Source organism: Pseudoruegeria sp. SK021, from assembly GCF_002119405.1.
Taxonomy (GTDB): Bacteria; Pseudomonadota; Alphaproteobacteria; order Rhodobacterales; family Rhodobacteraceae; genus Meridianimarinicoccus.
Genome location: NZ_MTBG01000031.1, coordinates 1 through 41,440, shown reverse-complemented (window position 1 = coordinate 41,440; position 41,440 = coordinate 1). Strand labels below are relative to the sequence as shown.

38 protein-coding genes and 5 pseudogenes are annotated in these 41,440 nt (G+C 62.1%); 32 read left to right on the top strand and 11 right to left on the bottom strand.

Features of this window, described 5'->3' with window-relative positions:
- The 3 genes and pseudogenes from BV911_RS15265 to BV911_RS19780 form a co-directional block, all read left to right on the top strand.
- A partial coding sequence (locus tag BV911_RS15265; protein ID WP_139840022.1) for an IS3 family transposase occupies positions 1-201 on the top strand: 201 nt, incomplete at its 5' end.
- Positions 202-231: 30 nt separating this feature from the next.
- A pseudogene (locus BV911_RS15260) lies at positions 232-621 on the top strand (transposase); the annotation flags it as partial.
- Positions 622-677: 56 nt separating this feature from the next.
- Positions 678-803, top strand: a pseudogene (locus BV911_RS19780) (ATP-binding protein); the annotation flags it as partial.
- Positions 804-1,010: 207 nt separating this feature from the next.
- Here BV911_RS19780 and BV911_RS15250 read toward each other — a convergent pair.
- Both BV911_RS15250 and BV911_RS15245 read right to left on the bottom strand, forming a co-directional pair.
- A pseudogene (locus BV911_RS15250) lies at positions 1,011-1,106 on the bottom strand (transposase domain-containing protein); the annotation flags it as partial.
- A gap of 12 nt (positions 1,107-1,118) precedes the next feature.
- The gene (locus BV911_RS15245; protein WP_139840108.1) at positions 1,119-2,126 is read right to left on the bottom strand and encodes an AraC family transcriptional regulator; all 1,008 of its coding nucleotides are present in this window, start codon (positions 2,124-2,126) and stop codon (positions 1,119-1,121) included.
- A gap of 214 nt (positions 2,127-2,340) precedes the next feature.
- On the opposite strand from BV911_RS15245, the gene BV911_RS15240 reads away from it, so the two are divergent.
- From BV911_RS15240 to BV911_RS15230, 3 genes are all read left to right on the top strand, one after another.
- Positions 2,341-2,703: a helix-turn-helix transcriptional regulator gene (locus tag BV911_RS15240; protein ID WP_168184098.1), complete on the top strand. Its 363-nt coding sequence runs from the start codon at positions 2,341-2,343 to the stop codon at positions 2,701-2,703.
- A 3-nt stretch (positions 2,704-2,706) separates the two neighbouring features.
- Complete coding sequence (locus BV911_RS15235; protein ID WP_086054475.1) at positions 2,707-4,209, top strand: DUF1254 domain-containing protein; 1,503 nt, start codon at positions 2,707-2,709, stop codon at positions 4,207-4,209.
- A 94-nt stretch (positions 4,210-4,303) separates the two neighbouring features.
- Positions 4,304-5,290, top strand: coding sequence for a DUF1214 domain-containing protein (locus BV911_RS15230; protein WP_205963868.1), 987 nt, complete (start codon positions 4,304-4,306; stop codon positions 5,288-5,290).
- 134 nt (positions 5,291-5,424) lie between these two features.
- On the opposite strand, the pseudogene BV911_RS20045 reads toward BV911_RS15230, so the two are convergent.
- A pseudogene (locus tag BV911_RS20045) lies at positions 5,425-5,595 on the bottom strand (IS6 family transposase); the annotation flags it as partial.
- 74 nt (positions 5,596-5,669) lie between these two features.
- Here BV911_RS20045 and BV911_RS19220 point away from each other — a divergent pair.
- The 3 genes and pseudogenes from BV911_RS19220 to BV911_RS20040 form a co-directional block, all read left to right on the top strand.
- Complete coding sequence (locus BV911_RS19220; RefSeq protein WP_256388266.1) at positions 5,670-5,990, top strand: transposase; 321 nt, start codon at positions 5,670-5,672, stop codon at positions 5,988-5,990.
- 173 nt (positions 5,991-6,163) lie between these two features.
- Entirely contained in the window at positions 6,164-6,613 is a 450-nt protein-coding gene (locus tag BV911_RS15215) for a helix-turn-helix domain-containing protein (RefSeq protein ID WP_086054473.1), read from the top strand.
- 65 nt (positions 6,614-6,678) lie between these two features.
- A pseudogene (locus BV911_RS20040) lies at positions 6,679-6,903 on the top strand (IS5/IS1182 family transposase); the annotation flags it as partial.
- 87 nt (positions 6,904-6,990) lie between these two features.
- Here the strand turns inward: BV911_RS20040 and BV911_RS15210 are convergent.
- The 4 genes from BV911_RS15210 to BV911_RS15195 all read right to left on the bottom strand — a co-directional run bounded on the left by BV911_RS15210 (position 6,991) and on the right by BV911_RS15195 (position 12,107).
- Positions 6,991-8,004, bottom strand: coding sequence for an HAD family phosphatase (locus BV911_RS15210; protein ID WP_086054482.1), 1,014 nt, complete (start codon positions 8,002-8,004; stop codon positions 6,991-6,993).
- Positions 8,005-8,061: 57 nt separating this feature from the next.
- The gene (locus tag BV911_RS15205; RefSeq protein ID WP_086054472.1) at positions 8,062-9,657 is read right to left on the bottom strand and encodes an arylsulfatase; all 1,596 of its coding nucleotides are present in this window, start codon (positions 9,655-9,657) and stop codon (positions 8,062-8,064) included.
- 184 nt (positions 9,658-9,841) lie between these two features.
- Positions 9,842-11,575, bottom strand: coding sequence for an arylsulfatase (locus BV911_RS15200; protein ID WP_086054471.1), 1,734 nt, complete (start codon positions 11,573-11,575; stop codon positions 9,842-9,844).
- Positions 11,576-11,585: 10 nt separating this feature from the next.
- Entirely contained in the window at positions 11,586-12,107 is a 522-nt protein-coding gene (locus tag BV911_RS15195; protein ID WP_139840106.1) for a hypothetical protein, read from the bottom strand.
- Positions 12,108-12,251: 144 nt separating this feature from the next.
- On the opposite strand from BV911_RS15195, the gene BV911_RS15190 reads away from it, so the two are divergent.
- Entirely contained in the window at positions 12,252-13,211 is a 960-nt protein-coding gene (locus tag BV911_RS15190; RefSeq protein WP_240512271.1) for a formylglycine-generating enzyme family protein, read from the top strand.
- Positions 13,212-13,336: 125 nt separating this feature from the next.
- Here BV911_RS15190 and BV911_RS15185 read toward each other — a convergent pair whose 3' ends face one another.
- A complete protein-coding gene (locus BV911_RS15185) occupies positions 13,337-14,176 on the bottom strand; it encodes an amidohydrolase (protein ID WP_086054469.1) in 840 nt (279 codons plus the stop codon).
- Positions 14,176-15,210, bottom strand: a complete 1,035-nt coding sequence (locus tag BV911_RS15180; RefSeq protein ID WP_086054468.1) for an aldo/keto reductase — start codon at positions 15,208-15,210, stop codon at positions 14,176-14,178. The genes BV911_RS15185 and BV911_RS15180 overlap by 1 nt, the downstream gene beginning before the upstream one ends.
- Before the next feature lie 148 nt (positions 15,211-15,358).
- Here BV911_RS15180 and BV911_RS15175 point away from each other — a divergent pair, with 148 nt between their 5' ends.
- The 4 genes from BV911_RS15175 (at position 15,359) to BV911_RS15155 (ending at position 17,926) form a co-directional block, all read left to right on the top strand.
- Positions 15,359-15,619, top strand: a complete 261-nt coding sequence (locus tag BV911_RS15175) for a type II toxin-antitoxin system Phd/YefM family antitoxin (RefSeq protein ID WP_086054467.1) — start codon at positions 15,359-15,361, stop codon at positions 15,617-15,619.
- Positions 15,616-16,032 carry a type II toxin-antitoxin system VapC family toxin gene (locus BV911_RS15170; RefSeq protein WP_205963867.1) on the top strand — a complete coding sequence of 139 codons (417 nt, stop codon included), beginning with the start codon at positions 15,616-15,618 and terminating at the stop codon, positions 16,030-16,032. Before BV911_RS15175 ends, BV911_RS15170 begins: the two co-directional genes overlap by 4 nt.
- A gap of 145 nt (positions 16,033-16,177) precedes the next feature.
- Complete coding sequence (locus BV911_RS15165) at positions 16,178-16,825, top strand: SGNH/GDSL hydrolase family protein (RefSeq protein ID WP_086054466.1); 648 nt, start codon at positions 16,178-16,180, stop codon at positions 16,823-16,825.
- 174 nt (positions 16,826-16,999) lie between these two features.
- Positions 17,000-17,926: a ribokinase gene (locus tag BV911_RS15155; protein WP_086054464.1), complete on the top strand. Its 927-nt coding sequence runs from the start codon at positions 17,000-17,002 to the stop codon at positions 17,924-17,926.
- A 67-nt stretch (positions 17,927-17,993) separates the two neighbouring features.
- On the opposite strand, the gene BV911_RS15150 is transcribed toward BV911_RS15155, so the two are convergent.
- Together BV911_RS15150 and BV911_RS15145 are read right to left on the bottom strand one after the other, a co-directional pair.
- Positions 17,994-18,668: a type 1 glutamine amidotransferase domain-containing protein gene (locus tag BV911_RS15150; protein ID WP_086054463.1), complete on the bottom strand. Its 675-nt coding sequence runs from the start codon at positions 18,666-18,668 to the stop codon at positions 17,994-17,996.
- A gap of 22 nt (positions 18,669-18,690) precedes the next feature.
- Positions 18,691-19,722 carry an NADP-dependent oxidoreductase gene (locus BV911_RS15145; RefSeq protein WP_086054462.1) on the bottom strand — a complete coding sequence of 344 codons (1,032 nt, stop codon included), beginning with the start codon at positions 19,720-19,722 and terminating at the stop codon, positions 18,691-18,693.
- 338 nt (positions 19,723-20,060) lie between these two features.
- Between BV911_RS15145 and BV911_RS15140 the strand changes: the two genes are divergently transcribed.
- The 18 genes from BV911_RS15140 (at position 20,061) to BV911_RS15055 (ending at position 41,424) form a co-directional block, all read left to right on the top strand.
- Positions 20,061-21,644 carry a gamma-glutamyltransferase family protein gene (locus BV911_RS15140; protein WP_086054461.1) on the top strand — a complete coding sequence of 528 codons (1,584 nt, stop codon included), beginning with the start codon at positions 20,061-20,063 and terminating at the stop codon, positions 21,642-21,644.
- Positions 21,645-21,682: 38 nt separating this feature from the next.
- On the top strand, positions 21,683-22,060 hold the full coding sequence (gene hpxZ / locus BV911_RS15135) for an oxalurate catabolism protein HpxZ (RefSeq protein ID WP_205963866.1): 378 nt from the start codon (positions 21,683-21,685) through the stop codon (positions 22,058-22,060).
- A gap of 100 nt (positions 22,061-22,160) precedes the next feature.
- On the top strand, positions 22,161-23,381 hold the full coding sequence (locus BV911_RS15130) for an amidase (RefSeq protein ID WP_240512270.1): 1,221 nt from the start codon (positions 22,161-22,163) through the stop codon (positions 23,379-23,381).
- 332 nt (positions 23,382-23,713) lie between these two features.
- Positions 23,714-24,982, top strand: a complete 1,269-nt coding sequence (locus BV911_RS15125) for an ABC transporter substrate-binding protein (RefSeq protein ID WP_086054459.1) — start codon at positions 23,714-23,716, stop codon at positions 24,980-24,982.
- A 101-nt stretch (positions 24,983-25,083) separates the two neighbouring features.
- Complete coding sequence (locus BV911_RS15120; RefSeq protein ID WP_086054458.1) at positions 25,084-26,163, top strand: iron-containing alcohol dehydrogenase; 1,080 nt, start codon at positions 25,084-25,086, stop codon at positions 26,161-26,163.
- 161 nt (positions 26,164-26,324) lie between these two features.
- The gene (locus tag BV911_RS15115; protein WP_086054457.1) at positions 26,325-27,197 is read left to right on the top strand and encodes an AraC family transcriptional regulator; all 873 of its coding nucleotides are present in this window, start codon (positions 26,325-26,327) and stop codon (positions 27,195-27,197) included.
- 85 nt (positions 27,198-27,282) lie between these two features.
- Complete coding sequence (locus BV911_RS15110; protein WP_240512269.1) at positions 27,283-28,338, top strand: branched-chain amino acid ABC transporter permease; 1,056 nt, start codon at positions 27,283-27,285, stop codon at positions 28,336-28,338.
- Positions 28,339-28,342: 4 nt separating this feature from the next.
- On the top strand, positions 28,343-29,425 hold the full coding sequence (locus tag BV911_RS15105; protein WP_086054456.1) for a branched-chain amino acid ABC transporter permease: 1,083 nt from the start codon (positions 28,343-28,345) through the stop codon (positions 29,423-29,425).
- Positions 29,422-30,219: an ABC transporter ATP-binding protein gene (locus tag BV911_RS15100; protein ID WP_086054455.1), complete on the top strand. Its 798-nt coding sequence runs from the start codon at positions 29,422-29,424 to the stop codon at positions 30,217-30,219. Before BV911_RS15105 ends, BV911_RS15100 begins: the two co-directional genes overlap by 4 nt.
- On the top strand, positions 30,209-32,380 hold the full coding sequence (locus BV911_RS15095; protein WP_086054454.1) for an ABC transporter permease: 2,172 nt from the start codon (positions 30,209-30,211) through the stop codon (positions 32,378-32,380). The genes BV911_RS15100 and BV911_RS15095 overlap by 11 nt, the downstream gene beginning before the upstream one ends.
- A 3-nt stretch (positions 32,381-32,383) precedes the next feature.
- Entirely contained in the window at positions 32,384-33,226 is an 843-nt protein-coding gene (locus BV911_RS15090) for a phosphoenolpyruvate hydrolase family protein (protein WP_086054453.1), read from the top strand.
- Between the two features lies 1 nt (position 33,227).
- On the top strand, positions 33,228-36,200 hold the full coding sequence (locus BV911_RS15085) for a flotillin family protein (protein WP_139840105.1): 2,973 nt from the start codon (positions 33,228-33,230) through the stop codon (positions 36,198-36,200).
- Positions 36,201-36,638 (top strand): SRPBCC family protein, encoded by a 438-nt coding sequence (locus BV911_RS15080; protein WP_086054452.1) that lies wholly within the window; start codon positions 36,201-36,203, stop codon positions 36,636-36,638.
- A 130-nt stretch (positions 36,639-36,768) separates the two neighbouring features.
- A complete protein-coding gene (locus tag BV911_RS15075) occupies positions 36,769-37,227 on the top strand; it encodes an SRPBCC family protein (protein WP_086054451.1) in 459 nt (152 codons plus the stop codon).
- Positions 37,214-38,014 (top strand): xanthine dehydrogenase family protein subunit M, encoded by an 801-nt coding sequence (locus BV911_RS15070; protein WP_086054450.1) that lies wholly within the window; start codon positions 37,214-37,216, stop codon positions 38,012-38,014. The genes BV911_RS15075 and BV911_RS15070 overlap by 14 nt, the downstream gene beginning before the upstream one ends.
- A complete protein-coding gene (locus BV911_RS15065; protein ID WP_086054449.1) occupies positions 38,014-38,499 on the top strand; it encodes a (2Fe-2S)-binding protein in 486 nt (161 codons plus the stop codon). The genes BV911_RS15070 and BV911_RS15065 overlap by 1 nt, the downstream gene beginning before the upstream one ends.
- Complete coding sequence (locus BV911_RS20035) at positions 38,496-40,397, top strand: xanthine dehydrogenase family protein molybdopterin-binding subunit (RefSeq protein WP_086054448.1); 1,902 nt, start codon at positions 38,496-38,498, stop codon at positions 40,395-40,397. The genes BV911_RS15065 and BV911_RS20035 overlap by 4 nt, the downstream gene beginning before the upstream one ends.
- Before the next feature lies 1 nt (position 40,398).
- Positions 40,399-41,424 (top strand): xanthine dehydrogenase family protein molybdopterin-binding subunit, encoded by a 1,026-nt coding sequence (locus tag BV911_RS15055; protein ID WP_086054447.1) that lies wholly within the window; start codon positions 40,399-40,401, stop codon positions 41,422-41,424.
- The last annotated feature ends 16 nt before the right edge of the window (positions 41,425-41,440 follow it).

Genomic DNA, 41,440 nt, shown 5'->3' with positions numbered 1-41,440 from the left:
ACGATAAACGGCCTATTCAAAGCTGAGGTCATTCATCGCCGTGGCCCCTGGCGCAGCTTTGAAGCCGTCGAATATGCCACCCTCGAATGGGTCGACTGGTTCAACAATCGCCGCCTGCTGGAACCTATCGGGAATATCCCGCCCGCTGAGGCAGAAGCAAACTTCTATGCTGCTATGGAAAGATCAGATATGGCCGCGTAACTAAGACAATTCAGCCTCCGGCAAACCCGGCGCGGTTCAAACTCCATGGATGCCGGATTCTGCGTAGAGGCTTTGAAAGAAGCCCTGCTTCGATACGGCCCGCCGGAAATTTTCAACACCGATCAAGGTAGCCAGTTCACCAGCACCGATTTCACTGAAGTGTTGCTCGACGCAAAGGTCAAGATTTCGATGGACGGGCGCGGTCGTTGGATCGACAACCGCATGATCGAACGGCTCTGGCGATCATTGAAATACGAGTGCGTCTACCTGAACGCCTTCGAGGCCGGCTCGGAAGCCCGCAAGGGGATCGGTGCCTGGATCACATACTACAACGAAAAACGCCCACACTCATCGCATGGGCTGCTGACGCCCGGTGAGGCTTATGATACCCACAATCAACACCTGAAAGTCGCCGCCTGACATGAACCCAATGCTATAGCTTGGATCGGCGGAAAACTGGTCTAAAATCTAGGACCACCTCTGTCTTCGGCTCCGAACGCCTTACCGGTGCCATCCTGGATCGCTTAACCCACCATGTGCATATTTTGGAAATGAACGGCGACAGCTACCGGCTGAAACAGAGCCGAAAACTCCAGGACTGAACTCCCCAAAACAGCATCAGTGCTGGCCTACGGCCAGCGCGCTCTGGCACGCGTTAGCTATGTGGTGAGCACACGCGCCAGAGTGCCACCGACATCCCGAGCGTGGCCCCTTTTTGCGCCGGTAAATGGCCCATTATGTCACCGTGATTGACAAGCGACGTATCCGTCCGGTCCCGCAGCGCTTGACGCCTATTTCGGCGTCCAGTTTCATGGCGCGAGTTCATCGATGCGGTTGATCTTATGATCAGCGATCCGCTCGAGAACCCAGGCAAGCCAAGCTTCGGGATTTACGCCGTTCATTCGCATCTTACGCACCTACTTGCAAATCATGCTCGCATTCACCCCATCGCGACGTGCGGCCAGTTTCCGGCGATAGATTGTCGGCGTGACACCTGTATGACGGCGAAATGCCCGAGTGAAGTGTTGCGGGTTCTCATACCCAGTCATTATTGCGACATCGATGATCTTGGCTTTTGGATCTTCGAGCAGCGTGCGGGCCGCGTTGAAACGCGCCTCCTGCCGGACATCGGAAAACGACAAGTGGCACTGTCCCAGCCGCCGCTGCAAGGTGCGCTTACTCATCCCGACCATGTCGGCTGTCATGGCAAGATCGAGGCGGCTATCGTTCAGATAGGGTTGGACAACCTGCCGCAGGAGGCTTGCGAAGGTCCACTGTTCGGCGGGGTCGTCAAGCCGGTCCACAAGAGACAGGGCCTGAGGGGCTGCGTCGTGCGTCGGCAACGCCAGATCGGTGCGGTCAACCAGAATGGACGTGTGGGGCTGTGCGACAAGGATGCGCGTATTCGGAAAGGCTTCGCGAATGATCTGGGTCGGGGGATAGCGCGTCACGAAGCAAATCTCGTGCGGGCACCACATCTGCCCCGCCACGCTGCGCAAAACCGAGATCACCCCTTGCAGATTTAGCCATTCGGCAAAACAGATAAAGGGATGCCGTTCAAGCTGAGCTGTGCCGCAAAACACCCGGACCTGATCGCCTTCCGCACGTAGGGTCCCCCGAAAGTCGCTGTCTTCCAGACGCGCAACACACAGCAAGGCTTTGATCCTGTCAAGACCGGTTTGTCCCCCGATGATTGCGGCCTGATGCGATGGCTTGAGAGATGCTAAAGACGCCGTTCGTGCGGCGCGGAACCCAAGTTCCATCGGCTCGACATCACGGCCGCACCGGGCGACCCATTCGAGGGCCAATGGGACGCTGACATACAGTTCTGGCGTCTCTTCGACTGAGGGGGGTAAGAGCGAGCGTTCGAGATCACGCTCCACCGGTGCGCCGAAGCCTCGCATCACGGCGAGGTAGTCAAGCAAGTGCGCCGCCCTGACGATTGCGATCCGATTGCCCAACTGTCCCGTACCTTTGTCCGAGGCCCCGAAAGTGGCGCGATATGGTCGGACAAGGCACCTTTACCCAGACACACTGAGCACATCAAGTTCCTCAGGATCACTGTTCCTCATGCCGCGTTCAATACGCAGACACAATCCCGCGATCCCCCGGGTTCGCGCGGTCATCGCAGGACAAACATTGTCTGGGTCGGTATCCCTTGATCTGGTTGCCGCGGAATTGGGCACCAGCCCGCGCACTCTGCAACGTCGATTGGCCGAGCAGGGGCTCCGGTTCTGGAAAATCGTTGACGATACGCGGCTGAGCATTGCCGGTGCCTTGCTGCGGGAAACGGAATTGAGTGTGCAGCAGATTTCAGATCGCGTCGGATACAGCACCCCCGGCGGCTTCGCCCGGGCATTTGGTCGATGGGCAGGCATGTCGCCCACAACCTTTCGCAACGTCTCGGCACCCGGCAGGACAGATTGGCGCGAAATGGGCAGACCAGACGCCCATTTAGAGATAGTTCAGCATCAACCAAAGACATCCAGACTGGAGAGTTGACCCATGCCCCGCCTGATTTCTGCCACGAGTGTATTCGCCCTTGTCGTTTCAGCAGGATCTGCCTTCGGAGAGGTCTCGTCCGAGACCCTGAAGTCCATCTCCATTCCCGACACGGTCGAGACAGCCATTGGGACGCTTGATTTCTTCGACGGGGTGCCGGCCGCCGCGACTGCGGACACACTCTATGACAACCTCGACCGCCTGCGTGGAACGGATGTGTTTCTCGACAATGTTGGCGCGGTGTCGATGTACAGCGTGCGTACCGGCCTTGCCGACGCCGGAGCCAAGGGGGCGAACAAGATCGCGGTCTTTGAGCAGCTGATGGATTCCGAGACACTGGTCGTTACGGCCAACACGTCGACGCTTTATGCCTATACCTACACCGACCTTGCCGTTGACGGACCGACGGTGATCGAGATCCCACCCGGCATGCTGGGGTTTCTTGACGATGCCTGGCAGCGGTTCGTCGGCAACATGGGGGTGACCGGACCGGATCAGGGCAAGGGCGGCAAGTACCTAGTGGTTCCCCCCGGCTATACCGGCGAGATCCCGGACGGGTATTTCCTGCTGAAGCCACCAACCAACCGGAACTTCCTGTTCCTGCGCGGCTCAATTGCGGATGGGCTGAAGCCCGCGGTTGAGAACATCACCTCCAAGCTGCGGGTCTATCCTCTGAAAGACGCGGCGGACCCGGCGGCGACGGAATTCGTCAATGTCTCCAACATGGCGTTCAACACCATCCTCCCAAGCGACTTTAGCTATTTTGAGCAACTGAACGAGATCATTCAGCAAGAGCCGATCGATGCCATCACCCCAGATGTGCGCGGCGAGATTGCCGCCCTCGGCATCGTCAAGGGCCAGCCGTTCGCGCCTGATGACCGGATGAAAAAGCTGCTGACCGAGGCCGCCACGCTTGGTGCAGCGACCGCGCGCTCGATCACTTATTATCCACGGATCGACGGCGTTCGGATTTACCCGGATGACCCCGGCAGCGTCTGGTCCACTGCATTCGCCAACAAGAATACCAGCTTTGAAGCCGATGGCATCATGGGGCTGGATGCCCGGACGCTGTACTATTTCAACGCCGGTGGGGTGACCCCGGCCATGGCGGCCACGCATCCGGGGCAAGGGTCGGATTACGCGCTGGCGCTTCTTGATGCCACTCAGCAGCCGTTCGATGGGTCGAAAACCTACAAGCTGCATCTGCCGAAAGATGTCCCCGTCAATGATTTCTGGGCGCTTACACTTTATGACACCCAGACCCGCTCACAACTGCAGACCAGCCAAAGCTTCCCAACCGTCGGTAGCCAAACCAAAGGCATGACGCAGAACACGGACGGCTCGTATGACATCTATTTCAGCCCGAAAGCCCCTGAGGGTAAGGACGGCAACTGGCTTCAAACGGTGCCAGAAAAGAGCTGGTTCACCATCCTGCGCATGTACGGCCCGTTGGAGCCGTGGATCAACAAAAGCTGGCGTCCCGGCGAGATCGAGCTGGTGCAATAACCCGCCCGGCGGCCTCGCCCAATTTGACAAATCCCTCTTCCACAAGGCACCCAACGCTATGAAATACCTCTGCGTTCTTTCTCTCACGGTCACGATGACCGCGATCCTGGCTTCGGTGGCGGCATCTGCCGAACCGATCACCGTGAATGTCGAAAACTTCGACCGCGCTCAGACCGACATGGAATTTGACGGCATCATCAAGCTGGCTGGTGGCATCAACAAACTGCACAGCAACCGGACCCCGACGCCGATCGACAAACAGAATGTCATCCGGATGAACCGCGACACGCTGTACAGCTTGGGCGTTGTCGACATCTCGAACGGGGCCACGGTCACCCTGCCGGATGCCGGGAAACGGTATATGTCGTTGATGATCATCAACAACGATGGCTACGTCAATAAGGTGTTCTATGGTGCCGGTACGCATGAGTTGACCGTTGACGATTTTGATACCCCGGTCGTGGGCATCGTGATCCGGACCCTTGCAAATCCCGAAGATGCGACGGATTTGGAGGCGGCCCACAAGCTTCAGGACATGATCGAAATTTCGGCCGGGTCCGACGCTGCCTTCACCATGCCCGACTATGACCACGCCAGCTATGAGGCGACGCTGAGCCCCATTCTGGATCTGGCCAAGGGCCTGAAGCGCTATATCCACACCTTCGGTTCGAAGGACGAGGTCAATGCAGTCAACTTCATGATTGGTACGGCCTCGGCTTGGGGTGGCCTGCCGGACTCGGCTGCTGTCTACGTCAATGTGCAGCCCGACCTGCCGGTGGGTGCCTATGAACTCAAGGTCGCAGACGTGCCGGTCAAGGGATTCTGGTCGATCAGCCTTTACAATGCCAAGGGGTACTTTCAGGAGAACGCCCTCAAGGCTTACAGCCTCAACAATCTGACCGCCAAGCCAGACAGTGACGGCAGCTACACCATCCGGTTCGGTGACTGCGGCGATGGCGTCGAGAACTGCCTGCCGATCATGGAGGGCTGGAACTACGCAGTGCGCATGTACGAACCCGAGGAGGCGATCCAGAACGGCACTTGGACCTTCCCCGGCCCGCCGACACCAAGGACGAAGTAAAGATCGCAGCGACAGGCGTAGTTACTGGGATCGCCCTACAAGAAGAAGTCACCGGGGCATTGTCAGGTTGTTCGTGCGAGGCCTGATCAATAGCGGCGTGGCCTTCATGCGGTCATTTCTTCGGTATAGTCACTCTACGGGCTGAACGCGTCAGCCCGGGGGTGGCGGTAGGATCTGGCGGAAAGGCCGTGGCGCCTCGGACGAAAGATGGCGTTGTTTTGGTCATGGGCTGAAAAAAGCCGGTGCGCCTAGCTAGGGGATTTGAGACGACTCATGAACTTTTCTCGTCGTCGGGTTGGCCAGTGCCCCCTGTGTCAGCGTAGTTGTCCGCCGCTCTATTTTTCCTCTATTTCTCAGGTGGGCGGGATAGGATGATGACGTGGGATACTCACCGGAACGCAAGGCCGCGGTGCTGAAACGAATGCTGCCGCCGAACACCATAGCCATTCGGCAGCTGTCACAGGAAGAAGGGATATCGGAGGCGACCCTTCACAAGTGGCGGGCTGAGGCGCGCGGCAAAGGGCAGCTTTTGCCGGATGCTGACGCTGGACCTGAAGGGTGGAGTTCGCGTGATAAGTTCGCGGCGGTGCTGGAAACGGCGGCGTTGAATGAGGCTGACCTGGCCGAATACTGCCGCACGCGTGGGATTTTCCCGGAGCAAATTTTGGCTTGGCGCGGCGCTTGCTCGCGAGGCCAATGATTGGGAACGGACCAGCTCGGCCCGGCTAAACCAGATGACGAAGGACGGACATAAACGGATCAAGGAGCTGGAACGCGACCTTGCCCGCAAGGATCGCGCCTTGGCCGAGACAGCAGCACTTCTGGTTCTCAGAAAAAAGGCCGCGGCGATCTGGGGGGGGGCGACGAGGACGCATGATCAGCACCCCACATCGCCAAAGCGCCATCGCCCTGATCGATGAGGCTGTCTGTGCTGGCGCGCGACGCCCCAAAGCCTGTGCCGAGCTGGAGATCAGCGACCGCACCCTGCGCCGCTGGAGGAAAGACGGTCAGGCGCAGCCGGATCAGCGGCCCATTGTGCTGCGTCCTGAACCGGCCAACAAGCTGAGCCTGGTGGAGCGCATGGCCGTGCTGGATGTCTGTAATTCAACGGAATTCGCCAGCCTCCCGCCCAGCCAAATCGTTCCGAAACTGGCCGATCAGGGACGATATCTAGCCTCGGAAATCCGTCACCTGCTTGCACGCCTTCTCTTGCGCTCTATTCTTGCCGCCAATGTCATCTGGGATTGGTCGAGATGGCGACGCGCCCATCAACTCGACGCCGCAAGAGCTCATCGGAAAACTAGACTCAAAATACAACTGTAGTATTAAATCGTGGCAAGACCAATATCTGGACGGTCAACGCCGGTGCCGCAAGGCGATCATGGCGCGTGACGCTGCGCGCAATACGATAATATGGCACAGCGTTCTGGACACGCTGGAAAGGATACCATGGGAGTAGGGGCGTCGAGGCGACGCTGCGCTGTCTCAAGGCATTCGGAGAACGCATCGCCGTAAAAGACCCCGGCTGCCAGACTGTCAAAATCCAAACCCGCATCGCACTCATGAACCGCTTCAACGACCCCGGCACCGCCGAGATCGTTCGCGTGGCATAACCCAAGCGGGGAAGGCGGTAGTCACGCCTTACGCGGGACTACTGAAATAATGCCCAGCTGTGGTTCCGCGCATCGGTGTGTGCTTGATTACTTAACCTTTTCGACCCCTTTTGCGAAAATGGTTTTCCAGTCGTTTTTCATGCTGATGACGGTCCAGTCATTCTGCTCGGCGGAATCCATCAGAGCCTCGCTGAACGTACCAACTTTGGTGTCTGGCAATCCGTTCGCTGGGCCGTAAGCAACCTCACGGTCGGCGTCATCATGCAGCAGCAGAAACCCAAGCCGCAGCCCGTCGCCCGCCGTGGTCCATTGCAGCATTTCCTTGTCGCCTTCGGTGTTGCCGAATGCGATTTGCGGGCGTTTGCCGATGAAGAGGTTGATGCCGATCGCTTTGCCGTCGTCATTGTCATTGAAGAACAATTTGGCATCGCGCATCAGGACAGGCTTGCCGTCGACCATCTGGTATTTGGTGGCGATGCTCGACCCGATGACCTGCTGGGTCGGAACCCCATAGACGTCATTCGCATAGGCCCGCACGAACTCTTGCCCGCCGCCGGTGACAATCCACGTTTGGAAGCCGTTGGTGCGCAGCAGATCCATCACTTCGTGCATTGGCTGATAGGTCAGTTCAGTCACCGGCGCGTCGAAGATCGGGTTCTTCGACGTCGGCAGCCAATCCGATACGATTGTCTCGAAATCGTCGGTGCTCATGCCGGCATGGGTCACGGCGACGATTGCCATCCAGTCCTTTTCGGTAAACTTGGCCATCGCCGCATGGTCACCGGTCAGCACCGACTTGAACGGTTCGGTGTCTTTCCATTCGGGATGGTCGGGCGCCATTTTTGCCAGCCGGTCGAGGGCGAAAAAGCCCTGACCGTAGAGGGGTTGCTCGACCCAAAGGGTGCCATCTTGATCGAAGGTGGCGAGGCGGTCGTCGGGGGCGACGTAGCTTGCTTCGCCCTCGGCAGTCGTTTGTGCCACAAATTCCAGGATGGCGGTCTTTGCCGCACCTTCATTCCAAGACGGCAACGGGTCGTCCTGCGCCGCCAGTGGCAGCGGGGCAGCCAGCAGGGCAAATGCAATTGTCAGGGTTCGAAGCATTGTGGTGCCTTTAAATTCTGGATCAAATGAGTGTCGCATAGGTCAGGTCCTTTTTTGCTAGTTGCTGCCTTTGGCATTCATCAGAACTTCCATCGCTTGATCAATGGAAAAGCTGCCGGGTTTTTGCCGAGGTGGGAATTCCTGAAAGGTTTGCAGCATCTCCCCGACAATTTCCTGAGCCGGCACGAACACGAACATATGTTCGACGAACCAGCGCTCATAGCCGCCAGCTTCGTGATCGGCGCGTTCGAACGGATCAGACCGCAGGTTGAAGATTTTCGGTGCACGCAGCGGCACCAATGGCTGCATCCAAACTTCGAGACCATGCGCCTGCTGTTCCATGAAGACGGCTTTGTACTGGTCGTAGCGCAGTCCGGCGAGATCGCCATCATCGGTCCAATAGAAGAACGAGCGTCGCGGATCTTCGGACGTCGGGTCGGCCAGAAGCGCACTCTGGTCAAAGCCGTCGAGGTGAACCTTGAATGTGGCATCTCCGACCGTATGGCCTTCGAGCAGGTCGGCCTTGATGTCGGGTTCGCCAGCCGCGGCCAGCAATGTCGGCAGCCAGTCTTCGGCCGAGACGATGCCGTTTACTTCGGTGCGCGGCGCCACATGGCCGGGCCAACGGATCAGGGCAGGGGCGCGGTAGCCGCCTTCCCAGTTGGTATTCTTTTCACCCCGGAACGGCGTGGTGCCGCCATCCGGCCAAGAGAAAGTCTCGGCGCCGTTGTCGGTGGTGTAGATGACGATGGTGTTGTCAGCGATGCCCAGATCATCCAGCCGGTCAAGGACTTGGCCCACATGGCCGTCATGTTCGACCATGCCGTCAGGATAGATGCCAAGCCCGGTTACACCTTCCGACTCCGGCTTGAGACGGGTCCAGATATGCATACGGCTGGGGTTGAACCAGACGAAGAACGGTTTCTCGGCCTCATGGGCCTGGTCGATGAAGGTGAGGGTCGCGTCGAGGAATTCCTCGTCCACAGTTTCCATGCGTTTCTTGTCGAGCGCGCCTGTGTCTTCACAGTTTTGGGCCCCGTTTGCGCCAAAGCGCGGGTCCTCGCCGGGCACCACATCGCTGGTCGCGGTGCAGCGCATCACGCCGCGTGGGCCGAACTTATCATGGAATTCCGTGCCCTTCGGATAATCCGGATGTTCCGGCTCGTCCTCGGCGTTCAGGTGATAAAGATTGCCGAAAAATTCGTCGAAACCGTGCACAGTGGGCAGGAATTCATTGCGGTCACCAAGATGGTTTTTGCCAAACTGACCGGTCATGTAACCCAGAGGTTTCAGAAGTTCGGCAATGGTCGGATCCTCGGGCTGTAGCCCTTCCTTGGCTCCTGGCAGACCAACCTTCAGAAGGCCAGTGCGCATCGGGCTCTGCCCGGTGATGAACGCGGCGCGCCCGGCGGTGCAGGATTGCTGAGAATAATAATCCGTGAAAATCCCGCCTTCTTCAGCCAAGCGGTCAATATTGGGCGTGCGATAGCCCATCTGACCCCGGTTGTAGGCAGAGATGTTCCAGTAACCGATATCGTCGCCCATGATGACGAGAATATTGGGCCTGTCGGCATCCTGCGCCACTGCGGGCATTGCGACTGGAAAACAGAACGTGGCAAGCGCCGCGGCCAGAAATCTCGTGCGTGGTGTCATCGTGGTTTCCAATTCGATCGGTGGAGGGGCCGCCCAGTGCGGACCAATCCGGGTGATAGGTCAGCGGCGGTCGTCGTCCGCGACGTGTGGCACAGCGGCGGCAGGGGACACTTGCCCTTGCCGCCGCCCGCCAAACTGTTCAGTGGCGCGCCCCCTCTAAGTGGGGCCGTGGCCGATCCGCGCTTTATTGCCCCGCGTGGCTGGACGTGTTCAGGTTTTTGACCTGCTGGATCACATCCTCAAGGTTGTAGCTGGAGGGGTCCTGCATTGGCGGGAAGTCGTGGTAGGTTTCCAGTTCCCGAAGCCACAATTGCTGGCCGATCGGCAGCAGGTTCCAGTCATAGGCATAGGCGGTGAGCGGCCCGGCAAGTGCGCCGCCCACACCCTGTAGGGTCTTCAGCTGGCTGCCGATCGATGTCTCAAACGGGTCGCGCTTGATGTTGACGATCTGGGTCCAGTGGTAGGGGACGACGCCTGTCGTGAAGCCGGTCGGAGCGTCCGAGACCATCGCGAAGTACATCTTCCAGTTCTTGAAGCGTACGGCTGACGGATCCTTGCCAGAATAGTACATGAACGTATCACGAGCGGCGGTATCGGACTCGCCCAGCAGGTAATCGACCTGGTTGACCCCATCGAGCGTGGTCTTGACGATGCCGGGATACTCACCCTTCTCAATCTGTGCTCTGAGGTCATTTTGCTTCGGGCCACCGGCGATGTCGACCAGCGTCGGCATCCAGTCGAGCGAGGCGAAGATGTCATTCAACACGGTGCCGGGCTTGATGTGCCCGGGCCAGCGGATGACAGCAGGCGCACGCATGCCGCCTTCCCAAGTGCTCAGTTTGCCGCCCTTAAACGGGGTCACGCCGCCATCTGGGAACGTGATGGTTTCTGCGCCGTTGTCGGTGGTGAAGATGACGATGGTGTTGTCAAGCTCGCCCATGTCTTCGAGTTTCTTCAAGACATAGCCGATGTTGTCGTCCATCTGCTTCATGCCGACTTCGTTGGCGCCCCAGTCTTTGCCGCCTTTGGTGCCGAGCATGTCAGCGTATTCGTCCGACAGCACGGTGGTGATGTGCATGCGGGCGGGATTGTACCAGACGAAGAACGGCTTGTCGGTCTTCTCAGGATCGTTGCGGTCGAGGAAGTCGATGACTTGGGCCGAGATTTCCTCGTCCACGGTCTTGGACCGCTCAAGCGTCAGCGGGCCTTCATCGGTGCAGGTCTGGTTGGCCGAGGTGCCGTCGCTGGACGTGCAATGGATCACCGGCCGTGGCGGGGTCAGACAGATGGTGGTGGCTGGATCAACCGCGCCAGCAACTTCTGTCAGGCCCGGGATCGGGGTGTTCTTGCAGACCGGCGCAATCGCCTGATCGGTCGGCCCTGCATTGATGTCGGGGAAGCTGACGCCCTGCATTGCGTCGAGGTGATAGAGGTAACCCCAGAATTCCTCGAAGCCATGCGCGGTTGGCAGCGCGTCGGTGTGATCGCCCAAGTGGTTCTTACCGAACTCACCGGTTGAATAGCCCAGATCGCGCAGGAACACCGCGATCGACGGGGTGCCGGGTTGAAGATAGCTTGGGCTGCCCGGAAGCTGCGGCATGATCATGCCGGTCCGAAGCGGTTGCATCCCGGTGAAGAACGCGTTTCGCCCTGCCGTGCAGCTTTGCTCGGCATAATAATCGGTGAACATCGCGCCTTCATTGCCGATCCGGTCAATGTTGGGCGTTTCGCCGACCATCAGGCCACGGTGGTAGATCGACGGCTGCATCCAGCCGATGTCGTCGCCCATGATGAACAGAATGTTGGGTTGCGTCGGGGTCTCTTGTGCAGACGCAGGCGTGATCGCCCCGAATGCGGCCAGTCCCAATGCAAGCGTGCTTGCACAGGTCAAGGCGGATGTTCGTCTTGGTTGTGTCATGTTTCGTCCTCTAGTTCTTGGAATGTCGCGGCAAATCGAAGGCGTGATCCGCGGTCACGTCCGTGTCCGACCCCGGTATGTGCTGCAGATGTGTGGCAAGATCGGTCAGAATTTCGGCTTCCAACTCTGCGAGTAGATCCCGATATTCCTGGGTGCGGGCGGTGTATCCGGGCCCTGCATTCGCCCATAATTGCATCGCGGCGGCGCCAGCTTCAAAGTCCTCACACGCGGATAAAAAACTGGCATCTATCGCGCTTAGCCGGCGGATCGCCAGCTCGTGCGCCGGAAGTCTTGTGATAATTGCCCCAAGCTTGGTCACCGCGTCGCCTCGTGCAATGTGACAGCCACTGCAGCTGCCAAACTTTGCATGCGCCTGCCGGTCGGTTCCTTCAACTGCGGTACGGTACGTACCCCCGGTAATACCTCCAGTATCCGCCTTGGTTTTCCTGACAATTTGTGCGATTTTCCCGAAAATGGGCATGCGGATGGCACACGGATCGGATGGAACTTTTGTGATCAAGCCGGTTGCCAAAAGGCCGGCCTCGTCAGCCGGGGGCGGATGCGTTAGGGCGAGGTTTGGGGACGGAGTTCTGGTGCGGTTGGGGTCCGTCAGAACGCAGCGCGCCGTCGATGACAGTGTCGCCGCTGCGCCCAATAGTTAGTCAAAGGATACACGATGAACTCTGCTGCTGCGCCTGTTGTCCAATCAGCCATGCGTCATATTCCGGGGGGCACGTTTCAAATGGGGTCTGACCGGCATTATGCCGATGAAAAGCCAGCGCACCGGGTGACGATCAGTGAATTTTGGATTGATGAGACGGCTGTGACCAACGCGGAGTATGCCGTCTTTGTCGCCGCAACCGGCTACGTCACTGTCGCCGAGCGGCCGCTTGATCCTGCCGATTATCCCGGTGCAGACCCAAAAATGCTGGTGCCCGGATCCTTGGTGTTTCGGATGACCGATGGTCCGGTGGACCTCACCGACTACCGGAACTGGTGGGCGTGGACCCCCGGCGCATGCTGGCGCCATCCTGAGGGGCCAGACAGCACCATCATCGGACGGGAGGATCATCCGGTCGTGCAGATTGCGTTTGAGGATGCGTCTGCTTACGCGACTTGGGCCGGCAAGGAATTGCCGACCGAGGCCGAGTGGGAATATGCCGCCCGCGGGGGCTTGGACCGCGCCGAATTTGCGTGGGGCGACGAACTGAACCCTGATGGTCAGTTTATGGCCAATACGTGGCAAGGACCGTTTCCTTGGCGCAACTTTGAAAGCGATGGCTTTACCGGCACCTGTCCGGTGCGCAGCTTTCCCGCAAACGGCTATGGGTTGTTTGAGGTCTGCGGCAACGTCTGGGAATGGACGATGGACTGGTTCACCGCAGCGCACACACCTGCGGATGCAACAAACCCATCCTGCTGCGCAATCATTGACCCGCGTGGACCTGAGCGCAAAACCAGTCTCGATCCGCGCCAGCCGACCATCAGCATTCCGCGGCGGGTTGTGAAAGGCGGATCGTTCCTTTGCGCCCCGAATTATTGTCGGCGTTACCGCCCGGCGGCGCGCCATGCCCAAATGATTGAGACCGGCATGAGCCATATCGGATTTCGCTGTATTCAGCGTCGGACTGCCTGAAGAGGCTCTGTCGTCCGACACTGCCCTCGGGACGGCAACCGGTGTGGGCCGGGGCCGATGCGGGGGCGTTGGCCCAACTTGCCCGGCTTGCGGACATGTTGGGCCGTTGCAAGCCGCCGCTTCTGTCAGGCGGTCAGCCCATAGAAGGTCGCGGCGGTGCCGCCAAAGATCAGGGCTTGGTCCGCGGGACTAAGCCCGGCGGTTAGGGTGCGGGCGGCCGTCACCCAATCGTCATAGCTGCTGGCCAGTTGGCATACCGGCCAGTCAGAGCCCCACATCACCCGGCCCGGTCCAAAGACCTGCAGAATATGATCGGCATAGGGCTGCAATTCGGCAATGGTCCAGTCCGCAGAGGCTTCGGTCACCAGCCCGGACAGCTTGCAAAAGGTCGTGGTGTCCGCCGCCAAGCGGGCCATGCCATCGGCCCAAGGCCCAAAGCTTTGCGGATCACAGATCTGCGGCTTCATGCAATGGTTGATGACCGTGGCCATCTCGGGATAGCGGGTCAGGATGGTGCGAAACTGTTTCAGGTGCCGGGCAAAGCCAAGCGCCTCAAAGCGCAGACCCAGATCCCGGACGGCCTGAAAGCCCCATTGCACGTCGTCGCGCAGCATCCAGTTGTCATCTTCGAGATCCTGAATCATCGGGCGCACCCCCAAGAACCGGGGGTGTTGCGCCAGCCGGGTCAGGGCGGTCAAATCGTCCGGGCGCTCGAAATCGACCCAGCCGATCACGCCCGCAATACTGGGCGTCGCATCGGCCAGTCCCAGCATGTACTCGGTTTCCGCGATGCTGGGCGCGGCCTGTACGAGGATGGTGTGGCCAATGCCGTTCTTTGCCAGCAGCGGGGCCAAATCGGCAGGGCCATAGGCGCGGGAGAGGATGGGATCATCGGCGGGCATCCAACCGTAATCCCCCCGGGCCGGGTTCCAGTAATGCTGATGCGCGTCGATCAAGTTGGTCATTATCGCGGCTCCGTCGGTGTGTCGGGATGCAGCAACCCGGCTGTTTTCAGATCCAACCACAGGGCCGCCGGGATCTCGGCCGCAGCGGCCCGCACATTGGATGACATCTCAGTCAGACCTTGACCGCCGGGGATGACGGACAACACGGCGGGATGCATCAAGGGAAACTGGAAGGCGGCATCGACCAGTCGGACCCCGTGCGCGGTGCACACTGCTTCGATCTGAGAAACGCGGCTCAGCACGTCCGGTGGCGCAATCTCGTAATTATAGAATGCCCCGTCCCGCGGACCGGTGGCCAGGATGCCGGAATTATACGCCCCGCCAATGACAAGGCCAATGCCGCGCTGGACACAGAGTGGCAGAAAGCTTTGCAGTGCCTCTTGTTCCAGAAGCGTATAGCGACCGGCCAACAGGAAGATGTCAAAATCACCCCGTTCGGCCATGGTCTGGCACGGTTCCCACTGGTTCACTCCCGCCCCAAAGGCAGAAATAACCCCCTGATCGCGCATCTCGACCAAGGCGCGATAGCCCCCCGCCATCAGTTCATCGATCCGGGCGTCCACAGCCGCTTGGCAGCCTTGATTGAATATGTCGATGTCATGGGCGAACAGCATGTCGAGGCGATGGGTGCCGAGCCGCTCTAACGAGAATTCCACCGACCGCATCACTCCGTCGTACGAGAAATCATAGACCTCTTTGCGGGCGGGCACGTCGAACCATTTGCGCAATCCATCGCGCTGATCAGGCGCACAGGGCGCCAGCAAGCGCCCGACTTTCGAGGACAACACATAGGCATCGCGCGGCTTGTCACGCAGGAACCGGTTCAGCCGGGTTTCCGACAAGCCCAGCCCGTACAGCGGCGCGGTGTCGTAGTACCGCACCCCGGCCTGCCAGGCTGCCTCCAAGATGGCGTGGGCATCGTCATCGCTGATGGCGCGATACAGATTTCCCAAAGGCGCCGTGCCAAACCCCAGTTCAGTGAACGTCAGCCCGCCAGTGCCAAGCCGATCCCAATGGCGTGTTTTCAAGGTCATGTGGTCCTCCCGTATGTCCTAACCGGGGTTTAGTGGAGCCCGCGTCCGCCTGCACCTGAAACTTTGCGCCCTAGGGCTGGCTGACTTGACAGGCCCGGTCAGAGCGCCCAGATTAAGCTAGCCAGTTAGCTAGACAGGACAAGCTGATATGTGGACGGTTCAAGACGCGAAGAACAAGTTCAGCGCCGTGGTCGACGCGGCGTTGGCAGGCACCCCCCAACAGGTCACTCGACGGGGCAAGCCCGCCGTGGTGGTGATGTCCGTCAGCGAGTACGACCGGCTCTTGCAAGGGGCGACCCTGACCCGGGGTGGGTTTGTGGCGCATCTTCTGGCCTTTCCGGCCGGCGCGTCGGATCAGGATGCGGGGCCAGACCGGACGCAGATTGTGCCGCGCGACGTCTCGTTTTGATTTTTCTTCTCGACACCAATGTGATCTCGGCGGTGCGCCGACCGGATCGTGCGCCGCAGGTGGCGGCTTGGTTGTCCGGGCGGGCCGAACAGGATCTGGCCATCAGCGTCATCACTTTGGGCGAGATCGAGCGCGGGATTGCCCAGCAGGAGCGCCGCAACCCACAATTTGCGGCAGATCTTCGGCAGTGGCTTGACCGGACCGTTCTGCTGTTTTCGGATCGGATTTTACCCTTCGGCGCGGAGGAGGCCCGCCTTTGGGGCCGTTTGTCGGCGCGACTGGGCCATTCTGGGGCTGACCTGCTGATCGCGGCCACGGCGTTGGCACAAGGCGCCACTGTCGTCACCGGAAATGTCGACGATTTCGCCCCCACCGGGGTGGCGATCGAAAACCCATTCAGCCCGACGCTGTGACGATGGGTGACGGTAGCCAGATGACGCGCGGCGAACCGCCCAGCCGATACTGCATGCCCGGCTGCTTCCGCTGTCGTGTGGTCGCCCTATGCGCGATCCCGGCACCCGTTTAAAATCTTGCCCCGTTTCACCTTGAGGACTTTCCATGACACACCGCAGCATTCTATGCTTTGGCGATAGTAACACCCACGGCACCCGTCCCCTTGCAGTCCTTGGCGAGATGGCGCGTCTGGATCACAGCCACCGCTGGCCCGGCGTTATGGCGGCGGCACTTGGGCCTGACTGGTCGGTGATCGAGGAAGGTCAGCCCGGGCGCACCATTACCCATGACGATCCGGTCGAAGGCGCGCATAAGAACGGGCTGACGGTTCTGCCCGCGCTGTTAGAGACCCACCGACCGCTGGATCTGGTGATCGTGATGTTGGGCACCAATGATTTGAAGCACCGGTTTGCGGTCACACCTTTGGATATCGCCCGGTCGGCGGGGCGGTTACTGTCTGTCATTCGGGCCTCAAATGCCGGTCCGAACGGGGCGGCACCTGCCACGCTTTTGATCTGCCCGCCGCCGATCGTTGAGGCCGGAAGTTTGTCTGAGATGTTCGAGGGTGGGGCGGCAAAATCTCAGGTGCTTGCTAGCCGCTTTGCCGCGATTGCCGAAATGATGCAGGTTCCGTTTTTGGACGCTGGCGCTTGCGCCGAGGTTGATCTTTTGGACGGCATTCATCTGACCGAGGCGTCGCATGGCCGGCTAGGCGTCAGTGTCGCCGAAGCGGTTCTTGCCCAATTCAGCTAGGCCCGCCCCAGCTCATGGTCAGCGCCGACCGCGTTGACTTTTATGCCAAGGACGGCGCAGATTATGCGGAGTATCGGGCCAGACAGTTGTGCCTTTTTGGCTGCATCCTGTGCCGCAAACGCGTAATCCCGCCGGACGCTTAACGCCTGAAGACGCCTGAAGAGGAAATACACCATGTCCGATCAAATTGTCATTCTGGGCGTCTTCGTCGCCGATACCACCTATCGCGCCGACCGGGCGCCGCGCATGGGCGAGACCATTTTGGGCAACAGCTTTGCACTGGGGCCTGGCGGGAAGGGCTCCAACCAGGCGGTGGCGGCGGCGCGGGCCGGGGGTGCGGTGCATTTTCTCTCGCGGTTGGGCGAGGATACTTTTGCCGAGATGGCGCTGTCGATCTGGCAAGACGCCGGGGTGGTGCCGGTGGTCAGTCGTCATGCCGACAGTTATACCGGTGCGGCTTATATCTTCGTCGAAGAGGCCACTGGCAATAACGCCATCATCGTCAGTCCCGGGGTCGCCGGAACCATCGTCGCGGCGGATGTCGAGGCGCAGCGCGATCTGATCACCGGTGCTGCGGTGTTTATGACCCAGCTGGAACAGCCTATGGATGCGGCCCTGCGCGGCTTGCTGATCGCGCGGGACGGCGGCACCATCACCATCCTGAACCCCGCACCCGCAGCCGCATTGCCGGATGGAATGCTGGCGCTTTGCGATTATCTCACCCCGAATGAATCCGAGGCGGCAGCCCTAACCGGCTTGCCGGTAACGAACTTGGAAGAGGCGGGCCGCGCGGCGCAGGCGTTGGTGGCGCAGGGCGTCGGGGCCGCCATAATCACGTTGGGGGCGCAGGGCGTTCTCTATCACAACCCTGAGCGAACCGTGCATGTTCCGGCCATTTTGGCCGGGCCGGTTCTGGAAACCACCGGCGCGGGCGATGCATTTAACGGCGGCTTTGCGGCGGCACTGGCCCGCGGGGCTGACCCGATTGATGCGGTGCGGTTCGGCTGTGCCACAGCCGGGATTTCGGTCACCCGGCCGGGGGCTGCGGCGTCCATGCCGACCTTGGATGAGATCAAGGCACTGTTGGCACGCCAACCCTGACCGACATCGGGCGGCCCGGTAAGGTCAGAGGGGGGGCGGGCACGCCGTCCCCCTTCCATCGTTGGCGTCAGAGCAAGGACAACAGCTTTTGCGCGGCTTCTTCGGATGAGGCCGGGTTCTGGCCCGTGACCAGCTTGCCATCCATCACCACGAACACGCCCCAATCGTCGCCTTTTTCATAATCGGCGCCGTTGGCTTTCAGCATATCCTCGACCAGAAACGGAACCACGTCGGTCAGACCAACGCCCTCTTCTTCGGTGTTGGTAAAGCCCGTGACCGTCTTTCCGGCCACCAACGGCTTGCCGTCGCTGCCTTTGGGGTGCTTGAACACCGCGGGGGCGTGGCAGACGGCCCCGACCGGGCGGTCGCTGGACCAGAAGGTTTCGATCAGACGAATGCTGTCTGCGTCCTCGGCCAGATCCCACAGCGGACCGTGCCCACCGGGATAGAAGATGGCGTCGAAACCTTCAGCGTCGACAGAGGACAGCACGGCGGTGCTGGCCAGCGCCTGTCGCGCCTCGGGGTCGCCCTTGAAGCGGTTGGTCGCGTCGGTTTGGGCATCCTCGCTATCGCTTTTGGGATCAAGCGGCGGTTGCCCCCCCTTCGGTGAGGCCAAAGTCACCTCGGCCCCCGCATCCTTGAAGACGTAGTAGGGCGCGGCAAATTCTTCCAGCCAAAAGCCAGTTTTCTCGCCCGTATCACCCAGTTGATCGTGAGATGTCAGAACCATCAGGATCTTCATGGTCTCTCTCCTTTGTGTTGGTTCAATCGTTCAAATGGATGACGCGCTTGCCAAACGCTTCGCCCTTGAGCAGCCCAACGAACGCGGCAGGCGCTTGTTCCAAGCCTTCGATCATCTCTTCGCGATACTTGATTTTGCCTTCCGAGACCCAATCGCCCATCTGTTTGGCAAATTCCGGGTAGAGGTGGCCGAAATCATTGAACACGATGAAGCCGCGCATGGTGGCGCGCAGGCGCAAGATCTGGCCCATCAGATAGTTCATCCGGTCCGGACCATCGGGCAGCGAGGTGGCATTGTATTGCGAGATCAAACCACAAACCGGAATCCGGGACGAGGGGTTCAACAGAGGCAGTACCGCGTCGAAGACCGCGCCGCCGACGTTTTCGAAATAGATGTCGATGCCGTCAGGTACCGCCTGTTTCAGGGCATCGGGAAACCCGTCGGCCTTGTAGTCGATGCAGGCGTCAAACCCTAACGTGTCAACGACATGGGCGCATTTCTCGGCGCCGCCGGCAATCCCGACCACTTTCAGGCCGAGGATCTTGCCAATCTGGCCGACGGTTGCGCCGACCGGGCCGCTGGCCCCGGCGACCACAAGCGTTTCACCCGCCTTCGGCTGGCCGATCTGGGTCAGTCCCGCCCATGCGGTCAGACCCGGCATGCCAAGTACGCCCAATGCCCATGAGGGATGCTCAGGCGATTTGCCCATGTTGATCACGCCGGTGCCATCGGACAGAGCATAATCCTGCCAGCCGCCAAAGGCGACGACCCAATCGCCCGCTTCGAACCCGGACACATCCGAGCGCACAACCTGCGACACTGTCCCGCCGACCATAGCGTCACCGATTTCGACCGGATCGGCATAGGATTTGGCGGCGCTCATCCGACCGCGCATATAAGGGTCAAGCGACAGGTATTCATTGCGCAACAGCATCTCGCCCTTGCCGGGGGTCGGAACCGCGTCGGTCTCAAGGCGCAGGGTTTGTTCCGTCGGTTCGCCCTTGGGACGTTCGGCAAGAACAAATTTGCGATTTGCGGTGTCGGATTGGGTCATAGATCTGGTTCCATTCTGTGGGCCGATAGACCTCGTCGGGGGCGCAGTTGTGCCAAGGCCTAAGTATTGTTGTTCAGGGTAGGTATGGGTTCGACCGGGAAATTCAACGTCGTGATCGCCGCATCGTGATCCGACGCCGGGTGCGCAACGCAGGCCAACGAGACAGCATCTGCGCGTCAGCCTGCTGTCGTGATCAATTGCCAGTTGGCAAGATGGTAAGCCGCCTAACAATCGCCAAAACAAGATGACGGGCGCGCGAAACGCCATATAACCGTGAGACAGGAGCGGTCGGTTCGCCGCCCGCAACACACTGTCCGATATGAGGGTTTTAGTCCGCTATGACGTTTGAAAGCTGTTATCCGACCCATCGCAGTTCCCTTCTGGCCCGCAATGTGGTGGCGACCTCGCAGCCGCTTGCGGCCCAAGCCGGACTGCGGATGTTGCTGGCGGGGGGGAACGCTGTCGATGCCGCCCTCGCCACGGCGATCACGCTGACGGTGGTGGAACCGACCGGGAATGGGCTGGGCAGTGATGCGTTCGCCATCGTGTGGGACGGGGCCGAATTGCACGGCCTAAACGCCTCGGGACGGTCGCCCGCCGGGTGGCATCCCGACCGGTTCGCTGGTCAGACCACCATGCCGTTGCGCGGCTGGGACAGCGTGACCGTCCCGGGGGCCGTGTCTGCATGGCGGGCGCTGTCTGACCGGTTTGGGGCGCTTCCTTTCGCAACCCTGTTTGGACCTGCAATCGGCTATGCCTGCGATGGCTTTGCGATATCGCCAACAATTGCAAAGCTTTGGAAGATCGGTGCGGCGCAGTTGCAGGACCAGCCGGGCTTTGCCGAGACATTCATGCCGGGCGGCCGCGCCCCGCATGCAGGCGAGACGTTCCGCAACCCCGATCTGGCCGCTAGCCTGACTGCCATTGCCGATACCGGCGGTGATGCGTTCTATCATGGGGCCTTGGCCGAGCGGATCGCAGCGGCCGCCGCGTCCCACGGTGCGGCGTTGAGCAAAGCGGATCTGGCCGCGCACCGGGTCGATTGGTGTGGCACGATCCAAACGGGATTTCATGGCACTGAACTGCATGAAATTCCGCCAAATGGCCAAGGCATCGCGGCCCTAATTGCCTTGGGGATCTTGGAGCGTCTGGCCCTCAACGCGACAGATCCGGACGACCCTGCGAGCCTGCATTTGCAGATCGAGGCGGTGAAGCTGGCCTTGGCAGATGCCGAGGCGTTCGTCTCGGACCCCGGCAGCATGGCGGTGACGCCAGAGGCGCTGTTAGATGATGGCTATTTAACCCGCCGGGCGGCGTTGATCGACCGGGCGCAGGCGCAAGACCCGGGGGCTGGCGCGCCGACCATGGGGGGCACGGTGATGGTGACGGCTGCGGATGAAGCGGGCAGAATGGTGTCGTTCATCCAGTCGAATTTTTCCGGGTTCGGATCGGGGGTGGTGGTGCCGGGAACCGGCATTCACCTGCAGAACCGCGGGGCCGGATTTGTGCTGGAGCCGGGACATCCCAATCAGGTCGGACCGGCTAAGCGCCCGTTTCATACCATTATTCCGGGGTTTGCCATGCGCGACGGCGCGCCTTGGATGAGCTTTGGGGTGATGGGCGGTCCGATGCAGGCGCAGGGCCATGTGCAGATGATGGTGCGTATGGTGCTGTTCGGGCAGTCGCCGCAGACGGCCAGCGACGCGCCGCGTTGGCGGGTCATTTCCGGACGCAAGCTGGCGGTGGAATCGACGATGCCGGACGCGACAGTGGCCGCGTTGACCGCCCTCGGGCATGAGATTATCCGCGAGGCACCGGACAATGCGTTTGGCTTTGGCGGGGCGCAACTGATTGCGCGTCACGGAACGGGCTATATCGCCGGATCGGATCATCGCAAGGATGGGGCCGCGCTGGGATACTGACGCGCGAACCTGCTAAAAAATAAGGATAAATCAACACGATGGACATCAATATTCCCGAGGTTCTGGCCGAAGTCACGGCGGCATTCAACGCCTATGAGGCGGCATTGACGGGCAATGATGTCGCGGTTTTGGACGGGCTGTTTTGGGACAGCTCTGCCGTGGTCCGCTATGGCGCGACCGAGAACCTTTACGGCCACGCGCAGATTTTGGCGTTCCGCAAGGCGCGGCCGTCGGCGGGATTGGCGCGAGAATTGCGATCGACCGTGATCACCACATTTGGGCGGGATTTTGCGACGGCGAATACCGAGTTTCGGCGCGACAGCAGCGCCGGGATCGGGCGTCAAAGCCACAGTTGGGCCAGACTGGAGGGGGGCTGGAAAATCGTCGCCGCCCATGTTTCGCTGATGTCGGACTAACGTCGGACTTTTATCGGACTTTCGTCGGGCCCTGTGTCGGACTGCCGGGAGCGGGATGCGCGGGCCGATCAAGCGGTGGCCGAACCTAGGCAACCACAGTATGATCAATGAGAAGGCGCTGCGGTTGTGCCACGCGCTGCCCGACCTGCACTTGCCCGGAGGGGGACTTATGGACGACACCGCAGACGCCTTTATCGAGACCTTTACCCTGCCTGGCGCGGCGGATGGGCCGCTAGGTGGACTGACCCTTGCGGTCAAGGATCTTTATGATGTGGCGGGCCATGTCACTGGCTTTGGTAGTCCGGACTGGGCGGCGCAGCATCCGGTGCCAGAGGTCCATGCGGCCGTGGTCGACCGCTTTCTGGCGGCTGGGGCGACGGTTCTGGGCAAGACCCATACTGACGAGCTGGCCTATAGCCTGCTGGGGGTGAACGCCCATTACGGCACCCCGAAAAACAGTGCCGATCCACGACGGGTGCCGGGGGGGTCGTCCTCGGGGTCGGTGGCGGCGGTGGCGGCGGGTCTGGTCGATATCGGGCTGGGCAGCGACACCGGCGGATCGGTACGGGCGCCGGCGTCGTTCTGTGGCGTTTGGGGATTGCGCACCACCCATGGGCTGTTGCCGCTGACCGGGGCGCGGCCGTTGGCGCCATCCTTTGACACCTGTGGCTGGTTTGCCCGTGATGGCGCGGTGATGGCCCGGGTTGCCGAGGCGATGGGGTTGCCCGCCGCAGAGGCCCCGACGCAACTGTTGTTGCCGGTGGATCTGTGGGCGCAGGCGGATGCGGAGACAGTGGCGGCGCTGGCCCCGGCATTGGCGGATCTTGAGGCCCGGATGGGGCCGGCCTGTCCGGTGGTGCTCGCCCCGGACGGCATCGACCGCTGGTGTGAGACCTTTCGGATCACGCAGGCTGCGGAAATCTGGCAGACCCATGGCGACTGGGTGCAAGCGGCCAAGCCAGAATTTGGCCCCGGCGTGGCCGAGCGCTTTGCCATGGCCGCCGCCCTGACAGAGGGTCAGATTGCTGACGCCCGGGCGCATCGCCTTGAAATTCGTCAGCGTCTGGCCGCGGTGATGACGGCAGAGACTGTGCTGGTACTGCCGACCTGTCCCAGCCCGGCCCCGCTTTGCAATATGGATGCGGCGGCGTTGGATGCGTTCCGGTCGCGCGCGCTGCGGTCCTTATGCCCGGCGGGTCTGGGGGGATTGCCGCAATTATCGGTCCCGGCAGGGGTGGTGGATGGCGGCCCGGTGGGCCTGAGCCTGATCGGCGCTGCCGGTCAGGATCGGGCGCTGATCGCATTGGCCGCGGCCACCTGAACCGTCCATCTGGGCCGCGGCGGTGCCAGACCGGCCCGGCTGCGCCGATTGAGCCGGAAGCGGACGCCAGCGTTGTGACGATACCGGTGGTGGACGCGGGGGGCGATCCCGGCCACGAACCGAGGCGGCCACCGATTCTGGATGGCGGAGGGGGCACTCTGACCCGATTTGGGGGCCAAATGGTGCCGCAGGACCGGTCCGCGCGGCTGAAAAACAGACCCTGCGTTACGCCGGCGCACTCTGCGCGATCCGTTGTGCGCGGCTTCCCTGCGACGGTTTGTCAGGGACGTGCGTACACGCAGTGCGCCAGGATCCCACATCGGGAGGAACTGATGAGACAACCCTATCTGAACACCTTGTCCACGCTGGCGTTGATCGCGGCAGGGGCAACTTCGGTCCAGGCGGCATCCCATGAGGGTCCGGTCAAGATCGGCGTTCTGGCGACGCTGGAGGGCACCTATACCGCCTTGGGCGAGGACGGCATCCGCGGTTTGGAAGCCGCTTTGCAAGAGGCGGACAACATGGCCGGGGGGCGCGCCATTGAAGTGATCGTCGCCTCGACCGACACCACTCCGGACAGCGCGGTACGGGCGGCGCGCAAACTGGTCGAGCAGGATCAGGTCGATATCGTGATCGGCCCCTTGTCCGGCTCGGAAGGCATCGCGATCCGGGATTATTCCAAGACCCAGCCCGGCGTCACCTTCATCAACGGGATCTCCGGCGCGATGGAGACCACCTATGTCACCCCCTCTGAGAACTTCTTCCGCTTCAATATTGATGGGGCGCAGTGGTCAGCGGGTCTGGGCGATTACGTCTTCAACGAAAAGGGCTATAAGACCGTGGCCACGGTGGGCGAGGATTATTCGTTCATCTACACACAGGTCTTTGGCTTTGCGACGGAGTATTGCGCTGCGGGCGGCGAGATCACCGACCGGTTCTGGGTGCCGCTTGGGACCAAGGATTTCGGCTCAATCATCGCGGCCTTACCGGATGATGTCGACGCCATCTATTTGGGGCTGGGCGGCGGCGATGCCGTTAACTTCCTGAACCAGTACCAGCAAGCGGGCGGCGAGGCGAACCTGATCGGCGGCACCATCATGGTGGATGGCACCGTGCTGAACAGTCAGGGCTCGGCCAAGGAAGCGCTGGTCGGGGTGCCATCGTCGGGGCCCCAGGCCGACACGTGGGACGATCCGCGCTGGACCAGTTTTGTGCAACTGTATCAGGAGACCTTCCCCGAGAGCGAGCGTTTCCCAACGCCGTCCCTGTTTGCCACCGGCTATTACAACGCCACGCTGGCAGTGCTGCAATGCATGGATACGGTCGAGGGCAATTTGGGAGAGGGTCAGGCCGGGTTCCGCGATTGCTTGTCCAACATCACGCTTGAGGCCCCGAACGGGACCATCACGCTGGATGAGAACCGGCAGGCGATCGGAACCAACTTCATCACCGAGGTGGTGCAATTGGACGATGGCACGCTTGCCAACCAACTGGTCGCCACGAAAGAGAACGTGAACCAGACGCTGGGCATCGACAAAGCGGCGTTTGACGCGATCGGCTTGCCCAGCCGTGACACGCCAGAGTGCAAGACCTCGTACTAAGCGTACAGCCTCTGTCGCGCTGTCCGGTCGCCGCCTGCGTTGCGGCGACCGGACAAGCGGGATGGTCCCTTATCGGTCTTCCTTGCACGGCAGGTCCGGACATGACCCTGATCACCTTTCCCCTGCGCGCGCATTTTGCCGATGGTGTGTTGGAAGAAGCCCTGCGGTCTGAGCTAGAGACCCATGGCTATCGGGCGCCCCTCGTGCTGGCCGATGCGGGCCTGACGAATAGCAGCTTTACCGAGCGGGTGTATTCCGGGTTGCCGCGCTGTAGTCGGCCCATCCATTACCCCATCGACACCCGCGCCTCGGCGCAGACGATCCGCAGCGATCTGGCGGCGCTGTTGCACCGGAAATCGGCGGATGTGATTCTGGCCTATGGCTCGGCCCGGGCGATTTCAGTTGGCCGCAAGATCCGGCGCGAGACCCGCACCGATGGCCGGGCGCGTGAGGCCAAAGATCCGGCGCTGGCCCTGTTTGCGGTGCCGGGGATCGACGGGCTTCCGGGCCACAGTCGCGCCCAGCAGACCGAGACCCAATCCTCAACTGATCTGCATGTGAAATCGGGGCTGCCCTCGATCCTGATCTGTGATCCGACCGTGACGTTGGGGGCCGACCTGTCGCAAAGCGCCAGTGCGGCGGTGGCGACACTGGTGCGCTGTCTGGAGGCGTATCTGTCGCCCGCGTTCAACCCGCCCGCAGATGGTATGGCGCTGGACGGGCTGAACCGGGTGGCGCAATCGCTGCATCTGCTGTTTGGCGACGAACGCATCGAGGTGCGCCGGGACCTGATGGCCGCCAGTCTGAATGCGGTGTTGGCGCAGCAAAAGGGGATCGGCCCGACCCAGATCATTGGGGATGCCCTGATCGCGGCCAGTGCCCAAGGGCTGGATGCCGGGGCCGCGGCGCGGCTGCTGGTGCCGGGGGTCCTGCGCGCCCAGCACGGCAGCGGCGACCGAAGCCGGCCGCTGCGCCGGATCATGGGCTTGGATGCGGAGACCGATCTGGCGACTGGTCTGGGGGTGTTTCTGCAAGACCTGCCACTGGCGGTCTCGCTGTCGGAACTGGGGCTGACCCGGGCCGATCTGGCCCGTGCGGCGCGCAGCCTGTCGGGCAGCGGAACCTTGGACGCGATCAACGGAGCCGGCTGCGCCTTGTCGATCATGCAAGCGGTGTTCTGAGGCCGATATCGGCCGATTGGCAGGGCGCGCGCCGCCTTGCCCATTTAACCTTAAGTCTGATTTTCGAACAAAAGGGCTTGCGCGCAGCAGATTTCAAGTGTGCGATCTGTGGGTGGACGAGCGCTCTGAAGAAGTGCCGTCCCGTCCTGGGAGGACATCAGATGAGCCATGCAATCGCCGTCTCGCACGGGGCGTTCGGTCGTGCCGCGGTCTATAATCTTGACAAGCCGATCATTACCCATGCGCACCGGGAAGGTCACCTGATTTTCCATCTCAGCGGCGCACCGGCCTCGGTGACCGTGGGGTGCCAGACGGTGCCGAACGATCTTGACTATGCCACTGCGGTCAGCCCGTGGGAGCCGCACAGCTTTAACCATACTGCCGGTCGCAGCAGCCTGTGTCTGGTGCTGTATATCAAGCCCATGTGGTTTCTGGAGAACAGCCAGTCCGCCGAATATGCGCTGAAATTTGGCAGCTGCCAGCTTGCGATCACGCCAACCGTGGCGGGGCTGGTGCGCCGGTTGACCGGAAATCTTATGGAAAATGAAGATCACGACGCCTTTGACCCCTTGCTGTTCGGCGTTACCCGCGCTTGTTTTGAACAGTCGTGGCATTCGGGGCAGTCGCGTCTGGACACCGTCTGCACCCGGTCCAACGATTTCCGGGTGCGCCGGTCGCAGCGCCTGATGCAAGAACGGATCACCGAAGATCTGGATATGGAAACCGTCGCTCGCAGCGTTGGCCTGTCGCGGCCGCATTTTTTCAAACTGTTCAAGCAACAATTCGGCGTGACCCCGAATGTCTATATGAACACGTTGCGGTCCGAGCAGGCGATTGACGATCTGCTGAGCACGGGAAAATCCGTCACCGACATTGCCTTTGATCTGGGGTTCTCGTCGCAAGCCAGCTTTACCCGGTTCTTTTCGTCCAATGTCGGGATCGCCCCCAGCGAATACCGCCGTGTGGCGCATGTGTCCGGGTCCGGTTTTCCGATGATGGGCCAACCGGCAAGACTGTCAGGTATGCCCATCTAGCGGACCCCGCCCTAGCCTGAGGACAAGCGCCAGCCCAACCGGGCCAGCGCCCGAGAGGGAGGGAAGCCGTGTTCCGCGAACCTTGTTGTCCGATCCATATGACGCCGCCATTGCCGGGGCTGCACCTGTGAGGGCCTTTGCCCGCACGCATCCGGTCTGGGCCGGGCTGGTGGCGATTGTGATCGCGGTGCTGCTGTGGATGATCTTTGCGATTTGGCCCGACGCGCTGTCGGATCGCATCGGCAGCAAGAAAATCTTCCTGAATGCGCTGTTCAACGGCATCACCCTTGGCGGGCTGTATTTCCTTGTCGCTAGCGGCTTTACCCTGATCTTTGGCCTGATGCGCAACGTCAATCTGGCGCATGGCTCGCTCTACCTTTTGGGCGGGTATATCGGCTTTTTCGTGGCGGATATTACCGGTTACTGGCTGATCGCTTTTCCAGTGGCGTTTGTGGTCGTCGGCTTTCTGGGCGTGCTGATGCAGGTCTTTGTGTTTCGCCGGATCGAGGGCCAAGACCTGCGCCAGACCCTTGTCACCATCGGCATTTCAATCGTTATGGCCGACCTGATGATGTGGAGCTTCGGCGGCGATTTCTTCAATATCTCACCGCCAAGCTGGCTATCGGGACCGATGGAGACGTTCTTCGTCACCGGGGTCAAGCGCTCCAGCGGCGAGTTGATTTTCATGAAATACCCCATGGTTCGGCTGGTGATCTTTGCGGCATCGGTGGTGGTGGGCGTCGGCATGTGGCTGGCGCTGAACAAGACCCGGATCGGGATGTTGATCCGGGCTGGGGTGGATGACCGGGATATGCTGTCGGCCACCGGCGCGCGCATCGAATGGGTGTTTGTCGGGGTGTTTGCCTTTGGGGCCGGGCTGGCCGGGGTGGCCGGTGTGGTTGGCGGCACCTTTCAATCCGTCGCCCCCGGCGAGGATATCCGGTTTCTGTTGGCCAGCCTCGTGGTGGTCATTGTTGGCGGCATGGGGTCGATCCCCGGCGCGGCGCTTGGGGCGCTGCTGATCGGCTTGGCCGAACAGTTCGGTTCGGTCTATTTTCCGACATATGCGGTCGTGCTGACCTTTCTGATCATGGTGGTTGTGCTGGCCTTCCGGCCGCAGGGCCTGATGGGAAAGGCCTGATCCGATGACCAACACTGACCTTCCCCTGACGGCCAAGCCCGCAACCGCGCCAGAGGCGCAGGGCCGGATGCGTGGCTGGCTTGCCCGCGTTCCCGCCGCCTATTGGGTTGTCGGCGTCTTGCTGCTGGTGCTGCCTGCATTTGCCAGCAATTTCGTTATGTTCCAGATTATGGGGTGGACCTTTATTCTGGGCATGATCGCCCTGAGCCTGATGTTTCTGGCTGGCTATGGCGGTATGGTCAGTCTGGTGCAGATGACCATCGCCGGGATTGCCGGGTATATGGTGGCCATTTTTGGCGACAGCGCCGTCGCCAGTATTTCCATGGGCTGGCCGTGGTGGGTGACGGTGCCGCTGGCCTTGTTGATCGCGATGCTGTTCGCCACCGCAGTGGGCTGGTTGGCGGTGCGCACCGAGGGGATCTATACGATCATGATCACCCTCGCGGTTGCGGCGGCGTTCTTTTATTTCGTGCGCCAGAACTATGACCTGTTCAACGGCTTCTCGGGCTTCAATAGCGTGTTGCCGCCGATGTTGTTCGGCATCGACTGGCGCGGTCCGGAAGCGTTTTATTACATGACCCTGTTCTGGGCGGTGCTGTCTTATAGCGCGGTGCTGTACATCTCGCGCGCGCCGTTCGGATTGGCGTTGCAGGGGGTGCGGGACAATCCCCGGCGGATGGCCGCGCTTGGCTATAACGTCACGGCGCACCGGGTGGCGGCCTATGCGTTGGCGGCGATCCCGGCGGGCTTGGGCGGCATCCTTTTGACATGGCAGTCGGCGCAAATCTCGCCCGGAACGGCGGGGATCCAGCCTGCCATCGACATTCTGGTAATCGCGGTGATTGGCGGTCTGGGCCACCCGATCGGGGCGTTCATTGGCGCGCTGCTTTATGTGCTGCTGAAGACCTTTGCAGTGGATGTGCTGGTGGCGCTGGGGCTGGGCGGTGAACGGTTCCAGCTGCTGATCGGGATGGGCTTTTTGCTGATCGTGTTTTTCTCGCCGGATGGATTGTTGGGGCTGTGGCAGCGCCTGAAAGACAGCCGCCGCCGGGACAGCCTGACCGGGCAGGACAGGAGGTCAGAATGACCGACGCAACCGCCTCTGTGGCCGCGCGTCTGCGCGCCACCGGCACTGCCAGCGCGTTGGAGTTGCGCGGGGTCAGCAAAAGCTTTGGGGCGCTGGCCGCCTTGCAAGACATCACCCTGACCGTCGCCCCCGGCGAGCGTCGGGCGGTGCTGGGATCGAACGGGGCGGGCAAGACCACGCTGTTCAATTGCATCACCGGCGATTTTGCCCCGACCGCTGGCTCGATCCGGTTCTTCGGCGAAGATGTCACCGCCTTCCCGCCGCAGGAACGGATCCGGCGCGGGCTGCGGCGGACCTATCAGATTTCGTTGTTGTTTTCTGGGCTGACGGTGCTGGACAATGTCTATCTGGCCTGCCGGGGCGTGTCGCGCGGGCGGTTCTCGATGATCCGGCCCCGGCGTTCGGACGCGCTGATGGCCAGCGCCGAGGATCTGGTTCGGGTCGCGCATCTGGAGGACGTGCGGGATCGGCTGGTGTCGGAACTGGCCTATGGCCAGCAGCGCCAGTTGGAAATCGCCATGGCGCTGGCCGGGGCGCCGCGTTTCATTCTGTTCGATGAGCCGGCGGCGGGTCTTAGCCCGACCGAACGCAGCGATCTGGTGGCGATCCTGACCGGCCTGCCATCCCATGTCGGCTATATCGTCATTGAGCATGACATGGATGTTGCCCTGCGGGTCAGCGATCAGGTGACGATGATGCACAATGGCCGCATCTTCAAAGAAGGCAAACCCGCCGAGATCGAGGACGATCCCGAGGTCCAAGCGCTTTATCTGGGAGGCGGCGATGGTCACTGATGCCCCGCGCGGTGGCGCGCCGATCCTTGATGTGCGCGACCTTAATGTCTTTTACGGCCAGTCCCACGCCTTGCAAGGGGTGACGCTGACCCTTGGCTCTGGCGTGTTGTCTGTGGTCGGGCGCAATGGCATGGGCAAGACCACCCTGTGCAAGGCGATCATGGGGCTGGTGCCGGTTGCCTCGGGCAGCATCAGCTTTCGCGGACAATCGCTGGCCGGACTGTCCCCGGCCGAGATCGCTCGTCTGGGCATCGGCTATGTGCCGCAGGGACGGCGGCTCTGGAAATCGCTGACCGTGGACGAACATCTGCAACTGGTGGCCCGCAAAGGCAGCGCCTGGACGCCTGAGCGGATCTATTCGGTGTTTCCGCGTCTGGCCGAGCGGCGCAGCAATGGCGGGGCGCAACTGTCGGGCGGCGAACAGCAGATGCTGGCCATTGGCCGGGCGCTGTTGACCAATCCGCGCCTGTTGCTGATGGACGAGCCGACCGAAGGGCTGGCCCCGGTGATCGTTAGCCAAGTGGCCGATCTGCTGGTGCAGCTTGGCCGCGAAGGGGACATCGACGTTCTGGTCATCGAGCAGAATATCGGGGTGGCGTGCCGGGTGGCGGACCGGGTCGCGATCATGGTCAATGGCCGGGTCAACCGGATCATGGAGGCGGGCGTTCTGGCCGCCGACCGGGACTTGCAGCAGGCCCTGCTGGGGGTCGGTCGCCATGCCCATGACGACACCCCATCTACGCCCGAACACCCGGTCCTGCCGGATGCGGCCCCGACCTCCGGCCCGATCAAGGTCTATCTGTCGAACCCCAAGACCCCAACCCGCTGGAGCGCGCCCGTGCCGGTGCGGATGATCGAAGGGGCGGCGCGCACCATGACGCCGGTGCCGGAACTTAGCCAATCGGCGGCGCGGCCCCGGACCAATGTGGCGCGATCCGGGCTGGTCTATGTTTGCGGCACCCTTGATACCAAGGGCGATGAATTGCGGTTCCTGCGCGATCTGCTGAAGGCGGATGGCTGCCGGGTGGCGCTGGTCGATCTGTCCACCAGTGGCAAACCCTCGGGGGCCGAAGTGCCGCCGCATGCCATCGCAGGTCACCACCCGCGGGGCAGTTCCGGGGTGTTCACCGGCGATCGGGGCAGTGCGGTGGCGGGCATGACCGTGGCGTTCGCCCGCTGGATGCAAGGCCGCGACGACGTGGCGGGGCTAATTGCGGCGGGCGGATCGGGCGGCACCGCGCTGGTGGCACCGGCCTTCCGCAGCCTGCCGGTCGGGGTGCCGAAGCTGATCGTCTCGACCGTGGCATCGGGCAATACCGAGCAATATGTCGGCCCGTCGGACATCACGATGATGCATTCGGTGGCGGATGTGCAGGGGTTAAATTCGATCACTCGGGCGGTCTTGGGCAATGCGGCCCATGCGCTTGCCGGGATGGTCAAGGCCCGGGCGGCAGCGCCCGAGATCGCCCCGGGCAAGCCTGCCATCGGCATCACCATGTTCGGGGTCACGACGCCCTGCGTTCAGATGGTCAGCCGCGCGCTGGAGGCCGATTACGACTGTCTGGTGTTCCACGCCACAGGCACCGGTGGGCGGTCGATGGAAATGCTGCTGTCGTCGGGGATGCTGGACGGGGTGCTGGACCTGACCACCACCGAGGTCTGCGACATGATCGCGGGCGGGGTCTTTGCCGCCAATGACACCCGGTTTGACGCCGCCATCGCCAGTGGCCAACCCTTTATCGGGGCGTGTGGCGCCCTTGATATGGTCAATTTCAACGCCCCGGAAACGGTGCCGGACAAGTATCGGGGGCGCTTGTTCTATGAACACAATCCCCAGATTACCCTGATGCGCACCACCGTGGACGAGAATATCGCCATCGCCCGGTTCATCGGGGAAAAGCTGAACCGGATGACCGCGCCAGTGCGGTTTTATCTTCCCGAGGGCGGGGTCTCGGCGCTGGATGCGCCGGGACAGCCGTTCTGGGACCGTGCCGCCGATGAGGCCTTGTTTCGCACGCTGGAAGAGACCGTGCGCCAAACTGCGACCCGCCGCTTGATCCGGGTGCCGCAGAATATCAACGACCCCGCTTTCGCGGCCCTTGTGGTGCAGACCTTCCGGTCGCTTCACACGCAGCCGCGCCATGTCGCCAAAGGAGCCTGAGCCATGCATGACCGTGCCACCCTGATGAGCAAATTCCGCGCCATGCGTGATGCGGGAGAACCGATCATTGGCGGCGGAGCCGGGACCGGCCTGTCGGCAAAATGCGAAGAGGCGGGCGGGATCGACCTGATCGTGATCTACAATTCCGGGCGCTATCGCATGGCCGGGCGCGGATCTTTGGCCGGGCTGATGCCCTATGGCGATGCCAATGCGGTGGTGATGGAAATGGCGGGCGAGGTTCTGCCCGTGGTCAAGGATACGCCGGTTCTGGCCGGGGTCTGCGCTTCGGACCCATTTCGGTTGATGGACAAGTTTCTGGACCAAGTGAAGGCGACGGGCTTTTCCGGGGTGCAGAACTTTCCGACCGTCGGGCTGATCGACGGCACCTTCCGGGCCAATTTGGAAGAGACCGGCATGTCTTATGCGCTGGAGGTGGAAATGATCCGCAGGGCGCATGAGAAGGACCTGCTGACCACGCCTTACGTGTTTTGTGAAGACGACGCCCGGGCAATGGCTGAGGCCGGGGCTGATATTATCGTGGTGCATCTGGGTCTGACCACCGGCGGGTCTATTGGGGCGGAAACCGGGGTCACGCTGGCGCAGGCTCCGGCGTTGACCGACGCTTGGGCGGCGGCGGCACTGGCGGTGAATCCGGATGTGATCGTGCTGGTGCATGGTGGTCCGGTGGCGATGCCCGAGGATGCCGCCTTCGTCCTTGCCAACACCAAGAATTGCCACGGCTTTTATGGCGCCTCGTCGATGGAGCGGCTGCCGACCGAGATCGCATTGACCGAACAAACGCGCAAATTCAAGAGGATCGGCCGTTTGGCGCCGAAGGAGGTTTGAGATGACCGGACAACTGATCGGACAGCTGATCCTATGGCTAATCATGGCCGTAATTGTAATCTTCATCCTCTATTGGGTGATGAACTGGCTCTATCGCCGCTCAACGAAGGAAATCGCCTTCGTCCGGACCGGGTTTATGGGCGAGAAAGTGGTGATCGACGGCGGCGCCTTTGTCTGGCCAATCATTCATGACATCACGCCGGTAAGCATGAACTCGCTTGATCTGAACGTCACCCGCGAACGCGAGCAGGCGCTGATCACCAAGGACCGGATGCGGGTGGATGTCGAGGCGAGCTTCTATGTGCGGGTCAAGCAAACGCGCGAAGCGGTGACGCTGGCCGCGTCGACCCTAGGGCGGCGGACGTTGGAACCGGAACGCATCCATCAGCTTCTGGCGGGCAAGTTCGTCTCAGCCCTGCGCACGGTCGCTGCAGACATGACCATGGACGAGCTGCACAGCCAGCGGAACGCCTATGTCGAGCGGGTGCTGGAGACGGCGCAAGCCGGGCTGGACAAGAACGGGCTGGAACTGGAAAGCGTTGCGATTCTGGACATTGACCAGACTGACATCGCCTATTTCAATCCCTCGAACCGGTTTGATGCCGAAGGTCTGACCTCGGTGATCGAAGTGATCGAGGCGCGCCGCAAGCTACGCAACGACATCGAACAAGACACGATGATCCAGATCCGTAGTCGAAATCTTGAGGCCGAGCGGCAAAGTTTGAATATTGAGCGTGACAGCGAATCCGCGCGCCTGGATCAAGAGCGTGAGATCGAATTCCGCCGGGCCTTGCAGCGGTCAGAGCTGACCCGGGAACGGTCCGAGCGCGAGAAAGAGGCCGAACAGGCCCAGCTTTTGTCGCGCGAGGCGATTGAAACGGCACGGATCGCCAATGACCAGCAGATCGCAGAGGCGCGGATCGCGTCGGAACGCACCATTCGCCAGCAAGAGATTGAACGCGGACGGGTGATCGACGAGGCGGAGATTGCCACGCAGGAATTGGTAGAAAAGGCGCGGATCAATCAGCAAAAGGCGCTGACGGAATCGCGGATTGCCACCAAACGGGAAACCGAAGCGGCGGAAATTGCCGCGCTTGAGTCCACCGAGAAGGCCCGGATCGCCCAAGAAAAATCCCTGATTGAGGCGCGGATCGCCAAAGATCAGGACACCCAGTCGAAAGAAATAGAACGCAAGCGGGTGATCGACGAAGCCGGCATTTCGGCGGATCAGATGATCCAGAAAGCGCGCATTGCCCAAGAGCGCGAAATCACCCAAGCCCGGATCGATCACGAACGCACCACCCGCAAGCAAGAAATCGCCCGCAACCTTGCCATTGATGAGGCGGAAATTGCGGCCCGCGAAGCTGCGGAAAAGTTGCGGATCGCGCAAGAGCGGGTGCTCAGCGCCGAGCGGATCGACTCGGACCGGGAAACCCGTGTGCTGGAAATCGCGCGCAAAGAGGCGCTGGATCAGGCCGAAATCGCCAGCCAGCAGGCCACGGAAGCGGCGCGGATCGCCCGCGAAAAGATACTGGCGGCAGACCGGATCAGCGCAGAACAAGCAACACGTGCGTTGGAAATCGACCGGCAAAGGGCGCTGGACAAGGCCGAGATTGCAGCACGGGAAGAAACCGAGCGGGATCAGATCGCGCAAGAGCAGGCGTTGGCTGCCGAGCGGATTGCCCAGGATCAGGATCTGCGCGAACGCGAGATCGCCCGCAACCGCGCCGTCGATGTCGCCAATCTGAACGCGCAAGAACAGGTCAGTGCGGCCCGCATTTCCGAACAGGCGCGTACCCGGGCAGCCGAGATCGCTAAGGACGCCGAAATTCGTTCGCGTGAGATCGAAAAGAACGAGGCCATCGAGGCAGCCGAGATCAGCTCGCGGCGTCTGGTTGACAGTCAACGGATCGAGAAAGAGGCCGAAACCTCCGCCGATAAGATCGCGCGCGATGGCCGGATCCGCGATCTTGAGATTGCCCGCAACAAGGCGCTGGACGCGGCACAGATTGCCGCCGACGAGGCCATCGAGGCGGCGAAAGTTGCTAAGTCCAAGACCGTGGATGCAGAACGCATTCTGGCCGAGCAAGAGATCGACGCCAGAAAGCTCGACCGGCGTCGCGTGCTGGAACACCTTGAAATCGAACGGGTTCACGCCCTGCGCGAGGCCGAGATTGCCAGTCAAGAAGACATCGAACGCGCCCAGATCGCCAGTGAGTTGGGACTGGATGAGGCCCGGATTGGCCACCAGACCGAACGTCGGCGCAAAGAGATCGCCCGCGAGAAGGCGGTGGAAGAGGCAACGATGGAAAAGGCCATCGCCTTGTACCAGAAATCATTGGACCAAAGCGCGGCCGCTGTGGAGGCAGAAAACGCCCGCGCCCGGGCTGTGGAAGCCAGCGAAAAGGTCACCACCATGGCCGAGACTCAAGGCGCCAGCCGCCGCAAGGCTGTCGATGTGACTCTGGCCGAGAAGATGGCCGACGAAAAGCGGATCGGGGCGGAAGCCGAACGCATCCGTGCTGCGGTCGAAGCCGAGGCGCAGAAGCTGATCAACGAGGCCGAGAACGTGCTGAGCGAGGGCGCCCGCACCAGTCTGTTCAAGCGCAAGATGCTGGAACATGTGGAAGGGATTGTCGCGGCATCGGTCAAGCCTTTGGAAAAGATCAACGATATCAGGATTATGCAGCTTGGTGGGTCCGGGTCGAACGGCCTCGGTTGGTCGGGCGACGGCCAGAATGGCAGCGGCGGCAGCGGCACCAGCCCGACGGACGAGGTCATCAATTCGGCCCTGCGCTATCGCGTGCAGGCCCCGATGATCGACGGGCTGTTGAAGGATATCGGCATCGACGGCGCCAATATTGCGGGTCAGGGCGGGCTGATCCGCGAGGCCTCGGATCTGACGCGCACGGCGGGCGAATTGGAGCGGCAGAAGCGGTCCAAGGACGCCCCCAAAGCAGAGGGGAAAGCCTAAATGGCGCGGGTCTATATTTCATCGGTGATCCCGGCAGAGGCCGAAAAGGTCTGGGAAAGAGTACGTGATTTCAACGGGATGCCCAAGTGGCACCCGCGCATCCGCGACAGCCGGATTGAGGACGCCCTGCCCAGCGACAAGGTCGGATGCATCCGCAACTTCACGCTACAGAACGGCGACCGGCTGCGCGAGCAACTGCTGGGACTGAGCGATTACGACCTATTCTACACCTATGGCATCCTCGAAAGTCCGATGCCGTTGACCGACTATATCTCGACCCTGCGCCTGACGCCGGTGACCGATGGTGGGCGCTGTTTTGCCGAATGGTCGGCGGAATTTTCCTGTGCGCCGGAAGACGAGGCCGGGCTGGTTTCGGGGGTCGGCACCAACGTGTTTCAGGGCGGCTTTGATGCGCTGAAACGGCATTTTGGTGGATAGGATTATCGTCGGACTTTTATCGGATTTTCGTCGGACCTTTTTCGGACCGGGCTTAGGAGGGCAGCAATGACAGAGACTTGGACAGATGGCGGCGCCCGTCGCAGCTTGCGGTTGGCGTAAGGGGGCGCGGATGGTCAAGATCCTTCGCAGCACCGTTTTGGATGCGCCGGTGGACATGGTCTGGGCCGTGTTGCGGGACTTTAACGGCCATGACCAATGGCACCCGGCAGTGCGCAGCAGTCAGATCGAGCGTGGCCGCGATGGCGACCGGATCGGCGCGGTGCGGCGGTTCATCCTGACAGACGGATCGGAGTTGCGCGAGCAACTGCTGACCCTGTCGGATCTGGAGATGAGCTTTAGCTACTGCCTGCTCGAGACCCCGGTGCCGCTGTTCAATTATGTCGCCCACGTGCGGCTGATCCCGGTCACTGACGGGGATGCGACCTTCTGGGAATGGTCCTGCCGGTTCGACACGCCGAAAGGCCGCGAGGCCGAGTTAGAGGCGCTGGTGGGCGCACAGATTTATCAGGCCGGGTTCGATGCGATCCGGGCGCAACTGAACGCGGAGGCCGAACATGCAGACGGTTGAAACCCATCCGACCCTTGCCGGGGCGGCGGCAGCGATGCGCGAGCGTAGCCGGTACATCGCGGGCGGCACATTGGTGATGCGGGCGATGAATTATGGCGCGACGGGGATCGAAACGTTGCTGCGCAGCGGCGATGCGGCGCTGCGCGAGATTCGCCATGACAGCGGCGGCATCCGGATCGGCGCGGGCGTGACCATGGCCGAGGTGATCGCGTCCCGGGAATTGGATTTTCTGGCCCCGGTGGCGCGGGTGATTGGTGGCCCGGCGATCCGCAACATGGCGACGGTGGGCGGCAATCTGTTTGCGGCGCATCCCTACGGTGATTTCACGGTGGCTCTGTTGGCACTGGATGCGCAGGTGATCTGGGCCGATGGCCACCGCGAAGGGATCGAGCCGTTTCTGGCGGGCCGGTCTGGTACGCGCGGACTGGTGGCGGCGGTGCAGGTGCCGCGTCCGGCGACGGGCGAGTTCCGGTTTCACAAGGTCAGCCGGGTCAAGCCGAAAGGGGTGTCGGTGATGTCCATTGCCGGATGGTTGCCCATGGCGGCGGGCCGGGTCGGCGCGGCACGGCTGGCCTTTGGCGCGATGGGGCCAACGCCGCTGCGGGCCAAGGCGGCTGAGGCGGCGCTGCGCGGCGTGACGCTGGACGCGGACGGGATCGCGCCGGCGGTGCGGGTGGCGGCAGAGGGGTTGGCCCCGGCGGATGATGCGCTGGCCTCGGCCTGGTATCGGCGCGAGGTCGCTCCGGTCCATTTGAAACGGTTGTTGCTGGCGGAAAGGCGGGTCTGATGGCGAAGGTTCCGGTACGGTTTACCCTGAATGATGCCGAGGTGGCCTTGTTCGTCGATCCCGGCGCAAATCTGCTGGATGTGTTGCGGCGCGGCGCGGGGGATCTGACGCCCAAGCATGGCTGCGGGCAGGGCACTTGCGGCGCCTGCACGGTGCGGATTGGCGGCGAGGTTCATCTGGCCTGCCTGACCTTGGCCGAAGCGGCCGAAGGCCAGCGGATCGAGACCACCGGCGGGCTGGCCAATGGGGCCGAGCTGCATCCGTTGCAGCGCGCCTTCATGGACGGCTTCGCGGCCCAATGCGGCTTTTGCACGGCGGGGATGCTGATGGCGGCCAAGACGTTGCTGGACCGCAGCCCGAACCCCAGCCGGGATGAGGTGGCCGAGGCGATCTCGGGCAACCTATGCCGCTGCACCGGCTATGAGCCGATCATCGACGCCATTCTGACCGCGGCGGCGCAGATGCAGGGGAGGGCTGTCGGATGACCAGCATCGAGTTCCGCAAGGACCTGTTCGCAAATGAACGCGACGACACCCTGAACGAGATCGGCAAGCCGACGATCCGGCAGGACATTTTGGGCCATGTCACCGGGCGCACCCCGTTCTATGACGACCATCTGTTCGATGGCTTGCTGCATATGCGGGCGGTCCGGTCGCCGCATCATCATGCGCGGATCCGGTCGTTGGATACTGCGGCGGCCGAGCGGATGCCGGGGGTGCGCCGGGTGGTCAAGCCCGGCGACGTGCCCAATAACCTGAACACGCTGTTGTCACTGATCGGGTTCGGCAAGGATGACGAGCCGCTCTTGTCGGGGCAAAAGGTCAGCTACAAGGGCGAGCCGGTCTGCGCCGTGATTGCCGATACCGAAGCGCAGGCGCGAGCGGCGGTGGCGGCGGTGCGGGTGGATTGGGAGGTCCTGCCGCATGTGCTGGACGTGGAAGAGGCGCTGGCCCCCGGTGCGCCATCGGTGAACCCGACCTATCCCAACAACACCTTCGACTATCACGAGCGCTATGATCATCAAAAGCTGCGCTTTGGCGATGTGCAGGCCGGGTTCGCCCAAGCCGATCACATCATTGAGGCCGAATATCAGATGTCGCCGATTGAGCAGGCCCCGATCGAGACTTGCGGCGCCATTGCCGCGCCCGAGCAGAATGACCGCTATGTGTGCCACACCAACACGCAGGCGCTGTTCTTCTCATTGGGAACCACGGCGAAATTGCTTAACTTGGCGTCCTCGCGGCTGCATTTCATTGGCGGCACGGCGGGGGGCGGTTTTGGCGGCAAGGTCGACAGCATCGTTGAACCGATGGCGGTGCTGGGGGCGGTGCTGACCGGGCGTCCGGTGAAGTTTGCCTGGGACCGGCCCGAGGAGATGCAGGTCGGGGCCCCGCGCGGGGCGGAACGCTGGCGGATCAAGGACGGGGTGCGCCGCGATGGCCGGATCGTGGCCCGGGAATTCACCGGGTTCTTCGACAGCGGCGCGTATACCCGGCTGAGTTCTTACGCGATCATCAAGGGGGTCGGGCATTTGCCGGGGCCCTATTCGATCCCCAATGTGGCGGCCAATGTTTATTGTGTCTTTACCAACCGCACGCCGGCGACGGCGATGCGGGGCTTTGGGATCACCGGGGTGGATTTTTCCATCGAGGTGCAAATGGACCGGGTGGCCGAAGCGGTGGGGATGAACCCGATCGATCTGCGCATCCTCAACGCCTATCGCGACGGCGATATGAAGGCGCATCGGCGGGTGGCCAAGAACACCGCGCTGATCGAGTGTTGTCAGGTGGCTGCGGGCAAGGCGGGCTGGGCGATCAGCTCCGAATCCACGGCGGCCTCCAGTCTGGTTGGCGGCGGCGAGGGCGCACGCGGCACCATCCCTGAGACGGTGACAGACCAAGAAGGGCTGATCGGGGCCCGGCGGGCGGGCCGGGTGACCGACACCGCCCCGGCGCGCACCGGCACTGGCCGGGTCGCGGCGGGCCATGCCGGGGTTGCGATTGTTGCCGCGCCGCCCCAGCGCGAGGACATGCAGATTGCTGCCGATCGGATCGGGCACCGGATGGGCAGCGGGCCGGGGGCTGTTCCGCCGCCGGTCGCGCCGCGCCCCTCGGGCCCGGTTCCGGCCCGGCCTGCGGCAAGCGCTGGTCCGGTGCCGCCCCGTGGCAGCATCACGCCGCCGCCGGGATTTGCGCCGCCACAGGCACCGCCAACCCCACCCAGCGTGCCGGTGCCGTATCCGACCTATGCGGCGCCGCCCCCGGCACCGCCGCAGCCCCCCGCGCCGGCCTCCGCGGCCCCTTATGCCCCGGACCAGCCATTTTCGCGCGGGGTGAAGCGGCCCGGGGCCTCGCCCTTCCTGTCCGGCACAAGGAGGCGCTGAGATGACCATTCACAAGGGACGCGGCTTTGCCTGTATCAACTATCCCATCGGCATGAACCTTGGCGGCGATCCGTCTCAGGCGCTGGTCCATGCCACGCCCGACGGCAAGTTCAAGGTGGCGCTGAGTGCCATTGATCTGGGGCAGGGGATGAAATCCGTCACCCGGCAGATCGCGGCGGAAACCATCGGCGTGCCGGTGGAGGATGTCTATGTGGACACCGCCGACAGCGATACTGGCCCGCATGATATGGGCTCATTCGCGTCGCGCGGGACGCACCGCATGGGCAATGCGGTGATCCGGGCCGCGACGGAGGCGCGCCAGCAGATGCTGGAAGCCGCCGCCGAGGAACTGGAGGTCAACGCCAGCGATCTGGACACGGACGGGCGCGGCAACATCCATGTGAAAGGCGCGCCGGGCCGGACGATCACCGTGGCCGAGACGTCAATTGCGGCGCAGTTCAAGCAGGGTCGGACCTTGTCTGGGCGCGGCATTTTCCTGATCCCGCCCTCCGAGGCCGACCCCGAAACCGGGGAAATGACCCCGGTGACCTGTTTTGCCCATGCCGCCCTGATCGTCGATCTGGAAGTGGATGACGAAACCGGTGAGGTCACGGTGACCGAAATCAACTCGGCCTATGAGGTGGGCCGGGCGTTGAACCCTAAGCTGGTCGAGCAGCAGTTGATCGGCGGGGCGTGGATGGGGGTCAGCCACGCGCTGTATGAGACGACCGAGCCGTATTATCCGCTGCGCGAGCATGGCGCCGAGGATTTCAACCACTATTTGATGCCGGGGCCGGGGCAGGTGGTGCCGCATCACATCGCGGTGTTGGAACGTCCGGCGGAAGACGCGCCGTTCGGCGGCAAAGGCCCGGGCGAGATGTGCGCCAATCCGGTGCTGCCCGCGATTGCCAACGCGGTCTATGCGGCGGTGGGGGTGCGGGTGGATGCCCTGCCGATCACGCCGGAAAAGGTGCTGCGCGGCTTGCAGGCCAATGGCGGGGCGCGGCCGAAAGTGGCGGCGCGATGACGCACACCCCGTCGCC

Coding starts and splice junctions, on each gene's coding strand:
- BV911_RS15130 (WP_240512270.1), top strand. CDS start 22,161: ATGATCAATGAGAAGGCGCTGCGGTTGTGCCACGCGCTGCCCGACCTG.
- BV911_RS15180 (WP_086054468.1), bottom strand. CDS start 15,210: ATGACCTTGAAAACACGCCATTGGGATCGGCTTGGCACTGGCGGGCTG.
- BV911_RS15070 (WP_086054450.1), top strand. CDS start 37,214: ATGCAGACGGTTGAAACCCATCCGACCCTTGCCGGGGCGGCGGCAGCG.
- BV911_RS15140 (WP_086054461.1), top strand. CDS start 20,061: ATGACGTTTGAAAGCTGTTATCCGACCCATCGCAGTTCCCTTCTGGCC.
- BV911_RS15150 (WP_086054463.1), bottom strand. CDS start 18,668: ATGAAGATCCTGATGGTTCTGACATCTCACGATCAACTGGGTGATACG.
- BV911_RS15155 (WP_086054464.1), top strand. CDS start 17,000: ATGTCCGATCAAATTGTCATTCTGGGCGTCTTCGTCGCCGATACCACC.
- BV911_RS15075 (WP_086054451.1), top strand. CDS start 36,769: ATGGTCAAGATCCTTCGCAGCACCGTTTTGGATGCGCCGGTGGACATG.
- BV911_RS15090 (WP_086054453.1), top strand. CDS start 32,384: ATGCATGACCGTGCCACCCTGATGAGCAAATTCCGCGCCATGCGTGAT.
- BV911_RS15190 (WP_240512271.1), top strand. CDS start 12,252: ATGAACTCTGCTGCTGCGCCTGTTGTCCAATCAGCCATGCGTCATATT.
- BV911_RS15120 (WP_086054458.1), top strand. CDS start 25,084: ATGACCCTGATCACCTTTCCCCTGCGCGCGCATTTTGCCGATGGTGTG.
- BV911_RS15125 (WP_086054459.1), top strand. CDS start 23,714: ATGAGACAACCCTATCTGAACACCTTGTCCACGCTGGCGTTGATCGCG.
- BV911_RS15185 (WP_086054469.1), bottom strand. CDS start 14,176: ATGACCAACTTGATCGACGCGCATCAGCATTACTGGAACCCGGCCCGG.
- BV911_RS15080 (WP_086054452.1), top strand. CDS start 36,201: ATGGCGCGGGTCTATATTTCATCGGTGATCCCGGCAGAGGCCGAAAAG.
- BV911_RS15105 (WP_086054456.1), top strand. CDS start 28,343: ATGACCAACACTGACCTTCCCCTGACGGCCAAGCCCGCAACCGCGCCA.
- hpxZ (WP_205963866.1), top strand. CDS start 21,683: ATGGACATCAATATTCCCGAGGTTCTGGCCGAAGTCACGGCGGCATTC.
- BV911_RS15235 (WP_086054475.1), top strand. CDS start 2,707: ATGCCCCGCCTGATTTCTGCCACGAGTGTATTCGCCCTTGTCGTTTCA.
- BV911_RS15205 (WP_086054472.1), bottom strand. CDS start 9,657: ATGACACCACGCACGAGATTTCTGGCCGCGGCGCTTGCCACGTTCTGT.
- BV911_RS15095 (WP_086054454.1), top strand. CDS start 30,209: ATGGTCACTGATGCCCCGCGCGGTGGCGCGCCGATCCTTGATGTGCGC.
- BV911_RS15100 (WP_086054455.1), top strand. CDS start 29,422: ATGACCGACGCAACCGCCTCTGTGGCCGCGCGTCTGCGCGCCACCGGC.
- BV911_RS15175 (WP_086054467.1), top strand. CDS start 15,359: ATGTGGACGGTTCAAGACGCGAAGAACAAGTTCAGCGCCGTGGTCGAC.
- BV911_RS15115 (WP_086054457.1), top strand. CDS start 26,325: ATGAGCCATGCAATCGCCGTCTCGCACGGGGCGTTCGGTCGTGCCGCG.
- BV911_RS15215 (WP_086054473.1), top strand. CDS start 6,164: ATGATCAGCACCCCACATCGCCAAAGCGCCATCGCCCTGATCGATGAG.
- BV911_RS15085 (WP_139840105.1), top strand. CDS start 33,228: ATGACCGGACAACTGATCGGACAGCTGATCCTATGGCTAATCATGGCC.
- BV911_RS15230 (WP_205963868.1), top strand. CDS start 4,304: ATGACCGCGATCCTGGCTTCGGTGGCGGCATCTGCCGAACCGATCACC.
- BV911_RS20035 (WP_086054448.1), top strand. CDS start 38,496: ATGACCAGCATCGAGTTCCGCAAGGACCTGTTCGCAAATGAACGCGAC.
- BV911_RS15200 (WP_086054471.1), bottom strand. CDS start 11,575: ATGACACAACCAAGACGAACATCCGCCTTGACCTGTGCAAGCACGCTT.
- BV911_RS15065 (WP_086054449.1), top strand. CDS start 38,014: ATGGCGAAGGTTCCGGTACGGTTTACCCTGAATGATGCCGAGGTGGCC.
- BV911_RS15210 (WP_086054482.1), bottom strand. CDS start 8,004: ATGCTTCGAACCCTGACAATTGCATTTGCCCTGCTGGCTGCCCCGCTG.
- BV911_RS15165 (WP_086054466.1), top strand. CDS start 16,178: ATGACACACCGCAGCATTCTATGCTTTGGCGATAGTAACACCCACGGC.
- BV911_RS15145 (WP_086054462.1), bottom strand. CDS start 19,722: ATGACCCAATCCGACACCGCAAATCGCAAATTTGTTCTTGCCGAACGT.
- BV911_RS15055 (WP_086054447.1), top strand. CDS start 40,399: ATGACCATTCACAAGGGACGCGGCTTTGCCTGTATCAACTATCCCATC.